The sequence below is a fragment of the Mycobacterium sp. TY815 genome (assembly GCF_030755135.1).
GTDB lineage: Bacteria > Actinomycetota > Actinomycetes > Mycobacteriales > Mycobacteriaceae > Mycobacterium.
Genome location: NZ_JAUFRX010000001.1, coordinates 3,219,375 through 3,275,589 on the forward strand (window position 1 = coordinate 3,219,375; position 56,215 = coordinate 3,275,589).

Here is a 56,215-nt window from a genome sequence, read left to right on the forward strand (position 1 = left end):
GAAACTGGTCACCACGACCAGTGGCTTCACCGCCGCGGACCTCAGAAACAGCTCCGGCACCTCGCTGGTCATCTCCTCGGAGCCGAGCACCTTCGGCGAGCCTTCCGCCGACGAAACCGGTAAGCGATTGGCGTGCGGCGTCATCGCGGCGGCGTCCTCGACGACGACCACGTCGTCGACCACCTCGTCCACAGCGACGACCACCAGTGTCACCACGGTCACCACCACGACCGCTGTCGTGCCCCCGGCGACCACGAGTACGAGCACCAGCACAGTGACCGTCACCGGCACCCCGACCACGACGTCGACAGCGCCGAAGACGGTCACGACTCCTCCTGGCGGCTGAGCCGCGATCGGCACATGCAGACGGCGCTCTTCACGCTGGGACTGGCCCTGTTCCTACTCGGCCTGCTGACCGGGTTCGCTGTCTCATCGCTGAAAAACCCGCGCATGGCGCTGTCGAGCCATCTTGAAGGCGTGCTTAACGGGATGTTCCTGGTGCTGGTGGGCCTGCTGTGGCCGCACCTACACCTGTCCGGTGCGTGGGCTGCCACCGCGGCCGGGCTCATCGTGTACGCCGCCTATGCGAATTGGCTTGCCACACTGCTCGCGGCAGCCTGGGGCGCCGGTCGCAGACTCGCACCAATCGCGACCGGCGACCACCGGGCCTCCGCCGGGAAAGAGCGCACCGTCAGCGCCATGTTGTTGTCCCTCGGGGCGGCGCTCATCGCCGGCGTGGGCCTCGTCATGGTGGGACTGTGCCGCTAGGCGTCCCAGGACGTCAGATCGCGTGCCGGAATGCCCTGGGCAGCACAGTAATTCGTGTAGCGCTCGATGGAGGTCTTGTGGTTCTCCTGCCACAGGATGGTGTTGTTCTCGTCGGTGAACAGCAGCTCGCCGACGATGAAGAAGAACACCTCGGTGTCCTCCACACTCTCCGGGGTGTGCCGCGAGCCGGCGACTTCGTAGACGGTGTCACCCGCGCGGGAAACCCAGTTGTTTTCCTTGTAGCGCCAGGCTCCTTTGACGGTGTGCCCGACCACGATGCCGGTGTGGTAGTGCGGGGCCAGCTCCAGTCCGGCCGGAAACTTCATCGAGACGACGATCTCGGCACGGACCGGATCGACCTTCCAGTACTTCAGATAGACCTCGTCGCTGAGTGGGGTGAACGGAATCCAGGGGTTGTCGGCGCCGCTCATGTAGTTGACGTCGAGTTCTTGCATTGTCTGCATCGGGGTCTCCTTGCTCCGGGTTGGCGGCCGGTCGGCCAACTGACCCAAACCGTAGGGACGGACGGCGCGGATTACTTGGCGCGCGACGCCAAGGTTGCCCGCTCCCTTTGTACTGACGTCACAGTTGCCGGTTGAGTCCCGGCAGCGTGGGCAGCAGCGCAAGTGCCACTGCGAGGTCGAGGCTGTCGGTGTCGATGCTGCGGCCGAGGATCACCTGCGCCTGATCGACGCGGTAGCTGACGGTGTTCGGGTGCACAGTGAGCCGTCGGGCGGCCCGGACGCGGCTCCGATTTTCTTGCAGGTAAACCGATAACGTCGTGGCAACCCGGAAGGTTGCCTCGTCGTCGGCCGCCAGTGGCCCCAGCACCCGGTGCACGAAGGCCTCCGCGAGTTCGGCGTCGCAGCTGGCCAGTGCGGTGACCGCGATGTCCCGGTAGCGCGTCACCACATCGGCGCGGGCCCCCAGCAGCGAGGCGACCCGCCGTGCGTTGGCGGCTTCGGAATGACTGCACCGGAAGCCTTTCAGGCCGTGGCCCGGCTCGCCGAGACCGACCCGAACGCCCGCCGGAAGCTTGATCGGATGTGCAGCGAAATCGAATGTGCCGAAAGCACTTTGATGGCTGATCCAACCGAACGCCGACAGCGGCCCGACCGGGTGGACGAAGATTGTCTCACCGCCCAGCTCACGCGCGATCACGCCGAGCGCCTCACTCAAGGCCGCCTGTACGTCGGCGTCCTCCTGCACCGCCTCGACCCACGCCACCGCCCCGACGTGGTGACGATTGACGTCATAGCGCAACCGCTTCGAGGCTCGCTGCTGGTCTCGTTCGCGTTGCGCCAGGATGTCCTCGATGGCGTCGGCACGCGCGGCGGCGGTGTTGCGCAGCCACGCTTCCCGTTCGGCTTCGTAGGCCTGCTCCGCAAGGTTCAGGGCGGCATCGACGTAGCCGAACATCCAGCTGGTGGCCAGTCGGAGCGCTGCGGCCTGGTGCGCCTGGTCCGCCCCGGTCGCCGTGATGCGGTCCCACATCCACTGCCACACCAGCTCATGAGTCACCCGGTAGAAGCGCATCAGGCTGGCCAGCGGGATCTGACGCTGCACGGCGCCGCGGGCCACTGCCCGAGTCGGCGCCGGCAATTCGGCGTCGTGGGGGTCGCCGCCGAGGTCGATGATGTCGGCCAGCTGGCGCAGGCTCGCCGCGGTGCTGACCACGTTCTCTTCGACCGCCTGCGGGGCCGGAACCAGTGCGGGCATCTCCGCCTGCACCCGGGCGACGGCAAGTGCGGCGAGTTCGGTTGCGCACGTGCGTAATTCGCTGGCGATAGGGCGTAGCAGCGTTTCCCAGACCCGCTCGGCGCCCGGCTCACGAAACGGTTCCCAGGTGGGCTTCATGCCGGCTCAACCTACCCCGTCGCGACCCGGCAACCATCCGGATCGGCGATATTGTCCGGCCTCTTTTGTGATCCGCTCACAAAATCCGCGATGGCTCTTGGCGCCCGGGGACGAGCGCTTACCGCCCCCGGCCCCATAGCTTGTGCAGCAATCGACAGAACTGCCGCTCGAGGACCACCGAGACAACTACGCACGCGAGGAACTGCCATGGACCTGATGTCACCCGTCGAATCGATGATGCTGCTCGCCGAGTCGCCCGGGCACCCGATGCATGTCGCCGGGCTGCAGCTGTTCCAGACGCCCTCGGGTGCCGGACCGGAATTCGTCCGCGAGTACTACCAGGCCCTGCGCAGCCGTGACGATGTCGCGCCTCTCTTCAGCAGGCGCCCGGCGGCGCTGCGGCCGGCCGGGTTGAATCTCGGCTGGTCCACCGCGACCGACGTCGACATCGACTACCACGTGCGGCACTCGGCACTGCCCCGACCCGGCCGGGTGCGCGAGTTGCTGGAGCTGACGTCGCGGCTGCACTCGGGCATGCTCGACCGGCACCGCCCGCTGTGGGAAACCCACGTGATCGAAGGGCTGGCCGACGACCGCTTCGCGGTCTACACGAAGATTCACCACGCGCTCGTCGACGGAGTATCCGCGATCAACCTGCTGCAGGGGTCGCTCAGTACCGACCCCCTCGACGAGGAGATCCGCGCGCCGTGGTCCACGGCACCTTACCCGGACGATCGCTCCGACGCGCCGTCGCGCGCGCAGACGCTGACCCGGGCGATCAAATCCATTCCCGGCCTTGGCGTCTCCACGCTGGGACTGGCCCGTTCGGCGCTGCTGGAACAGCAGCTGACGTTGCCGTTCCGGGCGCCGCGCACCATGCTCAACGTGCCGATCGGCGGTGCCCGGCGCTGCGCTGCACAGTCATGGCCGATGCAGCGCATCAAGGACGTCAAGAACGCCGCCGGCGTCACCGTGAACGACGTCGTCCTGGCGATGTGCGCGGGCGCGCTGCGCGGCTACCTCGCGGATCAGAATGCATTGCCCGACAAGCCTTTGGTGGCAATGGTTCCGGTCAGCCTGCGCACCGCCGGCGAGAGCGCCGGGGGAAACGCGGTCACGGCCGTGCTGGCCAACCTGGCCACACACCTCGACGACCCCGCCGCGCGGCTGGCCACGATCAGCTCGTCCATGCGGACCAACAAGGCCGTCCTGGCCGGACTGCCCCGGGCGCAGGCCATCGCGTTGGGAATGATGTTGCTCTCGCCCGTGGTGCTGGGTGGCGTCACCGGCAGCGCCGCCACGCCGCCACCGTTCAACCTGTGCATCTCCAATGTCCCCGGTTCCCGGAACCCGTTGTACGCCAACGGCGCCCGGCTGCAGGGCAGCTACCCGATGTCCATCGCGGCCAACGGCCAGGCGCTCAACATCACCCTGGTGGGCAGCGGCGACCGCCTGGACTTCGGCCTGGTGGGCTGCCGCCGCGCGGTGCCGCACCTGCAGCGCCTGCTGGCACACTTGGAGGCTTCGCTCAAAGACTTGGAGCGAGCCGTCGGACTGTAAACGTGCACACTTTTGCACCACTTTGTCCATGTTTTAGGGCAAATCCACCCTTGGGTGGCGCGGTCACAGCCTCGAGTATGGAGCTATCCCACTCCACAGAAAGAGGTCTGACGATGAGGAACTACCTCCGCCACGGCGCCGCGGTCGCGGCGATCGCCGTTGGGCTCGAGTTGATGCCGGCGATCGGACTCGGGTTGCCGGCGATCAGCCACGCCGACGAACCGTGCCCCATCGGCACCACCTGGAACGCCGTCTTGCAGCAATGCGTGGAGAGCACCGCCCCACCTGCGACACCGACACACATCGGGCCTCCTGAGCCCGGCACACCGGGCGGCCTCTATGGTCCCGGCGGATTCGGTGGGCCCGGCGGCCCGGGCGGACCTCCGGCACCCGGGGAACCCTACGGACCCTATGGACCCCAGAGCGGTGCGCCGGGAACACCGGGCGGCATCGGCTCACCCGGACAGATCGGTGGGATCGGCGGACCGGGCGGTTTCGGCGGGCCCTCACTGGGCGGTGGCCACATGGGCGGGCTGGGAGCGCACTGATCGCGGTCTAGGCGGTCGGCTTTCCGCGCCACTGCAGCGCCTCGAGCGCAACGGCGACATGGACGCTGCTGTGCTCGAGGGGTCGCGGCAGCAGTTGCTCGGCGCGGTCGAGTCGGCGCAGCAGCGTGTTGCGGTGCGCGTAAAGACGTTTGGTGGTGCGCCCGATGCTGCACTGTTCGTTGATGTAGGTCAGCACGGTGTGCTGCAGTTCGGGGCTGGCCGACTCGAAATCACCCAGCGTGTTCTTGATGAAATCGTCTGCCGCTTGCAGGTTTTGAGTGATCAGCGCGATCAGCTGGACATCGGCGAAGAACGCGACCCGTTGTTCGGAACGCAGCCCCACCACCACGCGCTGGGCGGTCAGCGCCTCGAGGTGGGTGCGCCGGAAACCCTCGATTCCGTCGGCAGGGGTGCCGATGGCGATGCGCGTCCCGGGGATGTCCTCGACTGCCCGATGCACGTGCTCGACGTCCGGGAGTCCGTCGGACACCCACACCCACCGGCCGGCCGCACTGGCGGTCACGGTCAGCGGACGCGAGAAGCCGGCCGCGCGGCCGAATGCGTCGGCGAGGCGGTCGAGCCGGCTCAGGTCGCCGTCGGGTTCGTCCGTCCAGATCACCGCACCCGTATGACTGCGATTGAGCGCGTAGCCCAGCCGGCTCTCGGCTCGTGACCGGCTGATCGGGGCGCCGTCGAGGATGAGTGCGGTGACTTCACGGCGTTCGGCCTGGCTGCCGCGCAGCAGTTCCTCCCGCTCCTGCCGAATCTGGGCGGCGATGCCGTCGGACGTGGCGTCCAGGAAGTCACTGATGGACCGGAACGACACGTCGAACAGCTCGCGCAACTCCTCGGCATCCGACGTGAGCCGAAAGACGGTGTCCATCCAGATCTGCCAGCCAATGGTCTGCGCGGGCCGGAAGGTGAACGGTTCCAGCCCGCGGCGCACCATGTCACGGGCGATGCTCAACGGCTCCGGACCGAGATTGGCCGGCACCGGGGCGCCTGGATCGCTCACATTTGCTGCAGCCCAATGCATCAGGCTGGACCGGACGCTGCGACGGGCGGCTTCGGCGAGCACGGGGTCCTCGGCCACCGACGGGTTCGCCGCCATCGTTGCCCGGTCGAACTCGTCGAGCAACTCCGGGGGCGCATCGAGAACCATCCGTGCTCCCTGCCGCATCAACTCACGCACCCGCGGCGACGGACGTTGCCAAACCACGGTCTTACGGTAGCCCCGCCGCCCGCCTGGTGAGGTAGGCCTGCTCGGCCGGGTTGTCGACGAGTGCGAGGGCGGCGTCGTACGCCGCCCGGGCCTCGCGCGACCGCCCAAGGCGACGCAACAGTTCAGCGCGGGTGACATGAAAGGGGGGGTAACGCTGCATGGTCGGTGGCAGCCGGTCGACCCGCGCCAGCGCCACCGCGGGGCCGTCAAGCTCGGCGACGGCGATCGCGTAGTTGAGTTCGGCCACCGGGCCTGGATCAAGAGCCAACAGCTGTCGGTACAGGGCGGCGATCTGCGACCAGTCGGTGTCGGCGGCAATCGGGGCATCGGTGTGTACGGCGTTGATCGCTGCCAGCAGCTGGTATCGGCCGGGTCGGTTGATCTCCAGGCACTCCCGCACCAGGGCATGTCCCTCGGCGATCAAGTCCGCGTCCCATCCGCTCCGGTCCTGTTCGTGCAGCGGAACCAGTTCCCCGTCGGCGATCCGGCTCGCGCGGCGGGCCTGGGTGAGCACCATCAGCGCCAGCAGACCCGTCACTTCCGGTATGCCGGGCAGCAACCCGCGCAGGATCCGGGCGAGCCGGATCGCCTCGGCGGTCAGATCGTCGCGCACCGCCGATCCGGAGGTCGCCAGGTAACCCTCGTTGAAGACGAGGTAGATGACGGCCAGCACCGCGGCGACCCGGTCACCGAGGTCCGCGGCCGCGGGGACGCGGTACGGGATGTGCGCATCGGCGATCTTCTTCTTCGCCCGGCTGATTCGTTGGGCCATTGTCGTCTCGGTCACCAGGAACGCCCCGGCGATCTCACCGACGGTGAGCCCGCCCAGGAGTCGCAGTGTCAGTGCCACCCGCGCCTCGGGGGCCAGCGCCGGATGGCAGCAGGTGAAGATCAACCGCAACCGGTCGTCGTCGACCGACCCGGTCGATTCATGGGGCGTGTCATCGTGAATCATGGCTGCCGCCAGGTGTTTTGAGGCGCGGTGCGACTCGCGGCGGATCCGGTCGATCGCCTTGTTGGCCGCGGTACGGGTGAGCCAGCCGGCCGGATTCGGTGGAAGTCCGTCCCGGGGCCAGCGCTCCAGGGCGACCACCAGCGCCTCGGCGGCCGCCTCTTCGGCGACATCGATGTCACCGAAGCGGCGCACCAGCGAGGCGACCACCCGCCCGTACTCTTCCCGGTACACCCGCTCGATCGCGTCCACGCGCTCGTTCAACCCTCCTGGAACGCCCGCACCTCGACCCGGCCCTGGCAGGCCTTGGACCCCTGTTTCGCCCAGTCCAGGGCGGCGTCGAGGTCGGCGGCCTCGATGATCCAGAATCCGCCCAGGTACTCCTTCGACTCGGCGTAGGGACCGTCGGTGACGATGGGCTTGTCACCGGTGTTGTCGACCGTCGTGGCCGACTCCGGTGCCGTCAAGCCGCCGGCGAAAACCCAGGCGCCCTCGGCCTGCAGCTTGTTGTTGAACGCGTCGACGGCCTCGAAGATCGGCTGCATCTGCTCGATGCTCATCTCCGCCATCGCGGCGGTGTCGGCGGCATCGTGGTTGACGGCCAGGAAATACTGCGGCATCACATGCTCCTTGAACTCCGCGGGCGGCCCGGTCTGGCTGCCCGTCATGATGTCTACGAAGACGGCACGCTGGATATGACATACCCCGGCAGGAAAATTCATCGGCATCATGCCGGGACGATCACAGTCTGGACGCAGAAGCGGCCTCGTCAGGACCGGTTCCGCGCCGCTGCCAGGTGCCGCAGGATCGCCGGGTGGACGATCTCGGGATGGTCCAGGTGCGGAGCATGCCTCGCACCCTCGACAGCGAGTAACTCCGAGCGGGGGTACAACCGCTGGACCTGCGCCCTGTTCGCATACGGGGTGACGGCGTCATCGGTGCCCCAGACCACCAGCACTGGGCGCGGATGTTCTCCCACACCGGCCCACTGGTCCCCGGCCCGAGCAGGGTAGTTGGCGACCGTCGAGGCGAAGGACTCGGCCATACCGGGAAAGCGAAGCTGTTCCCTGGCGCGTTCGCTGTAGTCGGGGAACCGCTCCGGACGGCTCATGTGCTGCTGCGGCAAGCGGTCGATGACGTCGCCGACGCGCGAGGCGACGAGCTTGCGGACGCCTGGCAAGCGCAGCAACTGCTGGGCCGCAACCTTGACTGATCCACTCGCATAGAGGCCGGGGGCGATGAGCGCGATGCTCTCGGCGCGCTCGGGGCACTCCGCGGCAAGGCGCGTCACCATCAGGGCGCCCATCGACCACCCGATCAGATGCGTGCGCTCGATGCCGAGGGTGTCGGCGAGTTCGCGCAGTTGACCCACATACAGGTCGAGGTCGTAGGCGACGCGCGGCCGGTCGGACAGCCCACGACCGTACTGGTCGTAGCGCAAGACCCGAAACCCCTGCGCGGCAATGGCTTCCGATAGCGGCTCCCACGCGTAGCTGGGGGTGACCAGGCCGTGCACCAGCACCACCCACGGACCGTCGTCACCGGCGACGTGGTATGCGGTGACCCCGTGGGACAGTGCCGCCGATTGCGCGTTCGCGGCCTCCCGCGCTTGCCGCAATGACTGCATGTCCGCAGCCTATATACAGTGCAGGGATGTCGACCCGCAGTCGTGCAGCAGCCACTCTCGGCGCCGCCCTCTCAGTCCTGTCGTTTCCGGCCGTGCTGAACACTGCCGTAGCCCACGGCACCCCGCTACCCGCTTTCTGTGCGCCGCCCGCCGTCGTCGACAACGTCTGCACCGTGCGGCTGGCATCGGTGACCGCCAACGTGAGCGACGGGACGATCACCGGTAAACCCGTCGGCGGCGGGACAGCAATCACCTTGAGCGGGCTGGCCGACGCGTACCTGAAATCCACCGGGTTCGGGGCGACGCCGCCCGCCGCGATTCAGCGCTGGGACACCGAGATCGACGGTGTCGGACCCGTCGACCCGTCCAATCCCAACTGGTACGGGGAGGCCAAGTCCAGAGCGTTCCTGCCCCGGACTCTCAACGACATCGCCGCCCAGTTCCCGCCGGACGTGCTGGTGGTGCGGTTCACGCCCGACGACGCGAACCCCGGCTGGTTTCGACTGGTGTCGATTCAGCCGACGTCCCAGTGACGTAACGCCTGCGGTCTCGGCCGCCTGGCGCGACACTTACTTCACGCACACGACACACCGAGATGTGGGTGCGTGGATTCAATCTCGCGGAACGCGCACGTCGCCACAACGAAAACACCCCCGGCCCAACAGGATCCGGGGGTGTTGCCGTCGAACTAATCAGTGATGGTGATGACCGTGGCCGTGGCCGTGGTCGTCGTCCTCATCGGCCGGCTTGTCGACGACGGCCGTCTCGGTGCTGAGAACCATCCGCGCCACCGACGAGGCGTTGAGCACCGCCGAGCGCGTCACCTTGACGGGGTCGACGATGCCGGCAGCGGCAAGGTCGCCGTAGGACCGGGTGGCGGCATTCAGACCCTCCCCGGTTGGCAGTTCGCTGACCTTGTTGACCGCGACAGCACCGTCGAGGCCGACGTTGGTCGCGATCCAATACAGCGGAGCTGCCAGCGCCTCGGAGAACACGTCCACGCCGAGCTTCTCGTCGTCGCTGACCTCGTTGCGCAGCGACTCGAGCACGTGGCGTGCCTGGATCAGTGCCGAGCCGCCGCCGGGGACGATGCCCTCCTCGACCGCGGCCTTGGCCGCCGCGACAGCGTCCTCGACGCTCTCCTTGCGCTCCTTGAGCGCGGTCTCGGTGGCGGCGCCGACCTTGATGACGGCCACGCCGCCGGCCAGCTTGGCAACCCGCTCCTGCAGCTTCTCGCGGTCCCAATCGGAGTCGCTGGCTTCGATCTCGCCGCGCAACTGCTTGACCCGGTTGGCGACCGCGTCCTGGGAGCCGGCGCCGTCGACGATGATCGTGTCGTCCTTGCTGACCACCACACGTCGGGCCGACCCCAGCACCTCCAGCCCTACCTCGCGCAGCAGCAGGCCGGTGTCGGGGTTGACCACCTCGCCGCCCGTCACGATGGCCAGGTCCTGCAGGAATGCCTTGCGGCGGTCGCCGAAGAATGGCGCCTTGACCGCAACCGCCCTGAGCGTCTTGCGGATGGAGTTGACGACCAGCGTCGCCAGCGCCTCACCCTCGACGTCCTCGGCGATGATCAGCAGCGGCTTGCCCGCTTCGGCGACCTTCTCCAGCAGGGGCAGCAGGTCGGGCAGCGAGCTGATCTTGTCCTGGTGCAGCAGGATCAGCGGGTCTTCCAGCACGGCCTGCTGAGCGTCGAAGTCGGTGACGAAGTAGGCCGACAGGAAACCCTTGTCGAAACCCACACCCTCGGTGAACTCGAGCTCGGTGTCGAGCGTCGAGGACTCCTCCACGCTGACCACGCCGTCGTGACCGACCTTGCTCATGGCCTCGCCGACCAGGTCGCCGAGGCGCTCGTCGCGCGAGGACACCGTCGCCACCTGGGCGATGGCCTCCTTGCCCGACACCGGGGTCGCGGCGGCCAGCAGGGCTTCGGATACCGCGTCGGCGGCCTTGCTGATGCCCGAGCCCAGGGCGATCGGGTTGACACCGGCGGCGACCAGCCGCAGCCCGCCCTTCACCAGGGCCTGGGCCAGCACGGTCGCGGTGGTGGTGCCGTCACCTGCGACGTCGTTGGTCTTGGTGGCGACCGACTTCACCAGCTGCGCACCGAGATTCTCGAAGGGGTCTTCCAGGTCGATCTCGCGTGCGACGGTGACGCCGTCGTTGGTCACCTGAGGTCCGCCGAAAGCCTTGGCCAGCACCACGTGACGGCCACCGGGCCCAAGCGTCACCTTGACCGCGTCCGCGAGCTTGTTCACGCCCGCTTCCATCGCACGACGCGCTGTCGCGTCGTACTCAATTATCTTGCTCATGAAGCTCCTTAGCCGGGCTCGTAACGCATCCCGCCCCGGATATCACCCGCGCTTGCGCGGGGATCGCCGGGGCGGAACACGTTGCCGTACTTGAAAAACGACCAGTGTTACTTGGAAACGACAGCCAGCACGTCGCGTGCCGACAGGATCAGGTATTCCTCGCCGCCGTACTTGATCTCGGTGCCGCCGTACTTGCTGTAGATGACGGTGTCACCCTCAGCGACGTCGAGCGGGATCCGCTTTTCGCCGTCCTCGTCCCAACGGCCGGGGCCGACTGCGACGACGGTGCCCTCCTGGGGCTTCTCCTTGGCGGTGTCGGGAATGACCAGACCGGATGCGGTCGTGGTCTCGGCCTCGTTGGCCTGTACGAGAATCTTGTCCTCGAGTGGCTTGATGTTGACCTTCGCCACGATTGGAGCCCTCCACTAGTTGAATCGGGTCCGGAGCGTATGCCCTGACCGGAGTTGGCGGTCGGCCCGGGACTGCCCCGCACCGTCCGAATTACCAGGTGATGTGGCATTCGTCCGAGTCCCTCGCGCCGTCGTCGCGGGTGCCGACACGGGGGTCGTCCGACTGCCACCTAGCACTCTATACATGAGAGTGCTAGCACTCAAGGGTGCCCCGGTGCTTCTACGCGCTCAGCGAACATCAACCGACTTGTCCCTGCACCACAGGCAGCCCCGGGTCGCTGCGCGCGTCCAGCGGTGACGGAGCGGCGCCCGCGGCCACCAGGTGGGCGGCGAATGATGCGATCATCGCGCCGTTGTCGGTGCACAGACGCGGCCTGGGGATCCGCAGCGTCAGGCCGGCGTCGCGGCAGCGCTCGGTAGCCAGCTCACGCAGCCGCGAGTTCGCCGCCACCCCACCGGCTATCAGCAGGGTCGACACTCCCAGTTCGGTCGCCGCACGGACCGCCTTGCGGGTCAGCACGTCAGCCACCGCTTCCTGGAAGCCCGCGGCCACATCGGCGGGCACGAAGTCGGGATTGCTCTCGACATAGCGGGCCACCGCGGTCTTGAGGCCCGAGAAGCTGAACGCGTACGGATCGTCGCGCGGCCCGGTCATGCCACGCGGAAAGACGACCGCCTCAGGGTTACCGGTGCGGGCCAGCTCGTCGAGCACTCGGCCACCCGGATAGCCCAGGCCCAGCAGGCGCGCCACCTTGTCGTAGGCCTCACCGGCCGCGTCATCGACGGTGCTGCCCAGTTCGACGATCGGTTCTCCGAGAGAGCGGACGTGCAGCAGGTGGGTGTGCCCACCGGACACCAGCAGGGCGACCGACTCGGGCAGTGGGCCGTGCTCGTAGACGTCGGCGGCCAGGTGTCCACCCAAGTGGTTGACCGCGTAGAACGGCACCCCCCAGGCTGCCGAATACGCTTTGGCCGCAGCGATTCCCACCAGCAGGGCGCCGGCCAGCCCGGGCCCGATGGTGGCCGCGACGATATCTGGTCTGGCCGGGCTTTCCAATCCCGCCGTCGCCAGCGCGCGGCGCATCGCGGGCCCGAGGGCTTCCAGATGTGCCCGGGACGCGATCTCGGGCACGACTCCGCCGAACCGGACATGCTCGTCGACACTGGATGCCACCTCGTCGGCCAACAAGGCGACGGACCCGTCGGCGTCCAGCCGTGCGATCCCGACACCCGTTTCGTCGCAAGAGGTTTCGATGGCAAGGATGATCGTCATCTACTGAGCGTCCCTCCGCATGGTGTAGGCGTCGGCGCCACTGACCCGGTAGTACCGCTTGCGCAGCCCGATCTGCTCGAACCCCACACTGCGGTAGAGACCGATCGCGGCCTCGTTGTCGGTGCGGACCTCCAGGAACACCACTCCCCCTTCCGCGAAGTCGAGCAGTTCGGTGAGCAACCGGCGGCCGATGCCCCGGCCCTGGTGGACGGGGTCCACCCCGATGGTGTGCACTTCGTACTCGAACGGCGCCACCCGGCCCAGGCGGGAGATGCCGGCATAGCCGACGAGCGTGCCGGCGCTGCGCGCGCCAACGTAATGATTTGTCTTGCTGTGCAATTCGCGTTCGAATGCGACGGCAGGCCATGGGTCGTCGCCGTCGAACAGTTGCGCCTCCAGTTCGGCACACCGGCGGGCATCCGCGTAGTTCAGCGGACCGATGGTGACGGGCTCGAGATGGGCTGTCACTGGCGCGCCGCCAACGGCTTGGCGTCGGGGCGACGCAGATACAGCGCGACCAGCGGTGCGGGCATGGCGGACCAGTCGGGCACCGCGCGCACCAGACCGGCGGGGGTCGGATACACCGGTTCACAATGCGGCAGATCGACCAGTGCCGCATGCTCGGGCGAGCCCGCCGCCGCCGCTGCCGTACCCGGGTCGACGTCGGCCGGTGCATTGACGGCCGGGCCATCGATGCGAAGCCCGTCGCGGTATCGCGCCCAGTACACCTCCCGGCGGCGGGCATCGGTGACCACCAGCGTCTCGCCGCTGGTGAGTACGCCGATGGCGTCCAGGCTGCACACGCCGTGTACCGGGATACCCAGTGCGTGCCCGTAGGCCGCGGCGGTCGCCATGCCGGCCCGCAGGCCGGTGAACGGACCGGGTCCGCAGCCCACCACCACGGCGTCGAGGTCGGTCATCGCCAGGCCTGCATCGGCAAGCGCCGCAACAACATTGGGCGTGAGTCGTTCGGCGTGCGCACGCGCGTCCACGGTGACCCGCCGGGCCAGCGTCGCGACGTCGTCGACTCTGACGATGCCCGCGGTGACGGCCGGGGTGGAGGTGTCCAGTGCGAGCGCGATCATGGGCTCACCCACTCCCAGCCGGCCATCCGCACGTCGGAATGGGGGACGCGCTCGAGCCGGACATCGAGGTGGCGCTCGGCAAGGCGTTCGACCAGTCCTTCTCCCCACTCCACCACCACGACGGCGTCCTCGAGATCGGTGTCGAGATCCAGCGAGTCGAGCTCGCCGAGCAGGTCGGCGCCATGCTGGTCGAGCAGCCGGTAGACGTCGACGTGAATCATGTGCGGACGGCCCGCCTGCCGTGCCCGATGCACCCGCGCCAGCACGAAGGTCGGCGACGTGACCGGTCCGTCGACATCCATTGCCGCGGCAATTCCCTTGGCCAGCACTGTTTTACCGGCCCCGAGCGGGCCGGAGAGCACCACCACGTCCCCGGCACGTAGCTGTTCGCCCAGCTTCGATCCGAGCGCGACCGTGTCCTCGACGTGCTCCAGCGTGGCCTTCCCACCGTCACCCACGGCGCCGCAACCGCCGCCGCAGCCGTTCACCGAATCGCCGGTAGCGCAGAGTCAGCTTGTCCGGTTGCGCTCGTTCGACCAGCCGGATCAACCCGTCGTTGATGGTGTCCGGCTTGTCCAGCAGTGCAAGGTGGCTGGCTCCGGGGACGATCACCAACTCCGACTGCGGCAGCGAGGCCGCCATCAACCGGGAGTATTCGTCGGGGGTGAGCAGATCGTGGTCACCGCAGGCAATCAGGGTCGGAATCTTCAGCAGCGTCCACAAGCCCGCGGTCTCGTCGTGAGTCTCCAGGGCGCGCAGGAAGCCCACCAGGGTGGCGATCGGGGTGCCGTTCATCATGCGCTGCGAGAACGCGTCCAGACTGCGGCTGACCTGAAGGTCGCTGTACGACGCGGCCCGCAGGATCGGCCCGATCAGGGAGCGGGACACGTTGCGTCCCCGGTGCATCAGCTTCGGCGCCGATTTGGCCGTGAACCGGACCGCGTCCAGCGCCGGGTTTTTCAGGAACGCCCCCAGCGGTGAGCGGGTGACACCTTCGGCCGCCGAGGAGATCAGCGCCGCTCCCACGATCCGGCGGCCGTACTGATCGGGGAACTGACCGGCGTGCGAGAGCACCGTCATGCCGCCCATCGAGTGGCCCACCAGGATGATCGGACCGCGCGGGACCATGACCTGCAGCACCGTTTCCAGGTCCCGGCCCAGCTGGGTGAGTGTGTAGGAGTCCGGATCGCCCTCGCCGGACTGACCGTGTCCCCGCTGGTCGTAGAACACCATGCGCACCTGGGCGCCCAGCGCCTCGCCCAGGGCCATCCGCTGGAAGTGGAAGGCGCCCATCCGAAGACAGAATCCGTGCGCGAAGACGACGGTCAGGGGGGCGTCGGATGGCCCGGCCTCACGCACGGCCAGCGGTACGCCGTCGGAGGTCGTCACCACCTGCGCGCGATCGCTGTCGAGTCGCTCGAAATCCTCGTCCGCCCAGGGATCGTCGTCCAGCGAAGCGCGTTCGATGATCGTCTTGCGCGCCGACGCGCCGACCAGGGTGGCCACCGCGGTCAGCCCGGCGCTTCCCGCAAGCCACGCCTTGCCCTTGGGTGTGCGGTGGGTGTCGTCAGCGCTCAACGGGGTCGACCTCGCGATACGTTCTGGTGATCCGGCCCCGGATGCCACTGACCACCTCGTAGTGGATGGTCCCGATCAGATCGGCCCAGTCCTGCGCGGTCGGTTCACCCCGGGTACCGGGTCCGAACAGGATGGCCTCGTCGCCTTCGGCCACGTCGGGCCGGCCAGGTCCGAGGTCGACGACGAACTGGTCCATGCAGACCCGCCCCACCCCGGGGCGCCGCCGACCGTTGATCAGCACATCCAGGCGTCCGCCCAATGACCGGAACACCCCGTCGGCGTAGCCGACCGGTATCAGTGCCAGGTTCGTGTCGCGGGGCGCAATCCAGGTGTGCGCGTAGGACACGCCCTCCCCCGCTTTGATCGACTTGACCAGTGCGACAGGGGATTTGACGGTCATCGCCGGAATCAGACCCATGTCGCCCAGTCTAGGCACCGGGCTCAGCCCGTACACCGCGATGCCGGGACGCACCAGGTCGAACGTCAGGTCGGGACGGACCATGGTGGCCGAGGAGTTCGACAGGTGTGCCACCTCGAACCGCACCCCCTGCTCGGCGGCGAAGGCCAGCATGTCGCGGAACCGCTGGGCCTGGATGTCGTTGATGGCCTGCTCCGGGGAGTCGGCGAAGACCATATGCGACATCAGTCCCCGCAGGGTGATGGCCTCGTCGGCGACGGCCTGCTTGAGCGCGGACACCATGGCGGGGAAATCCGCTGCGGCCACGCCGTTGCGGTTGAGACCCGTGTCGACCTTGACGGTGACCGTCGCCGTGACACCAGTTCGGCGCGCCGCGTCCAGCAGCTCCTCGAGTTGGTGCACCGACGAGACCGCGATCTGCACATCGGCCTGCAGTGCGGCGGCGAAGTCGAAGCCGGGCGGGTGCAGCCAGGCCAGGATCGGGTCGAGGATGCCGTCGGCTCGCAGCGCGAGGGCTTCCTCGACGGTGGCCACACCGAGTTCGGCGGCGCCGGCGGCCAGGGCGGTGTAGGCGACCCGGGTGGCGCCGTGGCCGTAACCATCGGCCTTGACCACGGCCATGACCTGGGCGTTTCCGGCATGTTCCCGGAGCACGCGCACATTGTGCGCGATCGCGCCCAGGTCGACGACGGCCTCGGCGAGGACACCGGGGGTCAGGGAGATCGGCGTGACGGACACGCCGACCATTGTCCCAGAACTGTCGTCGCCAGCCACCGGCTGCCGCTATGCGACGAAACCGGCACCTAGAGCGGGTAGGTGCCGCCGTCTATTCCTGTAGACCCGGTCGATCCACCGCCGGTGGCAGCCCCGCCGAGCCCACCGGTGCCGGCAATGGCGTTGACCGGATAGACGTGTGCGGACGCGTCACCACCACCGCCGCCATCGCCGCCGTCGATCGCCACTCCCGAGCTGTCACCACCCCGCCCGCCCGCGCCACCGATCGCGATAGCCGTGCTGACGTTGCGGTATGCCTGAGCGCTCCCACCTTTGCCGCCGTCACCACCGGTCGCGCCGGACCCGCCGTCACCACCGTCACCACCTGTTGCGGATGACAAGCCGGAATTCGTCGCCGCGCCACCAGAGCCGCCGGCACCGCCGTTGACCGCACCGGCACCTCCGGCGCCACCGTTACCACCGACAGCAGCATTCTGGTTGGCGGCGAGGCCGATGACCGCCGTGCCGCCACCTCCCCCGGACCCGCCATCACCGGCGCTACCCGCGCCTCCGTCCCCACCGTGACCGGCCGTTATATCGCCCAAGCCGCCTTGGACGACGTTGCCGCCGGTGCCGCCCGACCCACCGCTGGCACCGTTGCCGCCGCTACCCCCGTTTCCTGCGACAGCTTTACCGGCGACCGTGCCGTTGTAGACACCCGCAGAGCCCCCACCGCCCCCGGACCCGCCGGCGCCAGTGGTCCCTGCTCCGCCGTCACCGCCGTCGGAGGCCATGGCATTGCCATTCCCCGAGGTGGACGCCGAACCGCCGAAACCGCCGGACCCGCCGATGGATCCGTCGCCGCCATCGCCGGCGGCGCCGGCGACGGCATCGTACGGGTTGCCGAAGTTGGAAAGAGTCGCACTGCCCCCGTTTCCGCCGGCCCCACCAGGACCGTCGGTGCCTAAGCCGCCGTTCCCGCCCGCCCCGGCGAAGATGGCGCCGAGGCCTGACGACGATGCCGTTCCACCAGACCCGCCGTTGCCGCCGCTGGCGCCGGTGCCGCCCTTGCCTCCGTCGCCGGCGGTGAGCGTTTGCTGTGACGCGGCACCAAAGCCGTTCACTGACCCGCCGCTGCCGCCGGCTGCGCCGGCGCCCGTGGTCCCGGAGCCGCCGTCACCGCCGTCACCGCCGATCAGGTTGCCAAGCCCCTGGCTGTTCACCGAGCCCCCGGAACCGCCGTATCCGCCGGAAAGGCCATCCCCGCCATGGCCGCCCTTTCCGCCGACGAGGTTCCCGCTCGAGGCGTTGTTGTAGTTGCTGACAGAGCCGCCACCGCTGCCCGAGCCGCCGTTGGCCGTGGTCCCGGCGCCGCCGTCACCGCCGTCGCCGCCGATCAGGTTGCCCAGCCCCTGGGTGGAGACCGAGCCGCCCGAGCCGCCGGCCCCGCCACTGGTGGCCCCGGCGCCACCCTTGCCGCCATGCCCGCCGCGGGCAGTTCCGGTGGACGCGGGACCGGAGCCGTTCGCCGTCCCTCCCGAGCCGCCTGCCCCGCCGTCGGAGACGGTCCCGGTGCCGCCATCACCACCGCTGCCGGCCACGATGTCCCCGAGCCCGTCGCTGGACGTGTAGCCGCCCGAGCCACCTGACCCGCCGGACGCACCGCGGCCGCCCGATCCACCGCTGCCCGAGGTGGCCGTCCCCTTGGAGGCGTTGTTGTAGATGCTGCCGGCACCGCCGCTGCCACCGGACCCACCGGCGGCGGAGACTCCGGCGCCGGCATCACCACCAGCACCACCGGTGACATCGCCCGATCCATAGGTGGATACGGATCCACCCGAGCCGCCCCCTCCTCCACTGGTGGCTCCGCTGCCACCGGCGCCGCCGTCACCGCCGATCACCGCACCATTGCCCTTGGAAGTCGCATTGCCGGCGCTGCCGCCAGATCCGCCGGCCTGAGTGGTCCCGGCACCTCCGTCGCCGCCGCTGCCGGACGTCGCGGTACCCGTCGAGGCGGTATTGGTCACCGTCGCCTTCCCGCCGACGCCGCCAGCCCCGCCGGAGGTGGCACCTGCGCCTCCGTCTCCCCCGGCGCCGGCCGTGACGTTGCCAAGTCCGGATGTTTCCGCCGATCCGCCGCTGGCGCCATCGCCGCCGTCGGCCGTGGTGCCGACGCCTCCGTTGCCACCGGCACCGCCGTGCACGCTGCCACCCTGGCTGGACGCGTTGCCGCCGAGGCCCCCGTCTCCGCCACTGGCGCCGTCGCCGCCATTCCCGCCACTGCCGGCGGTGACCGTCCCTGTGGCACCACTGTTATTGGCGAACGCTTCGCCGCCGCTACCGCCTGACCCGCCACTGCCGGTGGTCCCGTTGCCGCCGTCGCCACCGCCACCGGCGACCGCATTGCCGCGACCCGAGGTCGAGAGGTAGCCGCCATCGCCGCCATCGCCGCCGGCGGCCCCATCGCCGCCGCGGCCGCCGCTGCCCGTGGTCACCGTAGCTGTTGAGGACGAATTCGACAGGGTTGCGTAACCCCCGCTGCCGCCGGTCGCGCCGGACGAAGCTCCGAAACCGCCATCCCCGCCCGAACCGGTAGTGATGGCTCCAAGCCCGACGCTATACACCGAAGCGCCGGATCCGCCGACACCGCCGGTGGTTGCGCCGCTGCCACCCTTGCCGCCGTTGCCGGCAACGGCAGGCGCGGTCGACGCGTAGTTGTTGACACTCACCGCTCCGCCGTAGCCACCATTTCCGCCGCCGAAGACGCTCCCGTCACCACCATCGCCGCCGGCACCACCGATCGCGTGCCCTGTGGCGGAGGTGTACACCGAACCGCCGGAACCACCCCACCCGCCGCTGGAACCGCTGCCGCCCTGTCCGCCCACGCCGCCGGTGGCGTCTCCTGTCGAGGCGTAGTTGATGATGGTGGCCGAACCACCGCTTCCTGCGGATCCGCCGGCACCAGTGGTCCCCGAACCCCCGTCTCCGCCGGCGCCGCCCGTCGCGCTTCCAGTCCCATAGGACGACGCGTAACCTCCGGAGCCGCCCGAACCTCCCGTCGAACCGTCGCCGCCACGCCCCCCGTTGCCCGCGATGGCGTCAACGGACCCATACGATGACACGGTGGCGCCGTTACCGCCGCTACCCCCGCTCCCCGCACCGGCGCCGTCGCCTCCGTGACCACCGTCGCCCCCCCGTCCTGCCAGCGCACCGCTCACTCCCCCGTCGCCACCGGCGCCGCCGTCCCCCGCACCCACGGCGTCACCGCCGACTCCGCCGGTACCACCGTTGCCGTAGGCGCCGCCGGCCCCGCCGGTACCTCCGGCGCCCCCGGAACCGCTGCCGGTGTAGCCCGCTCCGCCCTCACCGCCGTTACCGCCATTGCCGGTAACGATGACGCCCGTTGCGCCGGCCGCGCCGGCGACGGCGCCGGCACCACCGGCTGCCCCGCCGGCCCCACCCTTACCGAACCCGGTGGGGTCGCCGCCTTTGCCGCCGGTACCGCCTGGCGTCAGGGCGTCGGGTCCAGCACCGCCGGTGCCACCGTCTCCGGGTGCCCCGGCATTGCCACCGGCTCCGCCTGCTCCCCCGTTGCCGTTCAGACCTGCGGCGCCGAACAGCGCCGATCCCTTGCCGCCTGCGCCACCCGCGCCACCGGTGCCACCGTCGCCTCCGGCACCGCTGTCACCGCCATCACCACCGGTGTCGCCTGGCGTCGTGGTGTTCCATCCCGCGCCTCCGGCGCCACCGACGCCTCCGGCCCCGCCGACCCCGCCCTGTCCGCCGGCCCCTCCATCGCCGAACACCATTCCGCCGTTGCCGCCGGCACCGCCGTTGCCGGCCTTTCCGCCGGGCCCGCCGACACCTCCGATACCGCCGTCAGCTGTCGACGACGTGCCGGCGGCGCCCGCGGCGCCGACTGCACCAGCCGCACCCGCACCGCCGATGCCGCCGATCCCGCCGTCACCGAAAAGTCGTGCGCTGCCGCCCATTCCACCTGATCCGCCGGCGACAGTGGCGCCGCCGACACCGCCGGCACCACCGGCTCCGCCGTTGCCCCGCAACCAGCCGCCGGCGCCGCCCGTGCCACCAGCGCCGCCGCCCGCGCCACCGGCGCCCCCCGCCCCGCCATTGCCGATTAAACCGGCCGCGCCGCCGGTCCCACCCTGCGAACCCGCCGCGCCCGACCCACCGGCGCCGCCGTTGCCCCACAGAATGCCGCCGGCTCCACCATTGGCCCCCGTTCCAGGCGCACCGTTTGTGCCATCGCCGATAAGCGGACGTCCCAGCAACGCGTTGGTCGGTGCGTTAATGACGCCTAACAGCCCCTCTGCGAGGGTTTGCAACGGCGAAACGCTGGCCGCATCGGCGACCAGATATGCAGTGCCCGCCCCCGCCAGCGCGCTGCCGAACTCGGCATTGAACGCTGCGATACGCGCGCCGATTGCCTGATACTCGCGGGCGTGGCCGGAGAACAGCGATGCGATTGTTGTTGATATCTCGTCTTCAGCGGCGGCCAGCACCGAGGAAGCGGGAGCCGCGAACGCCTCCGTCGCGTCGTTCAGCGACGCACCCAGACGTGCTACATCTGCGGCGGCGGAGGCCAGCATGTCCGGCAACACAGCAACGTAAGACATCCTGCCTCCTAAACCCGGCCCGTACGAGGTTCAAAGTCATGCAGAGGGCTAGAGCATGCCATACGAGCACCAGGGCTTCGGGGCCTTTCCGCCAATCAATTTACGCAGTTGGCAATATTTTGTGGCGCGCCAGCCAGCTCAGCCCATTCCGGGTTATCAGCGGCCGCATATCGCGCGTCGAGCGGTTTCCGGCCACGTCGAAATGCCGGTCAGTTCCCCGATAGGTACTGCTCAGTGCGCGAAGTGTTCCGCCTCGTAGTGTCCGCCCGGCTTGAGCTTGTCCAGCGACGCCAGTGCCTTGATCGCGTCGTCGTGCAGCGCGCGGGCCAGGTCGGCCGAGAGCCCCTCGCGCACCACAATGCGCAGCACTGACACGTCGGTGGCGTTGTCCGGCATGGTGTAGGCCGGCACCTGCCAGCCGTAGCCGCGCAGCTCGTGGGACACGTCGAACTCGGTGTAACCGCGGTCTTTGGCCAGCCGGAAGCTGACCACCGGAATGGCCGAGCCGTCGGAGATGATCTCCATGTGCTCGCCGGTGCGCAGCTGCTCACCGAGCCAGCGCGCGGTCGAGGACAGCGACTGCATGACCTGCGTGTAGCCCTCGCGGCCCAGCCGCAGGAAGTTGTAGTACTGGCCGACCACCTGGTTGCCGGGGCGGGAGAAGTTCAGCGTGAAGGTCGGCATATCTCCACCCAGGTAGTTGACCCGGAAGACCAGGTCCTCGGGTAGGTATTCGGGGCTGCGCCACACCACGAACCCGATGCCCGGATAGGTCAACCCGTACTTGTGGCCGCTGACGTTGATCGAGACCACCCGCGGTAACCGGAAGTCCCACACCAGATCCGGGTGCAGGAACGGCACCACGAACCCGCCGCTGGCGGCGTCGACGTGCACCGGGACGTCCACACCACCATCGGCGGCCAGCTTGTCCAGGGCCGCGCAGATCTCTGCCACCGGCTCGAGTTCCCCGGTATAGGTGGTGCCCAGGATCGCCACCACGCCGATGGTGTCCTCGTCGACGGCGTCGAGAACCTGCTCAGGCGTGATGACGTAGCGGCCCTCTTCCATCGGCAGGTAGCGGGGCTCGACGTCGAAGTAGCGACAGAACTTCTCCCACACCACCTGCACGTTGGAACCCATCACCAGGTTGGGGGTGCGTCCCTTCCAGTCCTTGGTCTTGGCGCGCCAGCGCCATTTCATCGCCAGGCCGCCCAACATCACCGCCTCGCTGGAGCCGATGGTGGACACCCCGGTGGCGCTGCTGGGGTCGTCGTCCCTCAGACCCTCGGCGTGGAACAGGTCGGCAACCATGCACACGCAGCGCTGCTCGATGGCCGCGGTGGCGGGGTACTCGTCCTTGTCGATCATGTTCTTGTCGAACGTTTCGGCCATCAGCTTCCCGGCCTCGGGGTCCATCCAGGTGGTGACGAAGGTGGCCAGGTTCAGCCGCGAACTGCCGTCGAGCATCAACTCGTCGTGGATGAACCGGTAGGCGGCCTCCGGATCCATCGACTCCTCGGGCATCCGCAACGCCGGCACCGGCGCGGTGAACAGGCGACCGGTGTAGGCCGGCGTGATCGAGTGGGTGGCCATCGACGGGTGACTCTTGGACACGGCGATCGATCCTTTCGTTGCTGGTTGCTTAGAGGGCGGCTTAGAGATCAGCCACAGCCGCCCGGATGTGGTGCAGAATCCGCGACGCCGAGGTCGGCGCCTCCCCCGGGCCTGGGTCGGCGGCCGACAACGCGGCCGCTCGGGCATGGACGAATGCGGCGGCCGCGGCGGCCTCGGCGGGGGGTAAACCCGATGCCAGCAGGGCGCCGATCATTCCGGACAACACGTCCCCCGACCCGGCGGTGGCCGCCCAGGACTGCCCGGCCGGGTTGAGGTAGACGGGTCCGCCGGGATCGGCGATGACGGTGACATTGCCCTTGAGCAGCACGGTGGCCCCCAGGGCGTCGGCCAGCCGGCGCGTCGTGCCCACCCGGTCGTCTCCCGGCGGCGATCCGGCCAGCCGCGCGAACTCTCCGGCATGCGGGGTCAGCACCGTGGGGGCGGTACGGCCGGCCACCAGCTCCGGATGGGCGGCGAGCATGGTCAGGCCGTCGGCATCGACCAGCACCGGCAGGTTGGTGTCCAGGGCGAACCATAGGGCCGCCGCCCCGGCCTCGTCGGTGCCCAGGCCGGGCCCGACCACCCAGGACTGCACCCGCCCGGCCGCCGCCGGGGTGGGCGAAGCGATGACTTCCGGCCACCGGGCCAGGACTTCGTTTTTGGCGCTGCCGGCGTAGCGGACCATGCCCGAATGGGTCGCGACCGCGGCGCCCGTACAGAGCACCGCGGCGCCGGGGTAGGTCGAGGAACCGGCCAGCACGCCGGTGACGCCCTGGGTGTACTTGTCGTCGCGGGCACCCGGCACCGGCCAGCGCGCCAGGACATCGGCGGCCTGGAAACTGCGCAGGTCGGTCTCGGGCAGGTCGAGTCCGATGTCGACGAGCTCGACACGGCCGCAGTCAGCCAGCGCATGTACGGGTTTGAGGCCGCCGAAAGTGACGGTGAGCGCGGCGCGCACGGCGGGTCCGGTGATGGCGCCGGTGGCTACGTCGATGCCACTGGGAATGTCGACGGCGACCACCGGGATGTCACCGGCCCGGTCGAAGACCTGGGCCGCGGCCGGCCGCAGCGGACCCGAACCGGAGATGCCCACTACCCCGTCGATGACGAGATCCGTTGACTTATCGATGTTTTCGACGACACGGCCGCCCGCCCTGCGGAACGCCGCCAGGCCTTTTCGATGGGTCTTGTCGGGGTTGAGCAGCACCGCGTCGGCGGCGGCGCCGCGCCGTCGCAGGAAAGTCGCCGCCCACAGCGCGTCGCCGCCGTTGTCGCCGGACCCTACGACGGCACAGACTCGGCGGCCCGCGACTCCGCCCGTGCGGGCGGTCAGCTCACGAATGATCGCGGTGGCCAGGCCGTAGGCGGCCCGTTTCATCAGTACGCCGTCGGGCAGGCTGGCCAGCAGCGGCGCTTCCGCGTCGCGAATCGTGTCCGCAGAGTAGTAGTGCCGCATCGTCAGCCCGGCGCCTCCTGTGTTTTCCGCCGACCGAAGACGGCTCTGAATCGCTCCGCCGGGTTCCAGGACCCGGTCGTGCGCTCACGGGCCATCGGGAAGAACGCCAGGCCGATCAGCAGCGCCGCGAAATGACCGATGGCGGTGAAGCTGAGCTCGATGCGGTCCATCACCAGCACCGGAAAGCCGAAGATGAGCAGCAGCACCCCCAGGTAACCCCAGCGCCAGGGCCGCGCGATCCGGTAGGTGAGGATCCCCATGACACCGACCAGGAAGTAGCTGACCCCGATGTCGTGGGCGCGTACCGATCTCGCCGAGGCGTCGTGCATTTGGATCGCCATGTACAGCAGGCCTTCACTGACATAGGTGGCGACGATGTGCGACGTCAATCCCACAGTGAGCCAACGCAATTGGCCGAGCCATCGCTCGGCTGGCGCCAGGAAGATGGTGAACAGCAGCAGGTAGGGTTCCAGGCTCCGGCCGTCGATCCACCACAGGCTGGAAAACAGGACGCCCAGCGGATCGGTCGCCAGCGCGTGCACGTTCGTGTAGCGGTGCAACAGGATCGAGTGCAGCTGATGGCCGGTGAGCAGGTTCTGCACGAGCGTCGTGATGGCCAGCGCGAGCAGCCAGCCGTAGGTCAGCGGCGCGCTGGTGACGTAGTGCCACACGATGCGCACCAACGCCCGAGCCCGTACCGATACCGATACCCTCGCCACCGTTCAACCCTTTCACGCCCGCGGTCGCAGCGTACAGCGTGGGCAACATTCCGCTCAGTTACTCGATTATGGCTCAGTCGGTTTCGTCGGCTGCTCGGCCCTGTGTGGGGCCAGGTGCCGCCACCAGCACGCGATGTAGAGCGTCAGCGATATCACCAGCACCACGATGACCCACAGCACCACCGTCACGTCGATCCACGCGCCGAACGGCGGAGCGTCGGGAAGCGCACCCCGCAAGGGCATCACCGCGAACAGCATCGCCGCGTACCAGGTCGTCATCGGTGGCTGAAACTTCCGGCGGTTGCGGAATGTCTGCACCGCGACGAACAGGGCCAGCACCGCGAGCGCGACGAGCACACCCAGGATGACCAGACCGAAGGCCGCGGTACTGGGTGACCGGTACAGATCGAGGCGGTAGGGCGCGCGCTCGTTGCCCGCGCCCAGCCGATTCACCTCGATTTTCCAGCCGAGTAGCCGATCGACCAGGGTGGCCGCGGCCGGCACCGGCGTCTGGTCGGCCCCGGAGAAGAGCTGCATGGCCAAAGGGCCCGACTGGTAGCTGTCGAACGGCCAGTCCGCGACGTCGCCGGTGAGCGTGACTGCGACCGGGATGATGTCGGGAAGAGTGCCCTTCGGCCACGTCCGCTTGCTGGCCGACGTCACCGAGGTCGCCACGACGCTGAGATCGTCTTTGAGGGTGTGCGTCTGCGGGTCCAGCAAGCCGGCGCCGGGTTCGACGGTGATGTTGGCCCGCAGCACGCTGTTGTCGGACTGAATGTCCTCGATGTCGAATGTGACCCGGGTCGCGTCGGACGGGGCCGAACCGTCAGCGATGCGGTGCGGATGACCCATACCGCTGTCGACATACAACACGATCGATGCGATGTAGGCGGCGACGAAAAGCAGCACGCCCGTGATCGCGAGCCTCATCGGCCGGGTACTGCGGGCTGGTCCGATTTCGCCGGTTTCTCTGGCTGCCCTGGTTCCGCCGGCTTCTCGGCTTGCGCCGGCGTCTCTGATTTCGCTGGCTCCACCGGTTTCTCCGGGGCGAGGTGCCGCCACCAGCACGACACGTAGAGACCCATCGATGCCACCAGCGCCACGATCACCCAGAGCACCACGGTGATGTCGACCCACGCTCCGAACGGGGGCGCGTCGGGCAGCGCATTGCGCAGCGGTATCACCGCGAACAGCATGGCCGCGAACCACGTCGTCATCGGCGGCTGGAACTTCCGCCGGTCGCGCACTGTCTGCACGGCGACGAACAGACCGAAGCCGGCAATGGAGACCAGGACCGCGAGGAGCACGACGGCAAGCGCGACGGTGCTGGGCGAGCGCTGTACCTGCGCACGGTAGGGGGTCTTGACTTCGCCTGTGGCGCCGCCCTGCACCTCGACCTTCCAGCCGGGAAGGCGATCGACGAATGTCACCGAAGCCCATTCCGGAGTTTGCGGGGTGCCGCGGAAGAGGTTGATCGACACCGGTTTGGAGACGTAGCTGTCGAACGGCCAATCGGACACGTCACCGTTGATGTTGAGCGATATCGGGACGACGCCGGGCTGCGTGCCTTTCGGCCAGGTACGGCTGGTCGGCGTGGTCGCGGATGTGGCGGCGACGGTGAGGTCTTCCTTGAGATTTCCGGTCAGCGGATCCAGCAGCGCGGGCCCGGGTGTCACCGTGAGGTCGCCGACGAGCGCATTGCGGTAGGGCTGGATGCCCGTGATATCCAGCGTCACAGTGGTGCCGTCGGCCGACGGCTGGCCGTCCGTCACGGGATGGGCCGGGCCCATGCCGGTCAGCGCATACAGCGCGACCAGACCGACGTACGCCACGACGAAAACCGCAAGACTGACGATCCCCCACCTCATGGCGCCCCCGTCTATTCGACTGTCACCGACTTCGCCAGATTACGTGGCTTGTCGACGTCGTAGCCACGCGCCTGCGCGACCGACGCGGCAAACACCTGCAGCGGAATGGTCGACAGCAGTGGCTGCAAAAGTGTTGACACCGAAGGGATTTCGATCAAATGGTCGGCGTAGGGGCGCACCGTTTCATCGCCTTCCTCAGCGATCACGATGGTCACGGCGCCCCGGGTCTGAATCTCGCGGATGTTCGACATCAGCTTGGCGTGTAGCATCGCCGAGCCCTTGGGCGAGGGCATCACGACGATCACCGGCAGGTCGTCCTCGATCAGCGCGATCGGGCCGTGTTTGAGCTCGCCGGCCGCGAACCCCTCGGCGTGCATGTAGGCCAGTTCCTTGAGCTTCAGCGCGCCTTCCAGCGCCACGGGATAGCCCACGTGGCGACCGAGGAACAACACCGTCGACGACTGAGCGAACCGGTACGCCAGGTCGGCCACCGGTTCGGTCGCCGCGATCACCCGAGCCACCAGGTCGGGCATCGCTTCCAGCTCGCGATATTCACGTTCGACTTCGTCGGGGTACTTGGTGCCGCGGGCCTGCGCCAGCGCCAGACCCACCAGGTAATTGGCGGTGATCTGCGCCAGGAACGTCTTGGTGGAGGCGACTCCGATCTCCGGGCCGGCGCGGGTGTAGAGCACCGCGTCGCATTCGCGCGGAATCTGCGAGCCGTTGGTATTGCAGATCGCCAGCACTTTGGCCTTCTGCTCCTTGGCGTGGCGGACGGCCTCCAGCGTGTCGGCCGTCTCGCCGGACTGGGAGATGGCCACGACCAGGGTGCTGCGATCCAGAACCGGGTCCCGGTAGCGGAACTCGCTGGCCAGTTCGACTTCCACCGGCAGTCTGGTCCAGTGCTCGATCGCGTACTTGGCGAGCAGACCGGAGTGGTAGGCGGTGCCGCAGGCGACGACGAACACCTTGTCGACCTCGCGCAGTTCCTGGTCGGACAGTCGCTGCTCGTCGAGCACGATCCGGTTGTCCACGAAATGGCCGAGCAGGGTCTCGGCAACCGCGGTGGGCTGCTCGGCGATCTCCTTGAGCATGAAGTACTCGTAGCCGCCCTTTTCGGCGGCGGCGAGGTCCCAGTCGATATGGAATTCCCGGTACTCGCGGCCCGCTTCCAGATCCTCGTTGCCGTGGAAGTCGCTGATCCGGTACCCGTCGGCGGTGATCACCACCGCCTGGTCCTGACCGAGCTCGACCGCATGGCGGGTGTGCTCGATGAAGGCGGCCACGTCGGAGCCGACGAACATCTCGCCCTCGCCGATTCCGATGACCAGAGGTGTTGAGCGGCGGGCGGCGACGATGGTGCCGGGCTCGTCGGCGTTGGCGAAGACGAGCGTGAAATGGCCTTCCAACCGGCGCAGGACCGACAGCACGGATGCGGCGAAATCGCCGGCCGTCTCGCCGTCGTGATAGGCCCGGGCGACCAGGTGCACCGCGACCTCGGTGTCGGTGTCGCTGGCGAACTCCACGCCGGCGGCCTCCAGCTCCTGTCGGAGCGAGGCGAAGTTCTCGATGATGCCGTTGTGGACGACGGCGATCTTGCCGGCCGCATCGCGGTGCGGGTGCGCGTTGCGGTCGGTCGGGCGGCCGTGGGTGGCCCAGCGGGTGTGGCCCAGTCCGGTGGTGCCGGACAGTTCAGCCTCGGTCATGTCGGCGAGCGCCGACTCCAGATTGGCGAGCTGACCTGCGCGGCGGCGCACCGTGAGCTTGCCCTTGCCGTCCGCCAGTGCGATGCCCGAGGAGTCGTAGCCGCGGTATTCCATCCGGCGCAAGGCGTTCATCACGACGTCGCAGGCAGGGCGCTGCCCGACGTAGCCGACGATTCCGCACATTCTGACCAGGGTAGTGCAGGTGCGGAATTATCACCGGGACCGGCGATATCGTATATGTCTCTACCTGCACGAAAGGTTTGCTGTGTCACAGCCGTACCAAGCGCCACCGCCGTACCAGCAGCCCTCGGCGGCCGGGTATCCGGGGCCGTTGTTTCACATCAGCCTGCTCAAGCACACCGGAGCGCTGATTTTCTGGCAGCAGCAGACCGTTCGGTACACCGGCACACTCGAGCAGTGCGAACGGGCCTATAAAGATGCGCAGACCCACTGCCTGTTGGCGGGCTGGTGGAGTCTGGCGTCGCTGGTGGTGTTCAACTGGATCGCGCTGTTCTCCAACATGCACGCCATTCGACAGGTGCGGAACCTGGCTCAGAATCCGCAGGCCATGACTGGCCAGCAGCAACCGATCGCCCAGCAACAACCGGCGTGGTCGCAGCAACCGGCGGGGGCGGTACCGGCCAGGACGACACCGGCGGGCTGGTATCCCGACCCATCCGGGCAACCCGGCCAGCGCTATTGGGACGGCGGTACGTGGACCGCCTTTACCCATCCGCCGGCGCACCGCTAACGTCGACGGGTGGCCCGCATCCGCAAGCTCGTCGCCGCCCTCACCCGTCGTGGTCCACACCGCGTTCTACGCGGTGACCTGGCCTTTGCCGGACTCCCCGGCGTGGTGTACACCCCCGAAGCCGGCATGAATCTGCCCGGTATCGCGTTCGGGCACGACTGGCTGACCGGGTCCGCTCAATATTCGGGCCTGCTGGAGCACCTGGCGTCCTGGGGCATCGTGGCCGGCGCGCCGGACACCCAGCGTGGTCTCGCCCCGTCGGTGATGAACCTGGCGTTCGATCTCGGTGTCGCCCTGGACATCATCTCCGGGGTGCGGCTTGGCCCCGGCGAGATCAGCGTTCACCCCGCCAAGCTCGGTCTGGCCGGTCATGGGTTCGGTGGGTCGGCTGCGGTGTTCGCTGCCGCCGGTATGTCCGGCTCGGCCGGTAGGCCGCTCGCCGCGGTAGCCGCGCTGTTCCCCACGGTGACCGCTCCCCCGGCGGAACTGCCGGCTGCGGGACTCGACGTGCCCGGCCTCATCCTGACCGCGCCCGGCGACCCCAAGACCCTGAACTCCAACGCTCTCACGCTGGACCGCGCCTGGGACAAGGCCACGCTGCGTATCGTCAGCAAGGCGGAAGGGGGTGGCCTGGTAGAAGGCCGGCGACTGTCGAAAGCCGTGGGGCTGGCCGGCTCTGACCGAAAGACCCAACGGGCGGTGCGCGCTCTGCTGACCGGTTATCTGCTCTACACCCTGGGCGGGGACAAGACCTACCGGGATTTCGCCGATCCGGACGTGACGCTGCCCCGCACCGAGCCGGTGGATCCCGAAGCGCCGCCGGTGACCGCCGAGGAGAAGATCGTCGCGCTATTGAAGTGACCGGCACGGGTGTGTCCCTGCACACGCGAGCGGGTAGTAGCCATGTATGGCTGACGCACAGAGTCTGTACCAGCGCTGGATAAGTGAGCTGTGGGCCGGGCGGCCCGTCGCGGCGGAGCTCGTCACCGACGACTTCGTGGGACATTGGCCCGATCGCGATGTGCACGGACCGGACGAACTGACGCAGATCATCGAGCAGACACGAAACATGTTGACGGACTTGACTTTTACCGTCGAGCTTGGCCCGCTGCACGATGGCGACCTGATCGCCGGCCGGTGGGTCGGCACCGGCGGCGGCCCGGACGGTCCGGTCCGGTTCACCGGCAACGACATCCTGCGGCTCGCTGGTGACGGGCAGCGCTTCGCCGAATACTGGACGGGCACGTCGACAGGCTGATTCCCGGGCTGCGCGGGACCGTGGTAAGTGTCGTTGATGCGGATCGGGATCGCGCTGGACTATTCGGGTGGCTTTCACGAGGCCGTCGACCGCGTCGTCGAACTCGAGAAGGTCGGCATCGACGTGGCCGTGGTCGCCGAAGCCTACGCCTTTGACGCCATCAGCCAGCTCGGGTTTCTGGCGGCCAGGACGAGCAGAGTTGAGCTGGCCTCCGGCGTGTTGCCGCTCTTCATCCGAACGCCTTCGCTGCTCGCCATGACGGCCGCCGGCCTGGACTATGTCTCCGGTGGCCGCTTCAACCTCGGGATCGGCACCTCCGGACCGCAGGTGATCGAAGGGTTCCACGGCATCGCGTTCGACGCCCCGCTGGGGCGCACACGCGAAGCCGTGGAAATCTGCCGACAGGTCTGGCGCAGGCAGGAGCCGCTCCGCTATGACGGCAAGCACTATCAGATCCCGCTGCCCGCCGATCGCGGCACGGGGTTGGGCAAGGCCCTGAAACTGATCAATCATCCAGTGCGCGAACGCATTCCAATATCGATTGCGGCACTGGGCCCGAAGAACGTCGAACTCACCGCGGAGATCGCCGAGGGTTGGCAACCGGCGTTCTACTATCCGGACAAGGCCCATCTGGTGTGGGGCGAGGCACTGGCGGCCGGGGCCGCCAGGCGTGATCCCGCGCTGGGCCCGCTGGACGTCATGGTGGGTACCGCGCTGGCGATCGGAGACGACGTCGAGGACCGGTTCGCCTGGATCAAGCCCCAGCTGGCGCTCTACATCGGCGGTATGGGCGCCCGGGGCCGGAATTTCTACCACGACCTGGCTACCCGGTACGGATTCGGCGAGGCCGCCGACCGGATCCAGGAGCTCTACCTCGCCGGCCGCAAGCGAGAGGCGATCGACGCGTTGCCCGACGAACTGGTGCGTGGGGTCTCCCTGATCGGCCCGCGCGGCTTCATCGCCGAACGGCTGGCCGTCTTCGCCGAGGCAGGGGTGACCACGCTGCTGGTCCGCCCTGCGACGGCACAGGCTGATGAAGCCGTTCGCTATGTCGAGGAACTGCTGCAACTGCTGCCCTGACGTCACTGGCCCGCCTGCGGAAGTTCGTTCGCCGCGATCTCGCACGGTGTCGATCCCGCGGCGACCGGGGCGGCAGCCGGTGGCTGGACGGGTGGCGCTCCGACGGGCGGCGCCGCGGCCGGAGGTGTCGCTGGGGCGGGTACCGCGGCCGCGGGTTGGGCTGCACTGAGCGGCGGCGTGGCCGGCGCAACGCCGTGCGCCCGTGATTGCGCGGATTCGGGTTTCTCCGGCTCTGCCGGTTCTTTTAGCGGGTCCGGTTCCTGCCGGTCGCCCTCGTCGTCGGTCAGGTCGTCCTCGGCGTCGCCGGCCGAGGACTTCAGCAGGTCGCCCAAGCCCGCGACGATCCGGCTGGCGAGGCCACCGAGCCCGCCCAGGCCGCCACCACTGTCGAATCCGCCTCCACTGCCGAATCCGCCACCACCGCCCGACAGGCCCGAGTCCCCCGGCCACCCGGCCCCCAGGTCAGGTTGTGTCGTCCCCGCCGCCGGCGCGGACATCGTCGCCGCCGGTACGGACATCGGCGGCGCCGGCGCGGGCGTCGGCGGCGTGATGCTCAGGGGGGCCGCGGCGAACCTGGCCGGCACCGGCTCGCCCGGCAAGGCGGCGAGGGCGGCCGGCGTCAGCGGTGACGTCGCAGCGGCGGGCCCGCGGTACTCGCCGAAGTCACCGGGCATTTCGAAATGAGCGCGCGGAGCAGCGGCGAACCGGTCGGTGACCATGTCGTAGGCCGCCGCGACGCCCGCCTGGGCAGACAGCATCGCGCTGCGCCAATCATGCCGAATATCGTTGTCCACGTAGGGCTTTACCTGTCGATCAATCACCTCGCGGGCGCCCGCGTCGGTCGTGAGCGCGGCAGCGGCGGCCAGCCAAACCGGCCGCTGGGCGGCCGTGCGGCCGTCGATCGCGGTGGTCGTCGAGACTTTCGCATCGACCAGGCGCCACAGATTGTCCCGCAGCGATTCGCAACGTTGGGCCGCCGCGCGGACCTCATTGACCACCGCAGAGGCGATGTCGCAGTGGCGCCGCAGAAACGCAATCGCGGAGTCGGCGCCCGATCCCGTCCAGGCCGTCGCCAGCACGGTGAGCTGATCGCGCTGCAATCGCAGCGCTTCGGCGATCACCGCCGCCGCGGCGCGCAACGCCGCACAGTCGCCGTCGAGGACATTCAGGTCGAGCCCCTCTTCACCGGCATACAGGTCGGATACCTGCGCGGGATCGCCGGTCAGCTCCGGATGCTGGTAACCGGCCTGCCCGCAAGCCCGTACATAGGTCTGGATGTGCTCTAGCGCGGGCAGACCTTCAGCCAGTCGCCCCGCGACGTCCAACCGCTCGGACACGATTACGCGATCCGGGCCGCGGCGTACGACTCGGCCTCGGCGTAGCTGTCCGCTCCGGCACGCAACGCGGCGGCGAGCTCGGCCGCCGCACTAGACCACTGCGATAGTTCGGCGGCCAGGCCATCCAGCTCGCCCCGCAATCTGTCGCCATACACGGCATAGGCCCGCCCGGCGCAGGCACCGTCAAAGGCCAACCGCGCCAAGTGGTTCGATACGGCCTCGCCGATCAGTTCGGCCGCATCGTCGATCCGGTCAGCGACACCGCGCACGTCCGCACTATCAAGTCTCATACCTCATTCGACGCCGCACGGGGCGTCGAGGTTCCACCGAGTTTCAGCCGGCGGCGCTGACAGCGTCGGCCACCGTGGTGGCCAGCCGCTGCGCGATCTCCTCGTCGCCAGCCTCCACCATCACCCGGATGAGTGGCTCAGTTCCCGAGGGACGCAACAGGATTCGACCGGTGTCACCGAGTTCGGCCTCGGCCTGCGCCACCGCATTCTGCACCGCCGGCGCCACGGCGGCGGTGGCCTTGTCGGCCACATCGACGTTGATCAACACCTGCGGCAGGGTCTGCATCGCCGCCGCCAGCGCGGACAGCGGCGAACCGGTCTGCACCATCCGGGTCATCAGGCGCAGCCCGGTGACGATGCCGTCACCGGTGGAACCCAGCGCCGGCATCACGATATGGCCGGACTGCTCGCCGCCAAGGCTGAAATCGCCGGCCCGCAACTCTTCGAGCACGTACCGGTCACCGACACCGGTGGTACGCACGGTCACGCCGGCGGCGCGCATGGCCAGGTGCAGTCCGAGGTTGCTCATCACCGTCGCCACCAGGGTGTCGGAGGCCAGTTCACCGGACTCTTTCATGGCCAGAGCCAGGACCACCATGATGGTGTCGCCGTCGACCAGTTCGCCGTTGGCGTCAACGGCCAGGCACCGGTCGGCGTCACCATCGTGGGCGATCCCCAGGTCGGCGCGGTGAGCGAGGACTGCGTCGCGCAGTCCCTCCAGGTGGGTGGAACCGCAGCGCTCGTTGATGTTGAGGCCGTTGGGTTCGGCGTTGATGGCGATGACGCGGGCGCCGGCCGCGCGGTAGGCCCTCGGTGCGGCGACGGAGGCTGCGCCATGGGCACAGTCGACAACCACGGTCAGCCCGTCGAGGCGGACGGTGCTGGCCTTGCCGACGTGGCGCAGGTAGCGCTCGGCCGCGTCCTCGGCGTCGACGACCCGGCCGATTCCCGCGCCGACCGGTCGCAGGCCGGGACCGGCCGCAACCAGGTTCTCGATCTGGTCTTCGGTGTCGTCGTCGAGTTTGTGGCCCCCGGGGCCGAAGATTTTGATGCCGTTGTCGGGCATCGGGTTGTGCGAAGCCGAGATCATCACGCCGAAGTCGGCGTCGTAAGCGCCGGTCAGGTAGGCGACGGCGGGTGTCGGAAGCACCCCGACCCGCAGCGCGTCCACCCCTTCGCTGCTCAGGCCCGCGATCACCGCAGCCTCCAGCATTTCGCCGCTGGCCCGCGGATCGCGGCCGATCACGGCCATTCGGCGGCCCGGGCCGGTCGAACTCGCCAGGTGCCGCGCCGCGGCGGCGCCCAGTGCGAGCGCCAGCTCGGCGGTCAACTCGCGATTGGCGACTCCCCGGACGCCGTCGGTGCCGAATAGTCGACCCATGCGGACAAACCTCTCACAAGTTAGCGATTGTGCTCATACCCACTTTTGGCTGCGAGCGCGCCGCAGAGGCGTTCGACACGCCGACTGACACACGCTCGCAGCCAAAAAGTGGTATCTGATCAGCGCTTGCTGTACTGAGGCGCCTTGCGGGCCTTCTTCAGGCCGTACTTCTTCCGTTCCGTGGCACGCGGGTCACGGGTGAGGAAGCCGACTTTCTTCAACGCCGGCCGGTCCTCGGGGTTGGCCACGATCAGGGCCCGGGCGATGCCCAGGCGCAGCGCGCCGGCCTGGCCGGACGGGCCGCCGCCATGCAGGAGGGCGTAGATGTCGTAGCTGTCCAGCCGCTCGACGGTGACCAGCGGCGCCTTAATGAGCTGCTGGTGCACCTTGTTCGGGAAGTAGTCCTCGAGGCTGCGTCCGTTGAGGTCGAACTTGCCGGTGCCGGGCACCAGGCGCACCCGCACCACGGCCTCCTTGCGGCGGCCGACGGTCTGGATGGGGCGCTCGAATACGAACGACTCGCTCTCGACCACGGCTTCGGCCACCTCGGTGGTTTCCAGACTGGTCTCGGTCACTGGGCCACCTGCTTGATCTCGAACGGAACCGGCTGCTGAGCGGTGTGGGGGTGCTCCGGGCCCGCGTAGACGCGAAGCTTCTTCTGGATCTGCCGGCTCAGCTTGTTCTTGGGCAACATGCCGACGATCGCCTTCTCCACCACGCGGTCGGGGTGCTTTTGCAGCAGCTCACCGATGCTCCGCTGACGCAGACCGCCGGGATACCCCGAGTGGTTGTAGGCCATCTTGCTCTGCAGTTTGTCGCCGCTGATGGCGACCTTTTCGGCGTTGATGACGATGACGAAGTCACCACCATCGACGTTGGGCGCGAACGTCGGCTTGTGCTTGCCACGCAGCAGCGTCGCCGCTGCTACGGCAAGGCGGCCAAGCACAACGTCCGTGGCGTCGATGACGTACCACGACCTCGTGGTGTCACCTGCCTTGGGCGCGTATGTAGGCACAGCGCTTACTCCATCTTTCTCGGGTGGATCCCGGTGCGAACCGGGGGCCGGTCAGGCGTTTTGCGGGAGGGGCTGGTCTCGGCGACCGACATTGACCCGAGGACCCTGTGTACCCGAAGGCACCCGCACGCCAACGGAGCAGCTTACCGACGCGCATCCCCGCAGGTCAAAACGACTACCGCGACCAACCGCCCGCTGCCCGGCGATCGGCGCCGGCCACCTCGTCAGCGCCGTCGCGGACTGCGTGTCCCAACTCGATCAGAATGTCGTTGAGCGCGGTGGCCGCCCGGTGCCATTTGAGCTGTTCGACCTGGTAGGCAGCCGCCGCCTGGCGGGTCCAGAGCTGCTGCAGCGGCGCGATCTGGGACCGTAGCTCGTCAAGCGCCGCGTTGAGGCGCGCGGCTGTGGCGTGAATCTCCTGGCGAACGGAGTGTTCAAGGACATCGAAGTTGTACGACAGCGCCTGATCCATGGCCCGCCTTCCGTTCAGAGGTTTCCGCCGACGGCGGCGATGTTGTCCGCGTGACTCTGGCCGGCATCGCGGAGTATGGCCTCGTTGCCGCGGATCGTTTCGGCGATGTCGTGCAGGACATGATGAAGCCGCGTCGACTCGCCGTTCCATCGATCCACGACGTCTTTGAAGCGCGCCGCCGCAACCCCTCCCCACACCGACGGGGGCACAGCGCTCATTCGGCCGATGAAGGCGTGCAGCATCGCCCGGATCTCCTGGTTGCGGGCGTCGATGGTGGCCGCGACCGATCTCATCAGGGCGAAATCGGCGCTCAGGGTGTTGGTGCCTGCGTGTGGATTCATCTGTCTCCTGTCCCTCATTACGTTCGACCTTCGGGGGCCGGCTTTGGTTCCATCGATTTCGCGGTTCAGCCCACCGCATGAGCGGTCTGCACCGCCCGCTCGCAGGCGTCCCGGACGGCGTCCTGGCCGGCGGGCCGGCTCTGGCATCCGATGCTGATGCGCAGCGATCTGTCGAGCAGCACCGTCCAGCGCACGTCATGGGCCGCACGAACTTCGCGGTAGGTCACTGCGGGCCGGCCGGCGCTGGCCCCGGTCGGGTTGAAGTCGACGAACACGCCGGCCGGTTCGGCGTCGATCGCCCGGCGCAGTTGTGCGGCGGCGTCGGCCAGCGTCTCGCCGGGCGTCGGCGTCTGGGTGAGGTGCAGGGCCGCCTCGGGATCAGCGGGCGAGGTGATCTGGACGCGGGCCGACCCCGGCCCGGCGACGATCCGCTCGGCGTTCCAGTCGGCCGGGATCGCCAACGCCACGCCGCCCTCGATCAGAAGAGTTGTCGGCGCCGCCCGGATCACGGGCTTCGAGTTCACCGCCGGCAGCGCCAGGCCCGCCGCGGTCACCGCGACACCTGCCGCCGCCAGCCGCGCAAGAATCCGGCCGCTGGACCGCACCTCTTTGACCGGTTCGCAGTCGGGGATCGGCGCCGCCGCGCGGGCCAGCTGTGTCACCGCGTCATCATCGACGATGGTGGCCTTGCGCCCGGCTGGGAGCGCATCGGCAATCAACCGAGCCAACCGCGGCGCTCCTGACACTTTCGGGGCGTCGATCGTCACGCCGCGGTTCGTCATGGTGGCGACCACGCCGGCAACCTCGGTGGCGACGGCCTCATCGTCGGTGAGGCGGGGTACGGCGACGAGGTCGTCCCCCGAAATGGCCACCAGCCGCTCGGCGATTTCCACCAGGATGGTCGAATCCGGCTGCGGCAACAGCCAAGTCCGTGCCCGCACCGCAGCCTCAGCCCCGGCGACCGTCCGCGCCGCCGCGGTGAGGACGGCAACCCGGGGCGCCGACCACCACGCAGGATGCACCACCAGTACGCCGCGATGCCCCTCCGCCAACGAGCGCAGCACCGCACACCACAGCGCATCAACGGCGACCGGGCGCTCGTCGACCAACGCCACCCGGTCGTCGATCGCATCCACCGCTGCCACCCCGGTCTCGTCGTCTCCCGTTGTCGCACAGCACAATCGGCTGACAGATGCCGGTCCCACCGCGACGACGGCGCGATGCGCGGTCATTCGGGCGGGCTCCACGCCACCTGTACCAGCTGCTCGACACCGGGGCGGGTGATCAGGGTGCCGCGCCCGGGCGGCAGTAGTACGGGTGGCTTCGATCCAAGTAGTGCGCCCTCCTCCGCCCGGCCGCTCATCATCATTCCCATGCAGCCAAGCTCCCGCAGGCTCGCGAGCAACGGCTCGAACAGGGCTCGCGCGGCACCTCCACTTCGCCGCGCGACGATCATGTGCAACCCGAGATCGGCGGCGTACGGCAGATACTCGAGCAACGCGAGCAACGGGTTCCCGGCCGACGCCGTCACCAGGTCGTAGTCGTCGACCATCAGGTAGATCTCCGGCCCGGTCCACCAGGACCGGTCGCGCAGCTGCGCCTGGCTGACATCCGCGCCGGGCATCCGCGCGTGCAGCAGGCCGACCAGACCCGGCATCAGGACGCCCAACGCGCCGGGCGACCCGGCGTAGCCGCCGAGATGTTCGGACGGCACGACACCGAGCAGGGTTCGCCGGAAGTCGACCACGAACAGCCGCGCCTGCGCCGCCGACCGGGTGCGGACTATCTCGCGGCACAGGGTCCGCAGCGCCGCGGTCTTGCCGCACCCGTTGTCTCCCAGCATCAGCAGATGCGGCTGCTGCGTGAAATCAACTGTGGCCATGCGCAGTTGCCGCTCTTCGAGCCCCAGCACGATCCCGGCCTCGCGCTCGCCGACGACCGCGTCGTACTCCACTCGACTCGGCAGTAGCGGTATGGGGGGCGCTGCGGGCCCGTCACTTCGCCGGCCGGGCCCCTCCCACGCGGGCAGCGCGATCATCATGTGCAGTCCGTCGACGCACAGACCACGACCGGGACGGTCGGTCGGCACCTGCCGGGACTGCCGCCGGTCGAATTCGGAATCGGCAGGATCACCGAGCCGCAACTCGATGCGGGTGCCGAGTTGATCCTTGAACGCCGGCCGCAGCTCCGCCCAGCGCGTCGCGGCCACCATGACGTGCACTTTGTACGAAAGACCCTGGGCGGCAAGCACAGTGATCGAGTCCGCCACGCCGTCGAAATCCAGACGCAGGCCGGCCCAGCCGTCGACCACGAGGAACACATCCGGGAAGGAATCGATCGTCTCGCCTGCGCGCAGGCAGGCCTCGCGCATGTGTACAGCCGACTCCATCTCGGCAACCGTGCGCCGGACCAGTTCGGGTTGAGCCCGGTCGGCGACAGCGCCGACGTGCGGCATGTCAAGCAGGGCGAACAATGCTCCCCCGCCGAAGTCGAGGCAGTAGAACTGCACCTGCCCGGGTCCGTGGGTGGCGGTCAGGGCGGTGATGAGTGTGCAAAGCGCCGTGGACTTGCCTGACCGCGGCGCTCCGACCACCGCGACGTTTCCGGCTGCCCCGGACAGATCGACCGTCAGAGGCGGGCGGCACTGCTCGTAGGGCCGGTCGACGACGCCGATCGGAACAACCAGAGGCGTCGGTGCTCGACTCGCCAGAAGCGCCTCAAGGGAGGGCGCCGCGTCCAGCGGCGGTAACCAGACTTGATGGGCGGGCGGTCCCTGGTGTTCCAGGCCGGCCAGGATCGTCTGCAGGATGGACGGACTCCGACGCGGATCCGGACGGCGCACGGCCCCAACAGGTTCTGCGGTGAACGGGCGTACCTCCGGCGCTGCCGAACTGCCGGCACCCGGTGCCGGCCCCGATACGGACGCGGCCTGAAACCGGATCAGATCCCCGGCGGGGGTCCGCAGCAGCCCAGCCCCCGGCGCGCTCGGCAGTTCGTACGCATCCGCGGTGCCCAGCACGGCACGCGACTCGACGGCGGACAGTGTCTTCAGGCAGACCCGGTAGGACAGGTGGGCTTCCAGTCCACGCAAGCGCCCCTCGTCAAGCCGCTGGCTGGCCAACAACAGATGCACGCCCAGGGACCTTCCCAGCCGCCCGATCGCAACGAAGGTGTCCGCGAAGTCGGGATGCTGACTGAGCAGTTCGGCAAACTCGTCAACGATGATGAACAGCGTCGGCAGAGGAAGTGATCCGGGTCCACGAGCACGCTGGTACTCCGCCGCGCTGACGTGGCCTGCCGTGCGCAGGAATTGTTGCCTGCGGTTCATCTCACCGGCCAGCGCCTCCCGCATCCGTGCGACCAGTGGCGCCTCGTCCGCGAGGTTGGTGACGACCGCGGCCACGTGCGGCGCCCCGGCGAGGTCGAGAAACGTTGCGCCACCTTTGAAGTCGATCAGCAGCAGGTTGAGCACCTCCGGCGAGTTCCGCGCCATCATGCCCACGGCGACGGTGCGCAGCAGCTCCGACTTGCCCGACCCGGTGGCCCCCACGCACAGCCCGTGCGGCCCGATACCGTGCAGCGCCGACTCTTTGATGTCCAGGCGCACGTGGCGGCCGTCGGGTGTGGCGCCGATCGGGACACAGAGCCGGTCCCGTGGGCACTGGCTTCGGGTGACCGCGTCGGCGCCGGGCCAGGCGTCCGCGTCCGGCGGCTCCGCTGCGGAACCGGCGTACGACGCGATCCGGCGCGCGCATACGACTGCGTCCTGCCGGTCGAGGTAGTCGGGTTCGTCGAGGACGTCCTGCCCGCCGGGCCGGCGGATCACCACGACCGCCCCGTTACCGCCGGCCCGGATCACGGTGGCATTGGCGATCGCCACGGCATCGCTCCCGGACGTGTCGGCGATGATCACTGCGTGCGGTGACGCGATAACGGCCAGCGCCTCGCGTGCCGCGGTCAGTGTCGGGTACACCAGTCGCGCCGGCCCGGTCAGATCCGTCGCGTCCGGATGCCGGTTGTGCGGGAGCCACTTCAGCCAGTCCCACTCGGCGAGGTCCGCCACCGCGCCGACGATCAGCAACTGTCCGGGCGGGTGCGCTATCGCCAACTGACAGACCATCGCGCGCAGCAGTCCGCGCACCTGGCTCACGTCACCGTCGACTGTCACCGGTTCGCCTTTGTGCAGTGACATCACGACCGGCGCATTCCGCAGCGTCGAATGTGTTCGCACGAAACGATTCAGGGCGGCAACCGTGAGCGGATCACACCGTCGCGGCATCGGAGCAACCTGCAGCGACGGGCACAGCGGGGCACTTCCCACACCTACCCTGACACACCAGGATTTCGGATCCGCGGATTGTCTGGTCCACATGCGCGGATCGCCGATCAGGGTCCACAGGCTGCCCGGCTCAGGATGCTCCGACGTCAGCGAAGCATGTTGCGCCCGAACGACTTCGGCAACTTCCGCCCGCAGTCCGCGCAGGTACTCGAGATACTCACGCCGGTCGCCGCTGATCGCCGCGCCCCGCCGCCGGCCCCGTCCGATCGTCAGCGCCAGCGACGCCACCATCATTGCCGGAGCAGTCAGCACAGCGGGGTGGTGCGCCACGGGAGAACCGATGAAGAAGACTGCCGCCGTGGCGCCCACAGCCACGACGGCCATCGCGACCGGCAGCAACGGCAGGCCCGAGATGTCTGATGACGGCACCTCGGGCGGGGCCTTGACGTCAATGGCGGCGGTCATAGTTGGACGACGTTAAGCGGCAACCAGATTCGCCACAATTCAGCTGTGGACAACGGGACACGGCTCAGCCGGGAACCGCTTAACGTGCCGGGGGTGTCTGAATTCGATCCGGATCTGCGCCGCGTCGCAGTCCACGCCGACAGCGCCTCCGTCGACCTGACGTTGCCGGCAACCGTGCCCGTCGCGGAGTTGATCCCGGCGATCGTCGACGCGCTGGGTGGTGCGACCCCGGGGACGCGCTACCACCTGGCGCGGCTCGGCGCCGCGCCGCTGCCGAACTCGACGACGTTGCGGCAGATCGGAATTCGTGACGGGACCGCACTTGTGTTGAGCCGGCAGGCTCCCGCGCCGCCCGCCATACGCTACGACGATGCGGCCGACGCGGTGTCCGCGGCCCTGGGCAGCCCGACACAGTCCTGGCAACCGATGACCGCCGCACTGGCCGCGGTCTGCTTCGCGGCCACGGCCGCGCTGGCACTGCTGCGCGCCGCGTCCGGCGCCGCTCGGCACAGCGACACCGCCGCCGCGACGGCCGCCGCCACCGCCCTCGCGATCGTGGTAATGACCGGTGTCATCCCGCCTATTCGCCGCAACCCGATCGCCGGCCTCACGCTCAGCCTCATCGCCACCGCAGCGGCGGCGATCGCCGGTCTGCTCGCGGTGCCGGGCGCTCCCGGAGCCCCGAATGCGCTCCTCGCTGCCATGGCTGCCGGCGCCACGGCGGCTCTCGCACTGCGCGTAACCCGTTGTAGCCCGGTCGTACTGGGCGCAGTCGTTTGCTGCGCGGCGACTGTCGCGGTAGCCGCCGCCCTGGCGAGCACCCTCACCGCGGCCCCACCGCACATCGTCGGGTCAGCGGCAGCGCTCGCCTGCCTCGGACTGATTGAGGTCGCGCCGCGCGCGTCGATCCGGTTGGCCGGCCTGGCACCCGGCGCCGACCAGGACGATCCACTGCCCGAAAGCGGACTGGCCGCACACGCTCAGCGCGCCGACAGTGTGCTGACCATCCTCCGGGCCGGCTTAGCGGTCGCCGCCGCCCTCGGAGCAGTGATCGCCGCGCTGGCCGCGCCCCGCGCCGTCGTGCTGGCCGCAGTCACCGGGGGCGTGCTCGTCGTGCACGCCCGGATCGACAGGCGCCGAGGTCTCGTGTTCGCGGCGGCTGGAATCACCACGTTGGCAACCACATTGGCGATGGCCGCCCTCGGCCCACCGGCGCAGGCACCGTGGGTGGCCGGGCTGGCAGCAGTGGCCGCCGCCACCGCGATATACCTGGGTTTCGTCGCTCCTGCCGTCACCGTGTCGCCAGTCACCCGCCGCGGTGTCCAGGCACTGGGATGCATCGCGCTCACCCTGGTCGCCCCGGTAGCGTGCTGGACAAGCGGCGCGTTCGACGCCGTCCGCGGATTGAATCTGCTCCGCACGTGAGCACCGTCCGGCTGGTGCGCCCGTTGCTCGCCGCGCTGCTGGTGTCCCACTGCGCAGCACCGCAGGCGCATGCGGTCGCGCCGCCTGCGGTCGACGAGAAGTGGTTGCCGGCGCCGGCATCACCGTCACCCCCGCACCCCACCGTCCAACGGGAGACGTGCGCGGTGGCCGGTGCGGAACCCGACAGTGCCGACGCTGCGACACAATTCGCGGGGTTCGACCTGCCGCAGATCTGGCAATTCACCCGCGGCGCCGGGCAGCGGGTCGCGGTCATCGACACCGGCGTGCACCGGCATCCACGACTGAAGGATGTCATCGCCGGTGGTGATTACGTAGCCACCGGCGACGGCACCCAGGACTGCGACGCCCACGGCACACTGGTGGCCGGAATAGTCGCCGCCACAACCGATCCCGCCTTCACCGGGATCGCACCCGACGTCACGGTGATCAGCATCCGCCAGTCCAGCGCCAAATTCGCGCCGACCGCCGGCCGGTCCGGCGAGGGTGTCGGCGACGTGGTAACCCTGGCCCGCGCGGTGCGCACCGCCGCCGACCTCGGCGCCACGGTCATCAACATCTCGTCGGTCGCCTGCGCCCCGGTAGACCGGGCACCGGATGATCGCGCGCTGGGCGCCGCACTTGCCTACGCGGTGGATGTCAAGAACGCCGTCGTGGTGGCGGCGGCCGGAAACACCGGCGGTGTGACGCAGTGTCCGCCCCAACCGGCCGGCGTCACCCGGGACACTGTCGCGGTGGTGGTCAGCCCCGCCTGGTACGACGATTACGTCCTGACTGTCGGTTCGGTTGATTCCCAAGGCAATCCGTCATCCTTCACGCTCCCCGGGCCATGGGTGGATGTCGCGGCGACCGGTGAGGGCGTGACATCGCTCGACCCGGACGGTGACGGACTGGCCAACCGGGTCAACGACAAGCCGATCTCCGGCACCAGCTACGCAACTCCGGTCGTCAGCGGACTGGCCGCCCTGGTCCGGGCGCGATTCCCGGAGTGGACCGCCCGCCAGGTGATGCAGCGCATCGAGGCGACCGCGCACCATCCGCCGGCCGGATGGGACCCTTGGGTGGGCAACGGCACCGTCGACCCGCTGGCGGCGGTCACCACCGACATCCCTGCGGCGGACGCTGCCGGCCCCAAACCACTGGCCATGTCGTTACCTGCCGCGAACCCGGGCCCGGACAACCGGTCCCGCACGCTGACCGGGGCCGCGATCTGCCTGGTTCTGCTTGTTGCCGCGCTGGGGACACGTCGCCGGTCACGGCCCCGTCGCGACAGTGTCGCGGACGACTGACGCCTGCTCCCGGCTCAACTCCGGCCCGCACGGCAACGCGGCGAGCACTGGCCACGGCGCCGGCACCGGCCGAGCCGGCAGTCCGAGGAGGCGAGCCGCTTCGTCGTCGTGGATCGCGAAGCGCACGCCGGTGTCGGTCACCAGGTAGCGCGTGTCGACCCGGGTTCGGTTGCCGACCTGGCTTTGAGTTGCGACGTAGGCGCTGTGGCCCGCGGCGATGGAGAACCTGTCCACCGACGGCCCGCGCCCGTCGGCTTGCGCCAGAGCCACCGGCGCCGCGGCCGGCGCACGCTGGGTGGCCAGGAATTCGATGGCCGGCGGACCTGACGGGGTGGGCTCCCACACCGCGCACCACGTGGCACCACCGGGATCCGCCGGGACCTGGTCGGGGATCGCCGAGACCGGCAATGAGTCGACGTTGGGAGCCGCACGCAGCAGGCCGGGTGCGACGGTGGTGACGTCGGCCGAGCCGGTGAACCGAAGCATGTCCGCGACGACCGGGCTGATTCGCTGTACTCCGGCGGTCAGCACAACGTAGAACTCCTCGCCCGCGGCCCGTGTGATTCGCAGCACATCACCGACCCGGAATCCCGGCAGCCAGCCGCCTGCCGGCGCGCCCGCGCTACGGATGCGGGGAACCGTGACGGGCAGCGCCTCCGGTACCGCGTTCAGCAAAGTCTGGGAGACCAGATGCGGGGCCCGGCCCTGCAACCTCAGTGCGCGCACCGCGGCCCGATCGGCCAGGTCCACCAGCGCGCGCCGCCCGTGGTACAGCAGGTAAGCCGGCGCGCCCGTTCCGGCGGCGACCAGCAGCGCCTGCCCGGCATTCACGCGGCCGACCGGCAGATCCGCGCCCAGCAGGACCGTCGTTCCCTCGTCTGCCTCGGCGTCACACACCGTCCATAACGACTGCTGCGCCGGCAACGCCGGGACGATCAATTGTGGCGCACCCGGAATGCCCAGCAGCGGACCGCGTTTAGTGCGGGCCAGCACCGCCTCGGGTACCGGCAGCGGATTGGCATCGGCCGTCGCGATCAGGCGCGCCGATGCCAGATTGAGCACCGGGTGCCAGGTGTCGCCCACCTTCACATACAGCGCCCCGGACGTCTGACCCATCGCGATGCGCGCGTCGCCCAGACCCGGCTGCGGCCACAGCCGGCTCAGCAACACGCAGCCCGCCAGGGCGATGACGGTCAGCACACAACCGATCGCCAGCGAACCCCGCGCCGGTCCGGCGGGTGAGTCGTCGCCGGGGCTCAGCAATGCGCGCTCGAGGCGCCGCAACTGACAGCGGTAGCCGCTGACGTGCAGCCAGCTCACCGCCTGCCGAGGCACCTGTCCCCCATCTTCTCGCCCGATTCCCCCGCTACGGTAGGCCGCCAAGCGGCGGTGTTTACACGTTCATCCACAGCTGCGGAGGTTTTGCTCCGGCGCTCCGCGGGTAAAATTTCGGCGTGTATCAGCACTTCATTCGCCTTGCCGGTCGGGCCGGTGTAGGCCTCGCAGCCCTGTCCGCCGCTGTCCTGCCGGTCAGTCCGCTTGCCGCCGCACCATCCGCATGGGCAGACGACTGCCCCGACGCCGAGGTGGTCTTCGCCCGGGGAACCAATGAGGCACCCGGCCTCGGACGGGTCGGCGATGCGTTCGTGGACTCGCTGCGCGAACAAACCAGCGGCCTCAACATCCGCACCTACGGCGTGAACTATGCGGCCAGCAAGTTGCAGCTGCACGGCGGCGACGGGGCCAACGACGTGATTTCCCACGTGAAGTCGACGGTGTCCGCCTGCCCGAACACCAAGATCGTGTTGGGTGGCTACTCCCAGGGCGCGTCGGTGATGGACATCGTGGCCGGAGTTCCGATCGGCGGCATCAGCTGGGGCAGTTCACTGCCACCCGAGTACGTCGGCAACATCGCTGCGGTCGTCACCTTCGGCGACATCGCCGACCGGGCGGGCGGCTCGCTGCCCACCAAGAGCACCCTTCTGGGGTCCAAAGCCGTCGACTACTGCAATCCGCAGGACCCGATCTGCCATGCGGGCTCCGGTAACGAGTGGAGCGGGCACACCGAGGGGTACGTGCCCTTCTACACGACGCAGGGCGCCGCTTTCGCTGCGCCGAAGATCATGAACGGTGTCCCGCACATGCCCGGACAGCTCCCAGCGCCGCTGGTTCCCCAGATCCCTGGCACAGTGCCGCAGAATCCCGCGCTCGCCCCGCAGGTGCCCGGCACGCCCAGCGCCCCTGTCCAGCAGCCCGTCGTTCAGGTGCACTGACGCACTGTCAATAACGCCTAACATTGGGGCATGAGATGTGCCCCCCTGGGTCGGTTGGCGGCCGCCGCACTCGCGGCGGCCGCACTCTTGCTCGCCCCTCCACTGGCACCGCCGGCGAAGGCGGCCTGCCCGGATGTCGAGGTGATCTTCGCCCGCGGCACCGGCGAACCACCCGGTCTCGGCAGGGTGGGCAACGCCCTGGTTGGGACACTGCGCCAGCAGACCGGTCGCAACATCGGCGCCTACGGCGTGAACTACCCGGCCAGTAAAGACTTCCTCGCCGCCACCGACGGCGCGAACGACGCCAGCGACCACGTCCAGCAGATGGCCAACGCCTGCCCCGACACGCGGCTGGTGCTCGGTGGATACTCCCAGGGCGCCGCGGTCATCGACATCGTCACCGCCGCACCGCTGCCCGGCCTCGGTTTCACCGAACCGCTGCCGCCGGAAGCGGCCGACCACGTCTCGGCGGTCACTCTGTTCGGCAATCCGTCCGGCCGGGCCGGCGGCTTGTTGACCGCTTTGAGCCCGCAGTTCGGCGGCAAGATCCTCAACCTGTGCAATGAGGGTGACCCCATCTGCTCAGACGGCAACCTGTGGAAAGCGCACCTGGGCTACGTGCCCGGCCTGACGAACGAGGCCGCAAACTTCGTGGCGGGCAAACTCTAACGGGGCGAACGGATATCGCGGGTGATCAGGTTTCGGGCAGCTAGCTGGTCATCCGGCGGGTAGTCCACTCCGACCAGGGTCAGACCTTGCGGCGGAGCAGCCGCGAAATCGCTGGACCGGCTTGTCGCACTGAGGAGTTCACCACACCACCGCGGCTCTCGCCGATGCTCGCCGACGGCCAGCAGGGCACCGACCAGGGAGCGCACCATGGACCAGCAGAACGCGTCGGCGCTCACCTGCGCGGTGACCAGATCCCCGTCGCGCGTCCAGTCGAGGCGTTGCAGCTCGCGGATGGTGGTCGCGCCTTCCCGATGCCGGCAGAAGGCGGCGAAGTCGTGCAGGCCCAGCAGTTCTCGTGATGCGCTGGTCATGGCATCGAGGTCCAGCGCACGCGGCCAGGCGGTGACGAACCGCGCCTGCTGCGGCATCACGCCGTAGGGTGCCGTGCACAGCCGGTACACGTAGTGCCGCCGCAGTGCCGAAAATCGTGCGTCGAAACCCGTTGGTGCTCGGTCGATCTCGATGACCCGGACGTCGGCCGGGAGAAACCTGCCGAGCCGGCGCACCAGCGATCCGAACTCGGGATCGCCAGCGCGGTCAGAGCGCGAGTATGCGTGCGGCACAGCCTCGACGGGAACATCGACATGGGCGACCTGCGCGGTGGCGTGGACACCGGCGTCGGTGCGTCCGGCCGCGCGCAGGCGTACCGGCGCGCGGAACACGGTCGTCAGCGCCCCGTCGAGTACGCCGGCGACCGTGCGTTGCCCGGCTTGCGTCGCCCAGCCCGCGAAATCAGTTCCGTCGTAGGCGATATCGAGCCGCAGACGGACGACCTCACTAATTCTCGGGAGCCTCGTCAGCCTCGGTCTCGGTGGCCTCGCCAGCCGACTCGGTCTCGGCGGCGGACTCGGCCTCGGCGGCGGACTCGGTCTCGGCGGCCTCAGTGGCCTCCTCGGCGGTCGGGCCGACGGCCTCTTCCGGCTCCACCGCGGCCTGCGGTGCGGCCGCAGCGGCCACCGGTGCCGCCTTCTTGGACGCGCCGACGCGGCGGGCTCGGTCGGCCTCCGAGGTCACCGTCTTCTCCCGCACCAGCTCGATCACGGCCATGGGGGCGTTGTCGCCCTTACGGTTCTCGACCTTGATGATGCGGGTGTAGCCGCCGTCGCGGTCGGAGAAGAACGGACCGATCTCGGCGAACAGGGTGTGCACCACGTCCTTGTCGCGGATCTTCTTGAGCACCTCACGCCGGTTGTGCAGCGTGCCCTTCTTCGCGTGGGTGATCAGCTTCTCCGCGTACGGCCGCAATGCCCGCGCCTTGGGCTCGGTGGTCTTGATCCGGCCGTGCTCGAACAGCGACGTGGCCAGGTTGGCCAGAATCGCCTTCTGGTGCGAGGACGACCCGCCGAGGCGGGGACCCTTGGTGGGCTTGGGCATTGCGACTGTCTCCTATGTGGGGCCGACCCCCGTATCAGGTAGGGCCGGGACGAACTCTTGTCAGATTTGTCAGAGCTGTTAGAGCTGTTCGGTTTCGGCGTAGTCCTGGTCGTCGTAAGCGCCCTCGGTGGACCAGGTGCCGGTGGCGACGTCGTAGCCGGCGACTTCGGACGGGTCGAAGCTCGGCGGGCTGTCCTTGAGCGACAGACCCAGCTGGTGCAGCTTGACCTTCACCTCGTCGATCGACTTCTGCCCGAAGTTGCGGATGTCGAGCAGGTCGGACTCGGTGCGCGAGACCAGCTCGCCGACCGTGTGCACACCCTCGCGCTTCAGGCAGTTGTACGACCGCACGGTCAGGTCCAGGTCGTCGATGGGCAGCGCGAACGAGGCGATGTGGTCCGCCTCGGCCGGTGACGGCCCGATCTCGATGCCCTCGGCCTCGACGTTGAGTTCGCGTGCCAGACCGAACAATTCGACCAGCGTCTTACCGGCGGAGGCCAGCGCGTCACGCGGGGTGATCGAGCTCTTGGTCTCCACGTCCAGGATCAGCTTGTCGAAGTCGGTGCGCTGCTCGACACGGGTGGCGTCCACCTTGTAGGTCACCTTGAGAACCGGCGAGTAGATGGAATCGACCGGGATACGGCCGATTTCGGCACCCGACGCCCGGTTCTGCACCGCCGGCACGTAGCCGCGGCCACGCTCGACGACGAGCTCGACCTCGAGTTTGCCCTTGTCGTTCAGGGTCGCGATGTGCATCGACGGGTTGTGCACGGTGACACCGGCCGGCGGCACGATATCGCCCGCGGTCACCTCACCCGGGCCCTGCTTACGCAGGTACATGGTGACCGGCTCGTCCTCCTCGGAGGACACCACCAGGCTCTTGAGGTTCAGGATGATGTCGGTGACATCTTCCTTGACGCCAGGCACAGTGGTGAACTCGTGCAGGACGCCGTCGATGCGGATGCTGGTGACGGCCGCGCCGGGAATCGACGACAGCAGCGTGCGCCGCAGCGAATTGCCAAGGGTGTAACCGAATCCCGGCTCCAGCGGTTCGATGACGAACTGGGACCGGCTGTCGGTGAGGATGTCCTCGGACAGGGTGGGACGCTGAGAAATCAGCATGTGTTTCTTCTTCTCCTTCTCGGCACCCGCTATTTGATGCCGTTGAGGGTTTCCGAGCCGGCTGGCTCGAAAGTCCGTTACTTCGAGTAGAACTCGACGATCAGCTGCTCGGTGAGCGGGACGTCGATCTGGGTGCGCTCAGGCAGCTGGTGGATCAGGATGCGCTGCCGCTCCCCCACCACCTGCAGCCAGCTCGGGATCGGGCGGTCGCCCGAGGTCTCCCGCGCGATCTGGAACGGCACCGTGTTCAGCGACTTGTCCCGTACGTCGATGATGTCGTACTGCGACACCCGGTAGCTGGGCACGTTGACGTGCACGCCGTTGACCGAGAAGTGACCGTGGCTGACGAGCTGGCGGGCCATCCGGCGGGTACGCGCCAGACCGGCGCGGTACACGACGTTGTCCAGCCGGCTTTCCAGGATGCGCAGCAGTTCCTCACCGGTCTTGCCCGAGTGACGAACGGCCTCTTCGTAGTAGCGGCGGAACTGCTTCTCCATCACGCCGTAGGTGAAGCGGGCCTTCTGCTTCTCCTGCAGCTGCTGGCGGTATTCGCTCTCTTTGACCCGGGCACGGCCGTGCTGGCCGGGCGGGTAGGGCCGCTTCTCGTACGACTGGTCGCCACCGACGAGGTCGGTGCCCAGCCGGCGGGACTTGCGCGTGACGGGTCCGGTATAACGAGCCATTTCTATTCTCCTCCTAGACCCTGCTAGACCCTGCGTCGCTTGGGCGGACGGACGCCGTTATGCGGCTGGGGAGTGACGTCAGATATCGCGCCGACCTCCAGGCCGGCGGCCTGCAGCGACCGGATCGCGGTCTCGCGGCCCGAACCCGGGCCCTTGACGAACACGTCGACCTTCTTCACGCCGTGCTCCTGCGCCTTGCGGGCGGCGTTCTCCGCGGCCAGCTGAGCAGCGAACGGGGTGGACTTGCGGGAGCCCTTGAACCCGACGTGACCCGACGACGCCCAGGCGATGACGTTGCCCTGCGGGTCGGTGATGGTCACGATCGTGTTGTTGAAGGTGCTCTTGATGTGGGCGGCGCCGTGCGGGACGTTCTTCTTTTCCCTGCGGCGGGTCTTCTGGCCCTTCTTGGGCCCCCCACTTGCTTTCTTCGGAGGCATCGGTTACCTGGCCTTCTTCTTGCCGGCGATGGTGCGCTTGGGGCCTTTACGGGTCCGCGCATTGGTCTTGGTCCGCTGGCCGCGCACGGGCAGGCCGCGACGGTGCCGCAGCCCCTGGTAGCAGCCGATCTCGATCTTGCGACGAATGTCGGCCTGCACCTCACGGCGCAGGTCACCCTCGACCTTCAGGTTCGCTTCGATGTAGTCACGCAGATGGGTCAGCTGGTCGTCGGTCAGGTCCTTGGTGCGCAGGTCCTTGTCGATGCCAGTGGCCGCCAGAATCTCGTTCGAGCGGGTGCGGCCGATGCCGAAGATGTACGTCAGCGCGATCTCCATGCGCTTATCGCGCGGCAGATCGACGCCTACTAGTCGAGCCATAGGTGGCGTTTCCTCTTTCTCAGCGGAGGTCTTTTCCCAGTCCGTTCCCGCCCCCCGAAGGATTTGAGCGGGGCCCGGCCTCCGTCCGGACGTGTCTGAGCGGCGTATCCGCTCAGTGGTGCTGGGAGGTCAGCATTCAGTTGTGCAGGTTGCCGGCGTGCGGCAACAGCGGCGTCCGGCTCAGCCTTGCCGCTGCTTGTGGCGCGGGTCCTGGCAGATCACCATGACCCGTCCGTGCCGACGGATCACCCTGCACTTGTCACAGATCGGCTTGACGCTGGGGTTCACCTTCACGGCAGTCTCGGTCCTGTTCTTCTCTGGAGCTACTTCTGTTGGGCGTTGTCAGTTGCTACTTGTAGCGGTACACAATGCGGCCCCGGGAGAGGTCGTAAGGCGACAACTCCACCACCACCCGGTCCTCGGGCAGGATGCGGATGTAGTGCTGCCGCATCTTGCCGCTGATGTGGGCGAGCACCTTGTGGCCGTTTTCCAGCTCAATGCGAAACATGGCATTGGGCAGGGGTTCGACCACGCGACCCTCGACCTCGATGGCACCGTCCTTCTTGGCCATTACTTTTCGGAGATCCTCTACTTTTCGTCCGTACCTGGTTTGCGCAGCATTCGTCCGGACTACAAAACGTGAGCCGATTATGGAAATTCCCGAGGGAAATTCAGACAGGGCACGCAAAGAGTCGGCACGGACGCCGCACCGTTGGTCCACGATACCCGCAGCCCCGCGTTCGACGCAAAAACGCCCGGGTCCCCTGGGCCGAGGAATAGGCGGCGCCGCCCTGCCGGTTGGTGAAACCATGACCGCTTCTGCTGACAGCAAGCCCGATCTCGGCCGGTTCGGATCGTTCGGACGCGGCGTCACGCCCCAGCAAGCCAAAGAAATCGAAGCCCTGGGTTACGGGGCGGTCTGGGTGGGCGGCTCGCCGCCCGCGGAACTGGATTGGGTGGAGCCGATCCTGGACGCGACGACAACGTTGCAGGTAGCGACCGGGATCGTCAACATCTGGACGGCCCCGGCCAAGCCCGTCGCCGAGTCGTTCCACCGGATCGACAGGGCCTATCCCGGCCGTTTCCTGCTCGGCATCGGCGTCGGTCACCGCGAGGCGGTCAGCGAATACCGCAAGCCGATCGATGCCCTCACCGGGTATCTGGACCAGCTCGACGACTACGGCGTCCCCGCCAATCGCCGGGTGGTGGCCGCGCTGGGGCCGCGGGTTCTCCAGCTGTCCGCGCAGCGCGGCGCCGGCGCGCACCCGTACCTCACCACCCCCGAACACACGGCTCAAGCGCGCGAACTGATCGGGCCGTCTGCATTTCTGGCCCCCGAGCACAAGGTCGTACTGACCACCGACGCAGAGCAAGCCCGCGCCGTCGGACGCAAAGCCCTCGGCATATACCTCAATCTCGCCAATTACCTGAACAACTGGAAGCGGCTGGGTTTCACCGACGACGATCTGGCCAAGCCGGGCAGCGACCGTCTGGTCGACTCCGTGGTCGCCTACGGAACCACCGACGCCATCGCGGCGCGACTGCGCGAGCACCTCGACGCCGGCGCAGACCACGTGCCCGTACAGGTGCTGGCCCGCAGCGAGGACCTGGTCCCGGCGCTGGCCGAGTTGGCCGGGGCGCTCGGGCTGTAAACGGGTATAGGGAACAGCGATGACTGACTCCGTTTCACTCAAACCTGACCTGGGCAAGTTCGGTGTGTGGCTGGGCACCCGCTCGCTCGCCCCTGAACTGGCCGCCGAAATCGAGTCGCTCGGGTACGGCGCCGTCTGGGTCGGCGGATCACCGGACGCCGATCTGGCCTGGGTCGAACCCGCGCTGGAGCAGACAGAGAGGCTGCAACTGGCCACCGGCATCGTCAATATCTGGACGGCACCGGCCAAGGAGGTCGCCAAGTCCTATCACCGCATCGAAGAGGCGCATCCGGGCCGGTTCCTGCTGGGTGTCGGGGTGGGCCACCCCGAGGCGACCCAGGAGTATCAGAAGCCCTACGACGCCCTGGTCTCCTACCTCGACGAACTGGACCGGGGCTTTCAGGACGTCCCAGTGCCCACCAGCCGCCGGGTGCTTGCCGCGCTCGGGCCGCGAGTGCTGCGCCTGGCGGCCGAACGCAGCGCAGGCGCCCATCCGTACCTGACCACGCCCGAGCACACCGGGAAGGCCCGCCAACTGGTGGGAAACACGGTGTTCCTGGCGCCGGAGCACAAGGTGGTGCTTTCCGCCGATGCGGACGAGGCGCGCGCGGTCGGCCGCAAGTTCGCCGACTTCTACCTGGGTCTGAGCAACTATGTGAACAACTGGCTGCGTCTGGGATTCACCGACGAGGACGTGCGCAAGCCGGGCAGCGACCGGCTGATCGACGCCCTGGTCGCCTACGGCAGCACGGACGCGATCGCGCGCCGGCTCAACGAACATCTGGACGCCGGGGCAGACCATGTGGCAATCCAGGTGCTGGGTTCCTCACGCCCGGAGAAGCTGATACCCGCGCTCACCGAACTGGCAGGAGCGCTCGGCCTCACCGGTTAGGGTTTGTAGCCATGCGGCTGCTAGTCACCGGCGGGGCGGGCTTTATCGGAGCGAATTTCGTGCACAGCACGGTGCGCGAACACCCCGAGGACTCCGTCACCGTCCTCGACGCGTTGACCTATGCAGGACGCCGGGAGTCACTGGCCGACGTCGCAGATTCCATCAGGCTGGTGGAAGGCGATATCTGCGATACCGAGCTGGTGTCGGCGCTGGTGGCCGAGTCGGATGCTGTCGTCCATTTCGCGGCCGAGTCGCACGTGGACAACGCGCTGGACAACCCCGAGCCGTTCCTGCACACCAACGTGGTGGGCACCTTCACCATTCTGGAAGCGGTGCGACGCAACGGGGTGCGGTTGCACCACATCTCGACCGACGAGGTGTACGGCGATCTCGAGCTCGGCGACCCTCAGCGCTTCACCGAATCCACGCCCTACAACCCGTCGAGCCCGTACTCGGCGACCAAGGCCGGCAGCGACATGCTGGTCCGCGCCTGGGTGCGCTCCTATGGCGTGCGCGCCACGCTGTCGAACTGCTCGAACAACTACGGCCCGTTCCAGCACATCGAAAAGTTCATTCCGCGCCAGATCACCAACGTGCTCACCGGGCGGCGATGCAAGCTGTACGGCAGCGGCCACAACGTGCGCGACTGGATCCACGTCGAGGATCACAACAGCGCGGTGCGGCGGATCCTGGAAAAGGGCGAGTCGGGCCGTACGTACCTGATCAGTTCGGAGGGCGAGCGGGACAACCTGACCGTGCTGCGCACGATTCTGCAGTTGATGGACCGCGACCCCGACGACTTCGACCACGTCACCGACCGGGTCGGCCACGATCTGCGCTACGCCATCGACCCTTCCCTGCTCTACAACGAATTGGGTTGGGCGCCAAAGCACACCGATTTCGAGGAAGGGTTGCGCGCCACCATCGACTGGTATCGCGACAACGAATCATGGTGGCGGCCAGTCAAAGACGCCGCCGAAGCCCGTTACGAGAAGCGCGGTCAGTGAGATGAAGGTTCGCGAACTCGAGATCCCGGGCGCCTGGGAGATCACTCCGACCATCCACGGCGATCCGCGCGGCATGTTCTTCGAATGGCTCACCGACAAAGGTTTCCGCGAGGTCACCGGCCACCGGCTCGATGTGCGGCAGGCCAACTGCTCGGTGTCCGCGGCCGGCGTGTTGCGCGGCCTGCACTTCGCGCAGTTGCCGCCGAGCCAGGCCAAGTACGTGACCTGTGTGCGGGGTGCGGTGTTCGACGTCGTGGTCGACATCCGCCAAGGGTCACCGACGTTCGGCCGCTGGGACTCGGTGCTGCTCGATGATCAGGACCGCAGGACCGTTTACATCTCGGAGGGTCTTGCCCACGGTTTCCTTGCCCTGCAAGATAATTCAACGGTGATGTACCTGTGCTCGGCGGAGTACAACCCGCAGCGCGAGCACACCATCTGCGCCACCGACCCGGCGATCGGGGTGGACTGGCCGCTGGTTGACGGTGCCCCTCCGAGCCTGTCCGATCGCGACGCCGCGGCACCCAGCTTCGCCGACGTGCGGGCCTCCGGCCTGCTCCCCACCTGGGAACAGGCCCAGCGATTCGCGGCCGGCCTGCGCGACGATTGACGGCTACCTATGCGCAGAGGCAAGCGGCCATACATACTGCTTGTCAGCATCTGCTGTGCGTGCCGATCAATCGAAGGAGACACCCGTGAAGCGTGAGCTGTTGGTCGCCCTGAGCGCGACGACCCTCGTCGTGAGCATGGCCGGATGCTCGAAGGACGAGAAGTCCTCCGGCACTTCTTCCAGCTCGGCCTCCAGCTCGGCGACCTCATCGGCCCCCGCCCCGTCGTCCAGCCCTGCCGCGGCACCTGCTGCCGCAGGGGAGACGAAGGTCATCATCGGCGGCCTGCCGCAACCGGTGAGCGGAGCGGTCGTGTGCGAGACGAACCAGGGCAGATTCTCCATTGCCATCGGCGACATGATGACTGGCGTGATCGTCGGGCTGGAACAGGACGCGTCCGCGGTCCGCAGCGCCGGCCTGGGCACCGTCGACGGCGTGGTCCTCAGCTTCACCGAAGGCGCTCCCGGCAACAGCGCCAAGGCAACCAAGAACGGCAACAGCTACCAGATCACCGGCACCGCAACGGGTGTGGACAACGCGGGACAGCAGGTCAGCAAGACGTTCGAGGTCGACGCCACCTGCCCCTAGCGGCCCGCGGGGCCAATTGCAGGACCGCCCAGAGCACGACTGTCAGAACCTCGGCGCTCACGCTGATCACGGCGTGTGGTGCCGGGGTCCATCCGTGCTCGGAAAACCCGGCCAATCCGGCTGACCTCGACAGCACGAAGGCAACGAGAGATCCCCCGGCCAGCGCGGCAGCGAACCAGCAGAGCCAGGCCGGACCGCGTGCGACGATGAGGAGCGCCATCGCGAAGGAGACACTGGCCTGCACCAGGAAGGCCGGGCCGATCATCGAAATGTGCTGGTAACCATGGATATAGAGATAAGCATGACTCACGGCGCTGACCAGAAGGGCCGCGGCGAGTCCGAGGCGCAGCACTGCCGTCGTCACACTCATTGCAGTGCGGACTCTTTCAGAGCCAGCGCGCGGGGGTGCATATCAACAGGTGGGCCGGGAGATGACTCCGGTCGATTCGACGGTGGTCGACAGCGAGTCCGGCGCGATGCAGCGACTCAACCACCTCGGGCACCGGGCGAAGGTGGAAGCCGTGTCTGCTGGTCGGCATCTTCGCCATGGCGTCGGGGTCGGCCAGTCCGACGACGATGCGGCCCGAGCGACTCACCACGCGGGCGAGTTCGGTGAACGCAGGATCCAACTCGGCGACGAAGTAGATGGTGTTGACGGTGATGACGCCGCTCAGTTGGCCATCGTCGAAGGGCAGCTTTGTCAAAGACCCTTGCTGCAATATCAGGCGCCCGGACGCGATTTCA

60 protein-coding genes (2 of these 60 only partly in view) are annotated in these 56,215 nt (G+C 68.5%); 18 read left to right on the top strand and 42 right to left on the bottom strand.

From position 1 onward, the window contains the following. Window positions 1–346, top strand: the end of a protein-coding gene (locus QXK92_RS13735; RefSeq protein WP_306242149.1) for a superoxide dismutase family protein. It extends 392 nt beyond the left edge of the window; the window shows 346 of its 738 coding nt (coding positions 393–738); its start codon lies off the left edge, out of view; it ends in the stop codon at window positions 344–346. A 14-nt stretch (window positions 347–360) separates the two neighbouring features. Continuing rightward, window positions 361–768, top strand: coding sequence for a hydrogenase (locus QXK92_RS13740; RefSeq protein WP_306242150.1), 408 nt, complete (start codon window positions 361–363; stop codon window positions 766–768). Here the strand turns inward: QXK92_RS13740 and QXK92_RS13745 are convergent. Together QXK92_RS13745 and QXK92_RS13750 are read right to left on the bottom strand one after the other, a co-directional pair. Beyond that, window positions 765–1,232, bottom strand: coding sequence for a 2,4'-dihydroxyacetophenone dioxygenase family protein (locus QXK92_RS13745; RefSeq protein WP_306242151.1), 468 nt, complete (start codon window positions 1,230–1,232; stop codon window positions 765–767). The genes QXK92_RS13740 and QXK92_RS13745 overlap by 4 nt on opposite strands. Window positions 1,233–1,350: 118 nt before the next feature. After that, a complete protein-coding gene (locus QXK92_RS13750; RefSeq protein WP_306242152.1) occupies window positions 1,351–2,625 on the bottom strand; it encodes a CdaR family transcriptional regulator in 1,275 nt (424 codons plus the stop codon). 207 nt (window positions 2,626–2,832) lie between these two features. Here QXK92_RS13750 and QXK92_RS13755 point away from each other — a divergent pair, with 207 nt between their 5' ends. Both QXK92_RS13755 and QXK92_RS13760 read left to right on the top strand, forming a co-directional pair. Then, a complete protein-coding gene (locus QXK92_RS13755; RefSeq protein WP_306242153.1) occupies window positions 2,833–4,185 on the top strand; it encodes a wax ester/triacylglycerol synthase family O-acyltransferase in 1,353 nt (450 codons plus the stop codon). Between the two features lie 113 nt (window positions 4,186–4,298). Further along, complete coding sequence (locus QXK92_RS13760) at window positions 4,299–4,733, top strand: hypothetical protein (protein ID WP_306242154.1); 435 nt, start codon at window positions 4,299–4,301, stop codon at window positions 4,731–4,733. Between the two features lie 7 nt (window positions 4,734–4,740). Here QXK92_RS13760 and QXK92_RS13765 read toward each other — a convergent pair whose 3' ends face one another. The 4 genes from QXK92_RS13765 to QXK92_RS13780 form a co-directional block, all read right to left on the bottom strand. Beyond that, window positions 4,741–5,952 carry a CdaR family transcriptional regulator gene (locus tag QXK92_RS13765; RefSeq protein WP_306242155.1) on the bottom strand — a complete coding sequence of 404 codons (1,212 nt, stop codon included), beginning with the start codon at window positions 5,950–5,952 and terminating at the stop codon, window positions 4,741–4,743. Between the two features lie 4 nt (window positions 5,953–5,956). Beyond that, window positions 5,957–7,171 (bottom strand): RNA polymerase sigma factor, encoded by a 1,215-nt coding sequence (locus QXK92_RS13770; protein WP_306242156.1) that lies wholly within the window; start codon window positions 7,169–7,171, stop codon window positions 5,957–5,959. Next, on the bottom strand, window positions 7,168–7,527 hold the full coding sequence (locus QXK92_RS13775) for a YciI family protein (protein WP_306244417.1): 360 nt from the start codon (window positions 7,525–7,527) through the stop codon (window positions 7,168–7,170). Before QXK92_RS13775 ends, QXK92_RS13770 begins: the two co-directional genes overlap by 4 nt. 149 nt (window positions 7,528–7,676) lie before the next feature. After that, window positions 7,677–8,534 carry an alpha/beta fold hydrolase gene (locus QXK92_RS13780; RefSeq protein ID WP_306242158.1) on the bottom strand — a complete coding sequence of 286 codons (858 nt, stop codon included), beginning with the start codon at window positions 8,532–8,534 and terminating at the stop codon, window positions 7,677–7,679. Window positions 8,535–8,560: 26 nt separating this feature from the next. Here QXK92_RS13780 and QXK92_RS13785 point away from each other — a divergent pair, with 26 nt between their 5' ends. After that, on the top strand, window positions 8,561–9,067 hold the full coding sequence (locus QXK92_RS13785) for a hypothetical protein (protein WP_306242159.1): 507 nt from the start codon (window positions 8,561–8,563) through the stop codon (window positions 9,065–9,067). Window positions 9,068–9,226: 159 nt separating this feature from the next. Here the strand turns inward: QXK92_RS13785 and groL are convergent, their stop codons facing one another. From groL to glmS, 15 genes are all read right to left on the bottom strand, one after another. Beyond that, entirely contained in the window at window positions 9,227–10,849 is a 1,623-nt protein-coding gene (gene groL / locus QXK92_RS13790) for a chaperonin GroEL (RefSeq protein WP_306242160.1), read from the bottom strand. 107 nt (window positions 10,850–10,956) lie between these two features. Next, window positions 10,957–11,259, bottom strand: coding sequence for a co-chaperone GroES (groES, locus tag QXK92_RS13795; protein WP_011739140.1), 303 nt, complete (start codon window positions 11,257–11,259; stop codon window positions 10,957–10,959). Window positions 11,260–11,497: 238 nt separating this feature from the next. Continuing rightward, window positions 11,498–12,532, bottom strand: a complete 1,035-nt coding sequence (tsaD, locus tag QXK92_RS13800; RefSeq protein ID WP_306242161.1) for a tRNA (adenosine(37)-N6)-threonylcarbamoyltransferase complex transferase subunit TsaD — start codon at window positions 12,530–12,532, stop codon at window positions 11,498–11,500. Next, window positions 12,533–13,000: a ribosomal protein S18-alanine N-acetyltransferase gene (rimI, locus tag QXK92_RS13805; RefSeq protein ID WP_306242162.1), complete on the bottom strand. Its 468-nt coding sequence runs from the start codon at window positions 12,998–13,000 to the stop codon at window positions 12,533–12,535. Then, window positions 12,997–13,617, bottom strand: coding sequence for a tRNA (adenosine(37)-N6)-threonylcarbamoyltransferase complex dimerization subunit type 1 TsaB (gene tsaB / locus QXK92_RS13810; RefSeq protein ID WP_306242163.1), 621 nt, complete (start codon window positions 13,615–13,617; stop codon window positions 12,997–12,999). The genes rimI and tsaB overlap by 4 nt, the downstream gene beginning before the upstream one ends. Continuing rightward, complete coding sequence (gene tsaE / locus QXK92_RS13815) at window positions 13,614–14,075, bottom strand: tRNA (adenosine(37)-N6)-threonylcarbamoyltransferase complex ATPase subunit type 1 TsaE (RefSeq protein WP_306242164.1); 462 nt, start codon at window positions 14,073–14,075, stop codon at window positions 13,614–13,616. The genes tsaB and tsaE overlap by 4 nt, the downstream gene beginning before the upstream one ends. Then, the gene (locus QXK92_RS13820) at window positions 14,068–15,132 is read right to left on the bottom strand and encodes an alpha/beta fold hydrolase (RefSeq protein WP_306244419.1); all 1,065 of its coding nucleotides are present in this window, start codon (window positions 15,130–15,132) and stop codon (window positions 14,068–14,070) included. Before QXK92_RS13820 ends, tsaE begins: the two co-directional genes overlap by 8 nt. Before the next feature lie 52 nt (window positions 15,133–15,184). Beyond that, on the bottom strand, window positions 15,185–16,351 hold the full coding sequence (gene alr / locus QXK92_RS13825; protein WP_306242165.1) for an alanine racemase: 1,167 nt from the start codon (window positions 16,349–16,351) through the stop codon (window positions 15,185–15,187). Between the two features lie 65 nt (window positions 16,352–16,416). Continuing rightward, a complete protein-coding gene (locus QXK92_RS13830) occupies window positions 16,417–20,964 on the bottom strand; it encodes a PE family protein (RefSeq protein WP_306242166.1) in 4,548 nt (1,515 codons plus the stop codon). Between the two features lie 231 nt (window positions 20,965–21,195). Further along, window positions 21,196–22,578, bottom strand: coding sequence for a glutamate decarboxylase (locus QXK92_RS13835; protein ID WP_306242167.1), 1,383 nt, complete (start codon window positions 22,576–22,578; stop codon window positions 21,196–21,198). Window positions 22,579–22,618: 40 nt separating this feature from the next. Further along, window positions 22,619–24,034, bottom strand: coding sequence for an NAD(P)H-hydrate dehydratase (locus tag QXK92_RS13840; RefSeq protein ID WP_306242168.1), 1,416 nt, complete (start codon window positions 24,032–24,034; stop codon window positions 22,619–22,621). 2 nt (window positions 24,035–24,036) lie between these two features. Then, window positions 24,037–24,753 (bottom strand): rhomboid-like protein, encoded by a 717-nt coding sequence (locus QXK92_RS13845; RefSeq protein ID WP_306242169.1) that lies wholly within the window; start codon window positions 24,751–24,753, stop codon window positions 24,037–24,039. 66 nt (window positions 24,754–24,819) lie between these two features. After that, window positions 24,820–25,683 (bottom strand): DUF4436 domain-containing protein, encoded by an 864-nt coding sequence (locus QXK92_RS13850; RefSeq protein ID WP_306242170.1) that lies wholly within the window; start codon window positions 25,681–25,683, stop codon window positions 24,820–24,822. Further along, a complete protein-coding gene (locus QXK92_RS13855; RefSeq protein WP_306242171.1) occupies window positions 25,680–26,621 on the bottom strand; it encodes a DUF4436 domain-containing protein in 942 nt (313 codons plus the stop codon). Before QXK92_RS13855 ends, QXK92_RS13850 begins: the two co-directional genes overlap by 4 nt. A gap of 11 nt (window positions 26,622–26,632) precedes the next feature. Continuing rightward, complete coding sequence (glmS, locus tag QXK92_RS13860; RefSeq protein WP_306242172.1) at window positions 26,633–28,510, bottom strand: glutamine--fructose-6-phosphate transaminase (isomerizing); 1,878 nt, start codon at window positions 28,508–28,510, stop codon at window positions 26,633–26,635. Window positions 28,511–28,658: 148 nt separating this feature from the next. On the opposite strand from glmS, the gene QXK92_RS13865 reads away from it, so the two are divergent. The 4 genes from QXK92_RS13865 to QXK92_RS13880 are packed head-to-tail and all read left to right on the top strand — an operon-like array spanning window position 28,659 to window position 31,416. Continuing rightward, window positions 28,659–29,078 (top strand): DUF2510 domain-containing protein, encoded by a 420-nt coding sequence (locus tag QXK92_RS13865; protein ID WP_306244421.1) that lies wholly within the window; start codon window positions 28,659–28,661, stop codon window positions 29,076–29,078. A gap of 9 nt (window positions 29,079–29,087) precedes the next feature. Further along, window positions 29,088–29,939, top strand: a complete 852-nt coding sequence (locus QXK92_RS13870) for a dienelactone hydrolase family protein (RefSeq protein WP_306242173.1) — start codon at window positions 29,088–29,090, stop codon at window positions 29,937–29,939. A gap of 46 nt (window positions 29,940–29,985) precedes the next feature. Further along, on the top strand, window positions 29,986–30,336 hold the full coding sequence (locus tag QXK92_RS13875) for an ester cyclase (protein ID WP_306242174.1): 351 nt from the start codon (window positions 29,986–29,988) through the stop codon (window positions 30,334–30,336). 36 nt (window positions 30,337–30,372) lie between these two features. Further along, window positions 30,373–31,416, top strand: a complete 1,044-nt coding sequence (locus QXK92_RS13880; RefSeq protein ID WP_306242175.1) for an LLM class F420-dependent oxidoreductase — start codon at window positions 30,373–30,375, stop codon at window positions 31,414–31,416. A 2-nt stretch (window positions 31,417–31,418) separates the two neighbouring features. On the opposite strand, the gene QXK92_RS13885 is transcribed toward QXK92_RS13880, so the two are convergent. From QXK92_RS13885 to eccCb, 9 genes are all read right to left on the bottom strand, one after another. Next, window positions 31,419–32,753: a hypothetical protein gene (locus tag QXK92_RS13885; protein WP_306242176.1), complete on the bottom strand. Its 1,335-nt coding sequence runs from the start codon at window positions 32,751–32,753 to the stop codon at window positions 31,419–31,421. Window positions 32,754–32,755: 2 nt separating this feature from the next. Further along, the gene (locus QXK92_RS13890; protein WP_306242177.1) at window positions 32,756–33,043 is read right to left on the bottom strand and encodes a type VII secretion target; all 288 of its coding nucleotides are present in this window, start codon (window positions 33,041–33,043) and stop codon (window positions 32,756–32,758) included. Between the two features lie 43 nt (window positions 33,044–33,086). Beyond that, window positions 33,087–34,424: a phosphoglucosamine mutase gene (glmM, locus tag QXK92_RS13895; RefSeq protein ID WP_306242178.1), complete on the bottom strand. Its 1,338-nt coding sequence runs from the start codon at window positions 34,422–34,424 to the stop codon at window positions 33,087–33,089. Window positions 34,425–34,543: 119 nt separating this feature from the next. Then, window positions 34,544–34,999 (bottom strand): 30S ribosomal protein S9, encoded by a 456-nt coding sequence (gene rpsI / locus QXK92_RS13900; RefSeq protein WP_306242179.1) that lies wholly within the window; start codon window positions 34,997–34,999, stop codon window positions 34,544–34,546. Further along, window positions 34,996–35,439 carry a 50S ribosomal protein L13 gene (rplM, locus tag QXK92_RS13905; protein WP_055579855.1) on the bottom strand — a complete coding sequence of 148 codons (444 nt, stop codon included), beginning with the start codon at window positions 35,437–35,439 and terminating at the stop codon, window positions 34,996–34,998. The genes rpsI and rplM overlap by 4 nt, the downstream gene beginning before the upstream one ends. A gap of 175 nt (window positions 35,440–35,614) precedes the next feature. After that, entirely contained in the window at window positions 35,615–35,911 is a 297-nt protein-coding gene (locus QXK92_RS13910) for a WXG100 family type VII secretion target (RefSeq protein ID WP_306242180.1), read from the bottom strand. A 14-nt stretch (window positions 35,912–35,925) separates the two neighbouring features. After that, window positions 35,926–36,252: a WXG100 family type VII secretion target gene (locus QXK92_RS13915; RefSeq protein ID WP_306242181.1), complete on the bottom strand. Its 327-nt coding sequence runs from the start codon at window positions 36,250–36,252 to the stop codon at window positions 35,926–35,928. Window positions 36,253–36,317: 65 nt separating this feature from the next. Then, window positions 36,318–37,484: a type VII secretion-associated protein gene (locus QXK92_RS13920; RefSeq protein WP_306242182.1), complete on the bottom strand. Its 1,167-nt coding sequence runs from the start codon at window positions 37,482–37,484 to the stop codon at window positions 36,318–36,320. After that, entirely contained in the window at window positions 37,481–40,996 is a 3,516-nt protein-coding gene (gene eccCb / locus QXK92_RS13925) for a type VII secretion protein EccCb (protein ID WP_306242183.1), read from the bottom strand. Before eccCb ends, QXK92_RS13920 begins: the two co-directional genes overlap by 4 nt. Before the next feature lie 93 nt (window positions 40,997–41,089). On the opposite strand from eccCb, the gene eccD reads away from it, so the two are divergent. Continuing rightward, window positions 41,090–42,421, top strand: a complete 1,332-nt coding sequence (gene eccD, locus QXK92_RS13930; protein WP_306242184.1) for a type VII secretion integral membrane protein EccD — start codon at window positions 41,090–41,092, stop codon at window positions 42,419–42,421. Then, a complete protein-coding gene (gene mycP, locus QXK92_RS13935; protein WP_306242185.1) occupies window positions 42,418–43,728 on the top strand; it encodes a type VII secretion-associated serine protease mycosin in 1,311 nt (436 codons plus the stop codon). The genes eccD and mycP overlap by 4 nt, the downstream gene beginning before the upstream one ends. On the opposite strand, the gene eccB is transcribed toward mycP, so the two are convergent. Further along, window positions 43,693–45,063, bottom strand: a complete 1,371-nt coding sequence (gene eccB / locus QXK92_RS13940) for a type VII secretion protein EccB (protein ID WP_306242186.1) — start codon at window positions 45,061–45,063, stop codon at window positions 43,693–43,695. The genes mycP and eccB overlap by 36 nt on opposite strands. Window positions 45,064–45,182: 119 nt before the next feature. Between eccB and QXK92_RS13945 the strand changes: the two genes are divergently transcribed. Both QXK92_RS13945 and QXK92_RS13950 read left to right on the top strand, forming a co-directional pair. After that, window positions 45,183–46,001, top strand: a complete 819-nt coding sequence (locus QXK92_RS13945; RefSeq protein ID WP_371934168.1) for a cutinase family protein — start codon at window positions 45,183–45,185, stop codon at window positions 45,999–46,001. Between the two features lie 30 nt (window positions 46,002–46,031). Next, entirely contained in the window at window positions 46,032–46,670 is a 639-nt protein-coding gene (locus QXK92_RS13950) for a cutinase family protein (protein WP_306242187.1), read from the top strand. Here QXK92_RS13950 and truA read toward each other — a convergent pair. From truA to infA, 8 genes are all read right to left on the bottom strand, one after another. Next, window positions 46,667–47,554, bottom strand: a complete 888-nt coding sequence (truA, locus tag QXK92_RS13955; RefSeq protein ID WP_306244424.1) for a tRNA pseudouridine(38-40) synthase TruA — start codon at window positions 47,552–47,554, stop codon at window positions 46,667–46,669. The two genes, QXK92_RS13950 and truA, sit on opposite strands and share 4 nt — an antisense overlap. Continuing rightward, window positions 47,508–48,104, bottom strand: a complete 597-nt coding sequence (gene rplQ, locus QXK92_RS13960; RefSeq protein WP_306242188.1) for a 50S ribosomal protein L17 — start codon at window positions 48,102–48,104, stop codon at window positions 47,508–47,510. Before rplQ ends, truA begins: the two co-directional genes overlap by 47 nt. A 78-nt stretch (window positions 48,105–48,182) precedes the next feature. Further along, entirely contained in the window at window positions 48,183–49,226 is a 1,044-nt protein-coding gene (locus QXK92_RS13965) for a DNA-directed RNA polymerase subunit alpha (protein WP_055579866.1), read from the bottom strand. 77 nt (window positions 49,227–49,303) lie between these two features. Beyond that, complete coding sequence (gene rpsD / locus QXK92_RS13970) at window positions 49,304–49,909, bottom strand: 30S ribosomal protein S4 (protein WP_306242189.1); 606 nt, start codon at window positions 49,907–49,909, stop codon at window positions 49,304–49,306. 23 nt (window positions 49,910–49,932) lie between these two features. Next, window positions 49,933–50,346, bottom strand: coding sequence for a 30S ribosomal protein S11 (rpsK, locus tag QXK92_RS13975; RefSeq protein WP_065043539.1), 414 nt, complete (start codon window positions 50,344–50,346; stop codon window positions 49,933–49,935). Between the two features lie 3 nt (window positions 50,347–50,349). Beyond that, window positions 50,350–50,724 (bottom strand): 30S ribosomal protein S13, encoded by a 375-nt coding sequence (gene rpsM / locus QXK92_RS13980; protein ID WP_036352829.1) that lies wholly within the window; start codon window positions 50,722–50,724, stop codon window positions 50,350–50,352. Window positions 50,725–50,904: 180 nt separating this feature from the next. Continuing rightward, window positions 50,905–51,018: a 50S ribosomal protein L36 gene (gene rpmJ, locus QXK92_RS13985; RefSeq protein WP_003886927.1), complete on the bottom strand. Its 114-nt coding sequence runs from the start codon at window positions 51,016–51,018 to the stop codon at window positions 50,905–50,907. 55 nt (window positions 51,019–51,073) lie between these two features. Beyond that, window positions 51,074–51,295 carry a translation initiation factor IF-1 gene (gene infA, locus QXK92_RS13990; protein WP_003418601.1) on the bottom strand — a complete coding sequence of 74 codons (222 nt, stop codon included), beginning with the start codon at window positions 51,293–51,295 and terminating at the stop codon, window positions 51,074–51,076. Between the two features lie 238 nt (window positions 51,296–51,533). Here infA and QXK92_RS13995 point away from each other — a divergent pair, with 238 nt between their 5' ends. Genes QXK92_RS13995 through rfbC form a run of 4 tightly spaced genes read left to right on the top strand, consistent with a single transcriptional unit; the run spans window position 51,534 to window position 54,885 of the window. Continuing rightward, complete coding sequence (locus QXK92_RS13995; RefSeq protein WP_306242190.1) at window positions 51,534–52,376, top strand: LLM class F420-dependent oxidoreductase; 843 nt, start codon at window positions 51,534–51,536, stop codon at window positions 52,374–52,376. Window positions 52,377–52,395: 19 nt separating this feature from the next. Further along, window positions 52,396–53,268: an LLM class F420-dependent oxidoreductase gene (locus tag QXK92_RS14000; RefSeq protein WP_306242191.1), complete on the top strand. Its 873-nt coding sequence runs from the start codon at window positions 52,396–52,398 to the stop codon at window positions 53,266–53,268. 11 nt (window positions 53,269–53,279) lie between these two features. Next, entirely contained in the window at window positions 53,280–54,275 is a 996-nt protein-coding gene (gene rfbB, locus QXK92_RS14005) for a dTDP-glucose 4,6-dehydratase (protein WP_306242192.1), read from the top strand. A 1-nt stretch (window position 54,276) separates the two neighbouring features. Further along, a complete protein-coding gene (gene rfbC, locus QXK92_RS14010) occupies window positions 54,277–54,885 on the top strand; it encodes a dTDP-4-dehydrorhamnose 3,5-epimerase (RefSeq protein ID WP_306242193.1) in 609 nt (202 codons plus the stop codon). Window positions 54,886–54,951: 66 nt separating this feature from the next. On the opposite strand, the gene QXK92_RS14015 is transcribed toward rfbC, so the two are convergent. Continuing rightward, a complete protein-coding gene (locus QXK92_RS14015; RefSeq protein WP_306244554.1) occupies window positions 54,952–55,233 on the bottom strand; it encodes a hypothetical protein in 282 nt (93 codons plus the stop codon). On the opposite strand from QXK92_RS14015, the gene QXK92_RS14020 reads away from it, so the two are divergent. Further along, complete coding sequence (locus QXK92_RS14020; RefSeq protein WP_306244425.1) at window positions 55,181–55,471, top strand: lipoprotein LpqH; 291 nt, start codon at window positions 55,181–55,183, stop codon at window positions 55,469–55,471. The genes QXK92_RS14015 and QXK92_RS14020 overlap by 53 nt on opposite strands. Here QXK92_RS14020 and QXK92_RS14025 read toward each other — a convergent pair. Together QXK92_RS14025 and QXK92_RS14030 are read right to left on the bottom strand one after the other, a co-directional pair. Then, window positions 55,434–55,841: a hypothetical protein gene (locus tag QXK92_RS14025; protein ID WP_306242194.1), complete on the bottom strand. Its 408-nt coding sequence runs from the start codon at window positions 55,839–55,841 to the stop codon at window positions 55,434–55,436. The genes QXK92_RS14020 and QXK92_RS14025 overlap by 38 nt on opposite strands. 16 nt (window positions 55,842–55,857) lie before the next feature. Then, window positions 55,858–56,215: the 3' portion of a class I SAM-dependent methyltransferase gene (locus QXK92_RS14030; protein WP_306242195.1), read on the bottom strand. It continues 287 nt past the right edge of the window; only the last 358 of its 645 coding nucleotides appear in the window; its start codon lies off the right edge, out of view; the stop codon is at window positions 55,858–55,860.

Bases quoted from the DNA above. Each gene is read 5' to 3' on its own strand.
- QXK92_RS13740 (WP_306242150.1), top strand. From the start codon at position 361: ATGCAGACGGCGCTCTTCACGCTGGGACTGGCCCTGTTCCTACTCGGC.
- QXK92_RS13745 (WP_306242151.1), bottom strand. From the start codon at position 1,232: ATGCAGACAATGCAAGAACTCGACGTCAACTACATGAGCGGCGCCGAC.
- QXK92_RS13750 (WP_306242152.1), bottom strand. From the start codon at position 2,625: ATGAAGCCCACCTGGGAACCGTTTCGTGAGCCGGGCGCCGAGCGGGTC.
- QXK92_RS13755 (WP_306242153.1), top strand. From the start codon at position 2,833: ATGGACCTGATGTCACCCGTCGAATCGATGATGCTGCTCGCCGAGTCG.
- QXK92_RS13760 (WP_306242154.1), top strand. From the start codon at position 4,299: ATGAGGAACTACCTCCGCCACGGCGCCGCGGTCGCGGCGATCGCCGTT.
- QXK92_RS13775 (WP_306244417.1), bottom strand. From the start codon at position 7,527: ATGCCGCAGTATTTCCTGGCCGTCAACCACGATGCCGCCGACACCGCC.
- QXK92_RS13780 (WP_306242158.1), bottom strand. From the start codon at position 8,534: ATGCAGTCATTGCGGCAAGCGCGGGAGGCCGCGAACGCGCAATCGGCG.
- QXK92_RS13785 (WP_306242159.1), top strand. From the start codon at position 8,561: ATGTCGACCCGCAGTCGTGCAGCAGCCACTCTCGGCGCCGCCCTCTCA.
- groL (WP_306242160.1), bottom strand. From the start codon at position 10,849: ATGAGCAAGATAATTGAGTACGACGCGACAGCGCGTCGTGCGATGGAA.
- tsaD (WP_306242161.1), bottom strand. From the start codon at position 12,532: ATGACGATCATCCTTGCCATCGAAACCTCTTGCGACGAAACGGGTGTC.
- tsaB (WP_306242163.1), bottom strand. From the start codon at position 13,617: ATGATCGCGCTCGCACTGGACACCTCCACCCCGGCCGTCACCGCGGGC.
- QXK92_RS13830 (WP_306242166.1), bottom strand. From the start codon at position 20,964: ATGTCTTACGTTGCTGTGTTGCCGGACATGCTGGCCTCCGCCGCCGCA.
- QXK92_RS13840 (WP_306242168.1), bottom strand. From the start codon at position 24,034: ATGCGGCACTACTACTCTGCGGACACGATTCGCGACGCGGAAGCGCCG.
- QXK92_RS13850 (WP_306242170.1), bottom strand. From the start codon at position 25,683: ATGAGGCTCGCGATCACGGGCGTGCTGCTTTTCGTCGCCGCCTACATC.
- QXK92_RS13855 (WP_306242171.1), bottom strand. From the start codon at position 26,621: ATGAGGTGGGGGATCGTCAGTCTTGCGGTTTTCGTCGTGGCGTACGTC.
- glmS (WP_306242172.1), bottom strand. From the start codon at position 28,510: ATGTGCGGAATCGTCGGCTACGTCGGGCAGCGCCCTGCCTGCGACGTC.
- QXK92_RS13875 (WP_306242174.1), top strand. From the start codon at position 29,986: ATGGCTGACGCACAGAGTCTGTACCAGCGCTGGATAAGTGAGCTGTGG.
- QXK92_RS13880 (WP_306242175.1), top strand. From the start codon at position 30,373: ATGCGGATCGGGATCGCGCTGGACTATTCGGGTGGCTTTCACGAGGCC.
- QXK92_RS13890 (WP_306242177.1), bottom strand. From the start codon at position 33,043: ATGAGACTTGATAGTGCGGACGTGCGCGGTGTCGCTGACCGGATCGAC.
- glmM (WP_306242178.1), bottom strand. From the start codon at position 34,424: ATGGGTCGACTATTCGGCACCGACGGCGTCCGGGGAGTCGCCAATCGC.
- QXK92_RS13910 (WP_306242180.1), bottom strand. From the start codon at position 35,911: ATGGATCAGGCGCTGTCGTACAACTTCGATGTCCTTGAACACTCCGTT.
- QXK92_RS13915 (WP_306242181.1), bottom strand. From the start codon at position 36,252: ATGAATCCACACGCAGGCACCAACACCCTGAGCGCCGATTTCGCCCTG.
- QXK92_RS13920 (WP_306242182.1), bottom strand. From the start codon at position 37,484: ATGACCGCGCATCGCGCCGTCGTCGCGGTGGGACCGGCATCTGTCAGC.
- eccCb (WP_306242183.1), bottom strand. From the start codon at position 40,996: ATGACCGCCGCCATTGACGTCAAGGCCCCGCCCGAGGTGCCGTCATCA.
- QXK92_RS13950 (WP_306242187.1), top strand. From the start codon at position 46,032: ATGAGATGTGCCCCCCTGGGTCGGTTGGCGGCCGCCGCACTCGCGGCG.
- rplQ (WP_306242188.1), bottom strand. From the start codon at position 48,104: ATGCCCAAGCCCACCAAGGGTCCCCGCCTCGGCGGGTCGTCCTCGCAC.
- QXK92_RS13965 (WP_055579866.1), bottom strand. From the start codon at position 49,226: ATGCTGATTTCTCAGCGTCCCACCCTGTCCGAGGACATCCTCACCGAC.
- rpsD (WP_306242189.1), bottom strand. From the start codon at position 49,909: ATGGCTCGTTATACCGGACCCGTCACGCGCAAGTCCCGCCGGCTGGGC.
- rpsK (WP_065043539.1), bottom strand. From the start codon at position 50,346: ATGCCTCCGAAGAAAGCAAGTGGGGGGCCCAAGAAGGGCCAGAAGACC.
- rpsM (WP_036352829.1), bottom strand. From the start codon at position 50,724: ATGGCTCGACTAGTAGGCGTCGATCTGCCGCGCGATAAGCGCATGGAG.
- infA (WP_003418601.1), bottom strand. From the start codon at position 51,295: ATGGCCAAGAAGGACGGTGCCATCGAGGTCGAGGGTCGCGTGGTCGAA.
- QXK92_RS13995 (WP_306242190.1), top strand. From the start codon at position 51,534: ATGACCGCTTCTGCTGACAGCAAGCCCGATCTCGGCCGGTTCGGATCG.
- QXK92_RS14000 (WP_306242191.1), top strand. From the start codon at position 52,396: ATGACTGACTCCGTTTCACTCAAACCTGACCTGGGCAAGTTCGGTGTG.
- rfbB (WP_306242192.1), top strand. From the start codon at position 53,280: ATGCGGCTGCTAGTCACCGGCGGGGCGGGCTTTATCGGAGCGAATTTC.
- rfbC (WP_306242193.1), top strand. From the start codon at position 54,277: ATGAAGGTTCGCGAACTCGAGATCCCGGGCGCCTGGGAGATCACTCCG.
- QXK92_RS14015 (WP_306244554.1), bottom strand. From the start codon at position 55,233: ATGGCAATGGAGAATCTGCCCTGGTTCGTCTCGCACACGACCGCTCCG.
- QXK92_RS14025 (WP_306242194.1), bottom strand. From the start codon at position 55,841: ATGAGTGTGACGACGGCAGTGCTGCGCCTCGGACTCGCCGCGGCCCTT.